General features: G+C 44.9%; 55 protein-coding genes and 3 tRNA genes. 7 read left to right on the top strand and 51 right to left on the bottom strand.

Going from position 1 to position 45,988, the window contains the following annotated elements:
- Positions 1-153: 153 nt before the first annotated feature.
- Genes K5Q92_RS17790 through K5Q92_RS17775 form a run of 4 tightly spaced genes read right to left on the bottom strand, consistent with a single transcriptional unit; the run spans position 154 to position 3,776 of the window.
- A complete protein-coding gene (locus tag K5Q92_RS17790) occupies positions 154-750 on the bottom strand; it encodes a TlpA disulfide reductase family protein (protein WP_220770231.1) in 597 nt (198 codons plus the stop codon).
- Entirely contained in the window at positions 747-1,214 is a 468-nt protein-coding gene (nrfF, locus tag K5Q92_RS17785; RefSeq protein WP_220770233.1) for a heme lyase NrfEFG subunit NrfF, read from the bottom strand. The genes K5Q92_RS17790 and nrfF overlap by 4 nt, the downstream gene beginning before the upstream one ends.
- An 11-nt stretch (positions 1,215-1,225) precedes the next feature.
- Positions 1,226-1,780 carry a DsbE family thiol:disulfide interchange protein gene (locus K5Q92_RS17780; RefSeq protein WP_220770230.1) on the bottom strand — a complete coding sequence of 185 codons (555 nt, stop codon included), beginning with the start codon at positions 1,778-1,780 and terminating at the stop codon, positions 1,226-1,228.
- 16 nt (positions 1,781-1,796) lie between these two features.
- The gene (locus tag K5Q92_RS17775) at positions 1,797-3,776 is read right to left on the bottom strand and encodes a heme lyase CcmF/NrfE family subunit (RefSeq protein WP_220770229.1); all 1,980 of its coding nucleotides are present in this window, start codon (positions 3,774-3,776) and stop codon (positions 1,797-1,799) included.
- Between the two features lie 431 nt (positions 3,777-4,207).
- Between K5Q92_RS17775 and ccmI the strand changes: the two genes are divergently transcribed.
- On the top strand, positions 4,208-5,461 hold the full coding sequence (ccmI, locus tag K5Q92_RS17770) for a c-type cytochrome biogenesis protein CcmI (protein WP_220770228.1): 1,254 nt from the start codon (positions 4,208-4,210) through the stop codon (positions 5,459-5,461).
- Positions 5,462-5,706: 245 nt separating this feature from the next.
- On the opposite strand, the gene K5Q92_RS17765 is transcribed toward ccmI, so the two are convergent.
- Positions 5,707-6,000 carry a cytochrome c5 family protein gene (locus K5Q92_RS17765; RefSeq protein ID WP_220770227.1) on the bottom strand — a complete coding sequence of 98 codons (294 nt, stop codon included), beginning with the start codon at positions 5,998-6,000 and terminating at the stop codon, positions 5,707-5,709.
- A gap of 320 nt (positions 6,001-6,320) precedes the next feature.
- Between K5Q92_RS17765 and ccmA the strand changes: the two genes are divergently transcribed.
- From ccmA to ccmE, 5 genes are read left to right on the top strand one after another with little or no spacing between them, the layout of a single operon-like run.
- The gene (gene ccmA / locus K5Q92_RS17760; protein WP_220770226.1) at positions 6,321-6,971 is read left to right on the top strand and encodes a cytochrome c biogenesis heme-transporting ATPase CcmA; all 651 of its coding nucleotides are present in this window, start codon (positions 6,321-6,323) and stop codon (positions 6,969-6,971) included.
- Between the two features lie 9 nt (positions 6,972-6,980).
- Positions 6,981-7,667, top strand: coding sequence for a heme exporter protein CcmB (gene ccmB / locus K5Q92_RS17755; protein WP_220770225.1), 687 nt, complete (start codon positions 6,981-6,983; stop codon positions 7,665-7,667).
- A gap of 1 nt (position 7,668) precedes the next feature.
- A complete protein-coding gene (gene ccmC, locus K5Q92_RS17750; RefSeq protein WP_220770224.1) occupies positions 7,669-8,415 on the top strand; it encodes a heme ABC transporter permease CcmC in 747 nt (248 codons plus the stop codon).
- Positions 8,415-8,612 (top strand): heme exporter protein CcmD, encoded by a 198-nt coding sequence (gene ccmD / locus K5Q92_RS17745; RefSeq protein ID WP_220770223.1) that lies wholly within the window; start codon positions 8,415-8,417, stop codon positions 8,610-8,612. Before ccmC ends, ccmD begins: the two co-directional genes overlap by 1 nt.
- A complete protein-coding gene (gene ccmE, locus K5Q92_RS17740; protein WP_220770222.1) occupies positions 8,612-9,100 on the top strand; it encodes a cytochrome c maturation protein CcmE in 489 nt (162 codons plus the stop codon). The genes ccmD and ccmE overlap by 1 nt, the downstream gene beginning before the upstream one ends.
- An 897-nt stretch (positions 9,101-9,997) precedes the next feature.
- On the opposite strand, the gene rplQ is transcribed toward ccmE, so the two are convergent.
- The 44 genes from rplQ to K5Q92_RS17520 form a co-directional block, all read right to left on the bottom strand.
- Positions 9,998-10,390: a 50S ribosomal protein L17 gene (gene rplQ / locus K5Q92_RS17735; protein ID WP_028767957.1), complete on the bottom strand. Its 393-nt coding sequence runs from the start codon at positions 10,388-10,390 to the stop codon at positions 9,998-10,000.
- 39 nt (positions 10,391-10,429) lie between these two features.
- Positions 10,430-11,419, bottom strand: coding sequence for a DNA-directed RNA polymerase subunit alpha (locus K5Q92_RS17730; RefSeq protein ID WP_028767958.1), 990 nt, complete (start codon positions 11,417-11,419; stop codon positions 10,430-10,432).
- Positions 11,420-11,443: 24 nt separating this feature from the next.
- Positions 11,444-12,064: a 30S ribosomal protein S4 gene (rpsD, locus tag K5Q92_RS17725; protein ID WP_220770221.1), complete on the bottom strand. Its 621-nt coding sequence runs from the start codon at positions 12,062-12,064 to the stop codon at positions 11,444-11,446.
- Between the two features lie 35 nt (positions 12,065-12,099).
- A complete protein-coding gene (gene rpsK, locus K5Q92_RS17720) occupies positions 12,100-12,492 on the bottom strand; it encodes a 30S ribosomal protein S11 (RefSeq protein ID WP_012144629.1) in 393 nt (130 codons plus the stop codon).
- Positions 12,493-12,506: 14 nt separating this feature from the next.
- Entirely contained in the window at positions 12,507-12,863 is a 357-nt protein-coding gene (gene rpsM, locus K5Q92_RS17715; protein ID WP_028767960.1) for a 30S ribosomal protein S13, read from the bottom strand.
- Between the two features lie 111 nt (positions 12,864-12,974).
- On the bottom strand, positions 12,975-13,088 hold the full coding sequence (gene rpmJ / locus K5Q92_RS17710) for a 50S ribosomal protein L36 (RefSeq protein ID WP_006083579.1): 114 nt from the start codon (positions 13,086-13,088) through the stop codon (positions 12,975-12,977).
- A gap of 23 nt (positions 13,089-13,111) precedes the next feature.
- A complete protein-coding gene (gene secY, locus K5Q92_RS17705; protein ID WP_012279168.1) occupies positions 13,112-14,452 on the bottom strand; it encodes a preprotein translocase subunit SecY in 1,341 nt (446 codons plus the stop codon).
- 7 nt (positions 14,453-14,459) lie between these two features.
- Positions 14,460-14,894, bottom strand: a complete 435-nt coding sequence (rplO, locus tag K5Q92_RS17700; protein WP_028767961.1) for a 50S ribosomal protein L15 — start codon at positions 14,892-14,894, stop codon at positions 14,460-14,462.
- A gap of 3 nt (positions 14,895-14,897) precedes the next feature.
- The gene (gene rpmD / locus K5Q92_RS17695) at positions 14,898-15,080 is read right to left on the bottom strand and encodes a 50S ribosomal protein L30 (RefSeq protein WP_220770220.1); all 183 of its coding nucleotides are present in this window, start codon (positions 15,078-15,080) and stop codon (positions 14,898-14,900) included.
- Positions 15,081-15,086: 6 nt separating this feature from the next.
- Positions 15,087-15,593, bottom strand: a complete 507-nt coding sequence (rpsE, locus tag K5Q92_RS17690; protein ID WP_220770219.1) for a 30S ribosomal protein S5 — start codon at positions 15,591-15,593, stop codon at positions 15,087-15,089.
- Positions 15,594-15,606: 13 nt separating this feature from the next.
- A complete protein-coding gene (rplR, locus tag K5Q92_RS17685; protein WP_202287025.1) occupies positions 15,607-15,957 on the bottom strand; it encodes a 50S ribosomal protein L18 in 351 nt (116 codons plus the stop codon).
- Between the two features lie 10 nt (positions 15,958-15,967).
- Positions 15,968-16,501 (bottom strand): 50S ribosomal protein L6, encoded by a 534-nt coding sequence (rplF, locus tag K5Q92_RS17680; protein WP_220770218.1) that lies wholly within the window; start codon positions 16,499-16,501, stop codon positions 15,968-15,970.
- Between the two features lie 10 nt (positions 16,502-16,511).
- The gene (rpsH, locus tag K5Q92_RS17675; RefSeq protein WP_220770217.1) at positions 16,512-16,904 is read right to left on the bottom strand and encodes a 30S ribosomal protein S8; all 393 of its coding nucleotides are present in this window, start codon (positions 16,902-16,904) and stop codon (positions 16,512-16,514) included.
- Between the two features lie 24 nt (positions 16,905-16,928).
- Positions 16,929-17,234: a 30S ribosomal protein S14 gene (gene rpsN, locus K5Q92_RS17670; RefSeq protein WP_202723797.1), complete on the bottom strand. Its 306-nt coding sequence runs from the start codon at positions 17,232-17,234 to the stop codon at positions 16,929-16,931.
- 10 nt (positions 17,235-17,244) lie between these two features.
- Positions 17,245-17,784, bottom strand: a complete 540-nt coding sequence (gene rplE, locus K5Q92_RS17665; RefSeq protein ID WP_202723798.1) for a 50S ribosomal protein L5 — start codon at positions 17,782-17,784, stop codon at positions 17,245-17,247.
- A 13-nt stretch (positions 17,785-17,797) separates the two neighbouring features.
- The gene (gene rplX / locus K5Q92_RS17660) at positions 17,798-18,112 is read right to left on the bottom strand and encodes a 50S ribosomal protein L24 (RefSeq protein ID WP_028767968.1); all 315 of its coding nucleotides are present in this window, start codon (positions 18,110-18,112) and stop codon (positions 17,798-17,800) included.
- An 11-nt stretch (positions 18,113-18,123) separates the two neighbouring features.
- Complete coding sequence (gene rplN, locus K5Q92_RS17655) at positions 18,124-18,492, bottom strand: 50S ribosomal protein L14 (RefSeq protein WP_025823474.1); 369 nt, start codon at positions 18,490-18,492, stop codon at positions 18,124-18,126.
- A 180-nt stretch (positions 18,493-18,672) separates the two neighbouring features.
- Entirely contained in the window at positions 18,673-18,921 is a 249-nt protein-coding gene (rpsQ, locus tag K5Q92_RS17650; RefSeq protein ID WP_220770216.1) for a 30S ribosomal protein S17, read from the bottom strand.
- Positions 18,921-19,112 carry a 50S ribosomal protein L29 gene (gene rpmC / locus K5Q92_RS17645; protein WP_012144642.1) on the bottom strand — a complete coding sequence of 64 codons (192 nt, stop codon included), beginning with the start codon at positions 19,110-19,112 and terminating at the stop codon, positions 18,921-18,923. Before rpmC ends, rpsQ begins: the two co-directional genes overlap by 1 nt.
- The gene (gene rplP, locus K5Q92_RS17640) at positions 19,112-19,522 is read right to left on the bottom strand and encodes a 50S ribosomal protein L16 (RefSeq protein WP_220739654.1); all 411 of its coding nucleotides are present in this window, start codon (positions 19,520-19,522) and stop codon (positions 19,112-19,114) included. Before rplP ends, rpmC begins: the two co-directional genes overlap by 1 nt.
- Positions 19,523-19,533: 11 nt before the next feature.
- A complete protein-coding gene (gene rpsC / locus K5Q92_RS17635; protein ID WP_202723800.1) occupies positions 19,534-20,223 on the bottom strand; it encodes a 30S ribosomal protein S3 in 690 nt (229 codons plus the stop codon).
- A 9-nt stretch (positions 20,224-20,232) separates the two neighbouring features.
- Positions 20,233-20,565 carry a 50S ribosomal protein L22 gene (gene rplV / locus K5Q92_RS17630; RefSeq protein WP_012144645.1) on the bottom strand — a complete coding sequence of 111 codons (333 nt, stop codon included), beginning with the start codon at positions 20,563-20,565 and terminating at the stop codon, positions 20,233-20,235.
- A 15-nt stretch (positions 20,566-20,580) separates the two neighbouring features.
- Positions 20,581-20,859 carry a 30S ribosomal protein S19 gene (gene rpsS, locus K5Q92_RS17625; protein WP_011863970.1) on the bottom strand — a complete coding sequence of 93 codons (279 nt, stop codon included), beginning with the start codon at positions 20,857-20,859 and terminating at the stop codon, positions 20,581-20,583.
- An 11-nt stretch (positions 20,860-20,870) separates the two neighbouring features.
- Positions 20,871-21,698, bottom strand: a complete 828-nt coding sequence (gene rplB / locus K5Q92_RS17620; RefSeq protein ID WP_220770215.1) for a 50S ribosomal protein L2 — start codon at positions 21,696-21,698, stop codon at positions 20,871-20,873.
- 17 nt (positions 21,699-21,715) lie between these two features.
- Positions 21,716-22,018 (bottom strand): 50S ribosomal protein L23, encoded by a 303-nt coding sequence (gene rplW / locus K5Q92_RS17615; protein WP_220770214.1) that lies wholly within the window; start codon positions 22,016-22,018, stop codon positions 21,716-21,718.
- Positions 22,015-22,620, bottom strand: a complete 606-nt coding sequence (gene rplD / locus K5Q92_RS17610) for a 50S ribosomal protein L4 (RefSeq protein WP_028767974.1) — start codon at positions 22,618-22,620, stop codon at positions 22,015-22,017. The genes rplW and rplD overlap by 4 nt, the downstream gene beginning before the upstream one ends.
- Before the next feature lie 17 nt (positions 22,621-22,637).
- Positions 22,638-23,276 (bottom strand): 50S ribosomal protein L3, encoded by a 639-nt coding sequence (rplC, locus tag K5Q92_RS17605; RefSeq protein ID WP_220770213.1) that lies wholly within the window; start codon positions 23,274-23,276, stop codon positions 22,638-22,640.
- 27 nt (positions 23,277-23,303) lie between these two features.
- Positions 23,304-23,615, bottom strand: coding sequence for a 30S ribosomal protein S10 (rpsJ, locus tag K5Q92_RS17600; protein WP_005503530.1), 312 nt, complete (start codon positions 23,613-23,615; stop codon positions 23,304-23,306).
- Between the two features lie 360 nt (positions 23,616-23,975).
- Entirely contained in the window at positions 23,976-25,160 is a 1,185-nt protein-coding gene (tuf, locus tag K5Q92_RS17595; protein WP_220770205.1) for an elongation factor Tu, read from the bottom strand.
- An 83-nt stretch (positions 25,161-25,243) separates the two neighbouring features.
- On the bottom strand, positions 25,244-27,340 hold the full coding sequence (gene fusA, locus K5Q92_RS17590) for an elongation factor G (protein WP_220770212.1): 2,097 nt from the start codon (positions 27,338-27,340) through the stop codon (positions 25,244-25,246).
- A gap of 75 nt (positions 27,341-27,415) precedes the next feature.
- Complete coding sequence (rpsG, locus tag K5Q92_RS17585) at positions 27,416-27,886, bottom strand: 30S ribosomal protein S7 (RefSeq protein WP_202723806.1); 471 nt, start codon at positions 27,884-27,886, stop codon at positions 27,416-27,418.
- Between the two features lie 80 nt (positions 27,887-27,966).
- Entirely contained in the window at positions 27,967-28,341 is a 375-nt protein-coding gene (gene rpsL, locus K5Q92_RS17580) for a 30S ribosomal protein S12 (RefSeq protein WP_012327264.1), read from the bottom strand.
- 190 nt (positions 28,342-28,531) lie between these two features.
- Positions 28,532-32,746, bottom strand: a complete 4,215-nt coding sequence (gene rpoC, locus K5Q92_RS17575) for a DNA-directed RNA polymerase subunit beta' (protein WP_220770211.1) — start codon at positions 32,744-32,746, stop codon at positions 28,532-28,534.
- A gap of 83 nt (positions 32,747-32,829) precedes the next feature.
- Positions 32,830-36,861: a DNA-directed RNA polymerase subunit beta gene (gene rpoB, locus K5Q92_RS17570; RefSeq protein WP_220770210.1), complete on the bottom strand. Its 4,032-nt coding sequence runs from the start codon at positions 36,859-36,861 to the stop codon at positions 32,830-32,832.
- Positions 36,862-37,100: 239 nt separating this feature from the next.
- Complete coding sequence (gene rplL / locus K5Q92_RS17565) at positions 37,101-37,466, bottom strand: 50S ribosomal protein L7/L12 (protein ID WP_028767981.1); 366 nt, start codon at positions 37,464-37,466, stop codon at positions 37,101-37,103.
- Positions 37,467-37,519: 53 nt separating this feature from the next.
- Positions 37,520-38,017, bottom strand: a complete 498-nt coding sequence (gene rplJ / locus K5Q92_RS17560) for a 50S ribosomal protein L10 (RefSeq protein ID WP_220770209.1) — start codon at positions 38,015-38,017, stop codon at positions 37,520-37,522.
- Between the two features lie 270 nt (positions 38,018-38,287).
- Positions 38,288-38,989 (bottom strand): 50S ribosomal protein L1, encoded by a 702-nt coding sequence (gene rplA / locus K5Q92_RS17555; RefSeq protein ID WP_220770208.1) that lies wholly within the window; start codon positions 38,987-38,989, stop codon positions 38,288-38,290.
- A 4-nt stretch (positions 38,990-38,993) separates the two neighbouring features.
- On the bottom strand, positions 38,994-39,422 hold the full coding sequence (gene rplK, locus K5Q92_RS17550) for a 50S ribosomal protein L11 (RefSeq protein ID WP_011863956.1): 429 nt from the start codon (positions 39,420-39,422) through the stop codon (positions 38,994-38,996).
- Between the two features lie 126 nt (positions 39,423-39,548).
- Positions 39,549-40,100 carry a transcription termination/antitermination protein NusG gene (gene nusG / locus K5Q92_RS17545; protein ID WP_220770207.1) on the bottom strand — a complete coding sequence of 184 codons (552 nt, stop codon included), beginning with the start codon at positions 40,098-40,100 and terminating at the stop codon, positions 39,549-39,551.
- A gap of 9 nt (positions 40,101-40,109) precedes the next feature.
- A complete protein-coding gene (gene secE, locus K5Q92_RS17540; RefSeq protein ID WP_220770206.1) occupies positions 40,110-40,481 on the bottom strand; it encodes a preprotein translocase subunit SecE in 372 nt (123 codons plus the stop codon).
- A gap of 288 nt (positions 40,482-40,769) precedes the next feature.
- Complete coding sequence (tuf, locus tag K5Q92_RS17535; RefSeq protein ID WP_220770205.1) at positions 40,770-41,954, bottom strand: elongation factor Tu; 1,185 nt, start codon at positions 41,952-41,954, stop codon at positions 40,770-40,772.
- A 197-nt stretch (positions 41,955-42,151) separates the two neighbouring features.
- Positions 42,152-42,225: transfer RNA gene (locus tag K5Q92_RS17530), tRNA-Gly, on the bottom strand.
- Positions 42,226-42,260: 35 nt separating this feature from the next.
- A tRNA-Tyr gene (locus K5Q92_RS17525) sits at positions 42,261-42,345 on the bottom strand.
- 8 nt (positions 42,346-42,353) lie between these two features.
- Positions 42,354-42,429, bottom strand: a tRNA-Thr gene (locus tag K5Q92_RS17520).
- 233 nt (positions 42,430-42,662) lie between these two features.
- Here K5Q92_RS17520 and coaA point away from each other — a divergent pair.
- Positions 42,663-43,613 (top strand): type I pantothenate kinase, encoded by a 951-nt coding sequence (gene coaA / locus K5Q92_RS17515; protein WP_220770204.1) that lies wholly within the window; start codon positions 42,663-42,665, stop codon positions 43,611-43,613.
- Positions 43,614-43,644: 31 nt separating this feature from the next.
- Here the strand turns inward: coaA and birA are convergent, their stop codons facing one another.
- Both birA and murB read right to left on the bottom strand, forming a co-directional pair.
- Positions 43,645-44,607 carry a bifunctional biotin--[acetyl-CoA-carboxylase] ligase/biotin operon repressor BirA gene (gene birA / locus K5Q92_RS17510; protein ID WP_220770203.1) on the bottom strand — a complete coding sequence of 321 codons (963 nt, stop codon included), beginning with the start codon at positions 44,605-44,607 and terminating at the stop codon, positions 43,645-43,647.
- 1 nt (position 44,608) lies between these two features.
- Complete coding sequence (gene murB / locus K5Q92_RS17505; RefSeq protein WP_259649618.1) at positions 44,609-45,664, bottom strand: UDP-N-acetylmuramate dehydrogenase; 1,056 nt, start codon at positions 45,662-45,664, stop codon at positions 44,609-44,611.
- Positions 45,665-45,988: the final 324 nt, after the last annotated feature.

The following is a 45,988-nucleotide window of genomic DNA, read 5'->3' as shown; positions in this document are numbered from 1 at the left end:
AGTGGATGCGCATTATAGGGAGATTTAAGACGAGCGCAAGGGGCTTTCTTAATTAAATGAGAATATTCGAATCAAATGCATAGTTATCAAACGATACGTACAAAAAAGGGGCTAAAAGCCCCATTTTATTATCATTATTCGTCTTCTTTTTACCTAATCAGCTTTGCTTGTCACTTTGCTTTGCTGCTGAGGTTGCTCCAAGAAGCTTTTAATAAGTGTCACCGCTTTATCATCATCCCAATCAACAAAGGTTCGAACGAAAGCGATTAACTCCCCTTCCCTATTCAAGATAAAGGTCGCTGGAATAGTATCTAAAGGAAATACGTGACCCAATTTCTGCTCTTTATCATAATAGGTATTGAAATCTTCCATACCTAATGACTTTAAAAATGGCTCTACCTGCTTATTACCTTCAAGATCGATAGAAACTGGTAGCACCTCAAAGTCATCCGATCCGATCTTAGCAGAGAAGCGACTTATAGCCGGTAACTCTCTTACACATGGAGGACACCAAGTGGCCCACATGTTTACCATGATAACTTTGCCTTTATACTGGCTAAAGTCGACGGCTTCACCTTTACTATCTTTAAAGGGAACGGCTTCAATTGGAAACGGCTTAGGTAAAACACTGATAAGATCGACGCTTGACTGAACTTGTCTTTCAGCTTGCTTTTCCATTCCAGGATAAGCCTGCGCCCCTGCAGCAACCAACATCGTTGCTGCGACTAGACCCACTATGGTCAATCTCATTTAGCGTCTCGCTTTAATAGACGATCTAATTCTTGCTGCTCTTCGGTAGATAGTTCTGGATTATTCGCTTCTGCTATACGCTGCTTGCGGATAAAGAAGAAACCAATCAAACCACCAAACAACAGAAGACCAATTGGACCTAACCAAAGAACGTAAGTCTTAGCTTCCATTCTCGGCTTATAAAGAACGAACTCACCGTAACGGCTCGTCATAAACTCAACGATTTCGTCATCGCCCTTACCTTCATCAACCATCTGGTAGACTTCTAAACGTAGGTCTTGAGCTACCGGGGAGTTAGAATCAATCAAGTTCTGGTTTTGACACTGTGGACAACGTAATGAGTGAGCAAGGCTTAATGCACGCTTTTGGTTATCAACAGACTTAAATTCATAAGTATCTACTGGCGTAGCATTAACGATAGATGCCATGCTTAGTAGCAATACTAGAGCCGAAAAGCCTTTCATTAATAATTTAATCACGATGCACCATCCTTCGCAGCTTCAGCTTGTAGCTGTTGAACCATAGGGTAAAGTGTTTCTTTCCATACGCGAGAATCAATTGGTCCCGCATAACGGTAACGAATAATACCTTTATGATCGACTAGGAAGCTTTCTGGCGCACCGTATACACCTAGGTCTAAACCTAAGCGACCGTCATGGTCAAAGATATTGATTGCATACGGGTTACCTTCACGGCTCAATTCTCGGATAGCAAGAGGTCGCTCATCACGATAGTTGATACCATAGATAGGTAGAATATTCTTACGTGCTAATGTCATCAGGAAAGGATGCTCATACTTACATGATGGGCACCAAGTTGCCCATACGTTAAGTAATCCTACTTTGCCTTTTAGTGTTTCATTAGTGACGATTTCACCTGACTTTTCCAAAACCTCTAACTGGAAAGCCGGGATCGGCTTTCCTTCTAGAGCAGAGTCGAGTTGCTGCGGGTTAAGGAAGAGTCCCTTATAAAGGAACACTCCCATACCTAAAACTACGACGAGTGGAATAAATAATACTAACTTTTTCATATTTACTCTGTTCCAATTAAGCCGTTGCTAACTTATCCGCTTCTTTAGCTGCCGTCTTTTCTGCACTCTTAGCTTTTACGCGATAGCGCTTATCAGACGCGGCGAAGAAACCGCCAACCATCATAAAGATCGAGCCAAACCAGATCCAGCGAACATAAGGCTTGTAGTTGATACGCACCGCGTATTCTGTACGACTAATTGGGTCGCCCATAGTCACGTAAAGATCTCGGAATAGACCCCAGTCAATACCGGCTTCAGTCATATCCATAGTACGGACGTTATATTGACGGCGATCAGGTCTTAGTAGAGTAACGTAATCATCACCCTCATAGACTTCGATTTGACCTTGTTGGGCCGTATAGTTAGGGCCAACAACATTCTTGGTTTCCACATAGTTAAAGGTATAACCAGCTAGCTCATGAGAGATACCAGGGCCCATACGAACACTCTTCTCTAATGAGTAGTTTGAAACCATAGTGGCACCAACAACTGATACGGCAATACCAAGGTGAGCGATGATCATACCCAGCTGACTGCGTCCAAGGCGGGTTAAGTCAATAGAGCCATCTTTAGTCTTAACTATGTTGTATGCAGCGCGGAATGTCATCAAGGTGACCCATACTGCCATACCGATACCGAATACTACCCAAACGTTAAATTGACCGTCAGCTAGGAAAGGTGCAGCTAAGCCAACTACCGCTGCAATCACAGCTGGTACGATTAACTGACGCTTCATTTCACCCGCTTTAGACTTCTTCCAGCGAATGACCGGGCCTACACCCATAAAGCCAAATAGAACTAGAACGATTGGAACGAATACAGCGTTAAAGTATGGAGGTCCTACAGAAATCTTACCCATACCTAATGCATCGATTAGTAGTGGGTATAGCGTACCTAGAAGAACTGTACCACAAGCAACCGTTAGTAATAGGTTACATACTAGAAGCATAGTTTCTTTAGACTTCAATTCGAAACGTGCTGGGCTGCGCATCTCACTTGCTCTGAAAGCAAATAGCGTGAGTGAACCACCAACAGCTAAACCAAGTAGTAACAGGATGAACATACCTCGACTTGGATCCGCGGCGAACGAGTGAACCGACGTTAACACGCCTGAACGAACAATAAAGGTACCAAGTAAGCTTAATGAGAAAGCGAAGATTGATAGTAGAACAGTCCAGTTACGGAATGCACCACGCTTTTCAGTTACAATCACAGAGTGAAGTAGTGCTGTACCAATTAACCAAGGCATGAAAGAAGCGTTTTCAACTGGATCCCAGAACCACCAGCCGCCCCAGCCTAGTTCGTAATATGCCCACCAAGAACCAAGTGAGATACCACCTGTTAGGAATACCCAAGCCGCTAGCGTCCATGGACGGCTCCAACGAGCCCAAGCAGAATCAAGACGACCACTCATTAAAGCTGCAATAGCGAAAGCGAAGCTTACCGCAAAACCTACATAACCTAGATAAAGCATTGGAGGGTGGAAGATCAAACCAACGTCTTGCAACATTGGGTTTAGATCGCGGCCTTCCATAGGGATTGGGAATAAGCGTTCAAATGGGCTAGACGTTAGCAACATAAACAGTGTGAAGCCGATAAGGATCATCGCTAATACTGCCAACACTCGGGCAGTAAAGACTTCTTCTAAACCTTTACTAAATAGAGCAACAGCAGCAGCCCAAGCGGCTAATGAGAATACCCAGAATAATAATGAACCTTCATGACCACCCCACACGGCAGCAATCTTAAAGAAGATTGGCAACTCTGAATTGGAGTGATGTGCTACATAAGCAACAGAGAAGTCATCGACTGCAAAACTATAGCCAAGTGCGATAACAGAGAAGAGAATAAAGAAGAACATTCCGTAACTTAGTGGCCACGCATAGCGCACTAGGTATTGGTCTTTACGTGCTACACCTACTAAAGGAACGATGGCTAACAGCATGGCGAATGCCAAGCCGATAATCAGCGAAAAGTGTCCTAATTCTGGGATCATGGGTTTTCCTCAGTCCTAAACCATGCTTGATTAAGCTTTCGCTGAATCATCGCATACGTGTTTACAATTAACACTATTAAAAGGTACAAATTTTAGCTCAGTTTAGTATTTGCTATTGTTAATGTCTGCCTATTTCGTACAAATATGGGTGACCTGTCTCATTCTTCCCCTATCTTATTAACAAACACACATAAACATCTGCATGTCACATTCAACCATATACTGAGCAAATTCAGTCGAATGTTAAGGTCTGACAAACAAAGTTCCCCTAAGTTTCGAGAAATTTTACAAATAGAATCAATCTGTGAACAAGCACTCAACTTAGAGTATTTAAGGTTATATTACTGTTCAATGAATAATCTTTCCGTATAATCTTATCCCTAGTTCAGCGGTGAAGCCGCTTTTTCGCAAACTAAAGTGAAATAGACATAATGACCACATTCTGGATTTTGATAGCCTCATTTCTACTGGTTAGCCTAGCGCTGATTTGGTTCCCACACTTCCGTCAACAGCGCATGCTAAGGACTGAAGAAGCCGATGTTCGTAAGGGCACTAACCTCGAACTATTCAATGAGAGACTTGCGACTTTAGAGAAAGAACTTCAAGAAGAGCTTCTTGATCAACAAGAGTTCGATGCTCTAAAGAAAGAACTTGAAATCAGCTTACTTCAAGATATGAAGCAAGGTGATGACGAGTCTTTAGTTAACAAGTTAAAGCCAAAAAGCATCTTGTGGCCGTCAGTTATGTCTGTCGTTGTTATCGGTGTCTGTGGCTATATGTACTCAACCTTGGGTGCTTATAAGAACCTAGATCAACCAATGACTGCCAACGACCCACACCAAGGCATGACTAATGAGCAGATCATGTCTCAGCGTGTCGAAATGATGGAAGCGCAAGCAAATGCTGAGCCTGAAAATAGCCAGCTTTGGTTTAGCCTAGGCCATGCTTACATCTCAGCAAACCGTTATGACGATGCGATCAAAGCATTCGATAAGACAATGGATCTTGTTGGTGTGCATGCCGAGCTACTAGGTCCTAAAGCAACCGCACTTTACTACCGCTCTAATCAAAAGATGACACCTACTGTTCAAGCGCTTGTTGATCAAGCGCTAAGCCTTGACCCAGAAGATCCTTCTACACTGTTGTTAGTGGGCATGGATTCATTCTTCACAGCGGATTACAAGAAAGCAATTGACGCATGGCAGCTAATTCTAGATAGCGACCGTACAGACGTAGACCGCGGCGCAATCATGAATGCTATTGATAGCGCAAAAATGAGAATGCAATCTGAAGGTATGATGCCAAATGATGAAGCTCATAAGAATGTGAAGCCTGACGCCACGGCTAAGACTGTGACTGTTGAAGTTTCTATCTCGCCAGAGTTACAAGCAAAAGTGGCCAGCACAGATATGCTATTTATCTTCGCTCGCTCAACTGAAGGTCCAAAAGTCCCTCTCGCAGCGACTAAGATCTCAGCAGAGTCTCTACCAGCAACAATTACCTTAGATGACAGCACTGGTATGGGTGGCAACACTAAGCTAAGCGATGCCAAAGCCGTTGAAATCATCGCTGTACTATCTAAGCATGGCAGTGTGAGAGCACAAACTGGCGACATCCAAGGCAAACTTGCTATGATTAAAGTTGGTGACACTGGCCAACTAGTACTAGACACACAAGTTCAGTAATAATGAACATCAAATTTAAAAACCGGCATTAGCCGGTTTTTTTATCTTTATCGAATGGCAAATGCCATTATCCCTACAACGATGCCGTGATCATCCTAGCTTAGGTGTCTGCTACAAGCCCCTTACAATACACCTAACACTGCAAACACAATCAAGCTCTTCATCTAAACATCTATTGATTTGAGAGTAAGTAATAGCCACAAAAAAACCGGCCTCAGCCGGTTTTTTTTGATGTCTAATAAAAATTACTTAGACATATACTCGATTGCATTCTTGTAATCTTCATCAGAGCAATCTGTACACATACCACCTGGTGGCATGGCATTTAGGCCAGACTTAACTGTAGATACTAAAGCGTCCATACCTTTAGCTAGGCGCGGTTCCCATGCTGCAGCATCGTGTGATTTTGGCGCACCAGCAACACCCATGCTGTGACATACTTGACATGCCTTGTCATATACCGCTTTACCATCTTGAGCAAGTGCGCTTGTAGACAGAGTCAAAGCTGCCACTGCAGTCAGTGCTAATAATTTTTTCATCTTATACTTTCCTAATGCAAATTCTAACAAAGCTCACGCTGCCCTCAAATTTTCGGCAGACTTGTTATAACCCCGCTAGGTTACTACAAAGTTCAACAAATGGCATCTTTTTGTGATATTAATCGCGTGAAAGGAGTTTTCACAAGACATAGTTCGCAAAAAGGTTAATATATTAGCAAATGTTTAAAAAGTTCATAGAAAATACACAATATTCGAACTACATCAAATTGCTGACACTTCGCGACAAGCAAGACTAAACGCTTGAAAGCGTATGTGTTAGTATCTCTTGTGTTTTCATACAGCTTGATATAGAGGGCTCAGTGGTAGAAAAATCAAAAGCAACAACACTGGTATCAGCTAATAACTTAACCTGCATCAGAGAAGAACGCATTTTATTTGACGAGCTTAGCTTCGAAATATCCGAAGGTGAAATCGTCCAAATCGAAGGCCCGAACGGCGCAGGCAAAACAAGTCTTTTGCGGATTATTGCTGGTTTATCTCGTCCCTATGCCGGACACATCAGCTTCAAGGGTGAAGACATTAATCGTTGTCGTGACGAGTACAATGACGCGTTATTGTATCTTGGTCACCTTGCAGGTGTTAAAAGCGAGTTAACGGCAGAGGAAAATCTTAACTTCAATTTAAGGATCAGTGGGTATGATGACTTCGATGCCCGTGAGATCCTTGCAAAAGTAAATCTCTCAGGTTTCGAAGAAGCGCTAGCAGGACACTTGTCAGCGGGTCAGCATAGACGAACAGCGCTTGCTCGGCTATGGCATACAAACTGTAAAATCTGGCTTCTCGATGAGCCTTTTACAGCGATCGATAAGAAAGGCGTAGAAGAGCTTGAGCACCTATTTTTAGCCCATGCAAAGCGAGGTGGTTGCGTAATATTAACCACACACCAAGACATGGGTGTGATTGGTGATGATATCTTACGTAAAATTCGTCTCGATTATCGCTTCGTATAAGGTTTGGCAATGAAAAAAGGTATCAGTTATACCAAGGCTTTTAGCACGCTACTAAAGCGCGATCTGCAAATTGCTGTGCGTCATCGCGGTGATATTTTTAATCCGCTATTGTTTTTTGTCCTCGTGGTGACACTATTCCCACTGGGTATTGGCCCCGAGCCACAAGTATTAACCCGTGTTGCACCAGGTATTATCTGGGTTGCGGCACTATTGGCATCCATGCTGTCTCTTGAACGTTTGTTTAAGGCCGACTATGCCGACGGTAGCCTTGAGCAAATGTTACTAAGCCCACAACCATTACCCCTAATGGTGTTGGCTAAAGTATTAGCACATTGGATTTTGACTGGCGTACCGCTAATTTTAGTGGCACCTTTATTAGCTGTGCTATTACATTTAGATAGCAATAGCTACGGAGCATTAATCGCAACACTAACTCTTGGTACTCCGGTACTGAGCCTATTAGGTGCAATAGGTGTAGCGTTGACAGTTGGATTACGTAAAGGTGGCGTATTATTAAGCTTGCTTATTCTGCCTTTGTATATTCCTGTATTGATTTTCGCTACCAGCGCTATTGATGCTGCTGGTATGAATTTACCCTATGATGGCCAACTCGCTATTATCGGCGCCATGTTGGTCGGTTCATTAACATTAGCACCTTTTGCAATTGGTGCATCCTTACGAGTGAGTACTAACTAAAATGTGGAAATGGTTACATCCATACGCGGATCCTGAACGCGCCTACAAACTCTCAGGCACCCTACTACCTTGGTTTGCCATGCTTGCCATCTCGTTTATTGGACTTGGTACAGTCTGGGGCTTAGTTTTTGCTCCTACGGATTATCAACAAGGTGACAGCTACCGAATTATCTTTATCCATGTTCCAGCAGCTTCTATGTCAATGGCGGCCTACATGGCGATGGCAACGTCATCTTTTATCGGCCTTGTTTGGCAGATTAAATCTGCTGATTGGGCAGCGGCGGCTATTGCACCAATTGGTGCAGTAATTACCTTTATCGCATTAATTACTGGTGCGACTTGGGGTAAGCCAATGTGGGGAACTTGGTGGGTTTGGGATGCACGCCTAACTTCTGAGCTAGTGCTCCTATTTTTATACTTAGGCGTTATCTCTTTATACGCATCGTTTGAAGATAAAGTCCTTGCCGCTCGCGCAGCAGGTATTTTGGCAATCGTTGGTGTAATTAACATTCCGATTATTAAGTACTCAGTTGATTGGTGGAGTTCACTACACCAGCCATCAACGATTAAGATCACTGAAAAGTCATCAATGCCTACCGAGATGCTATATCCATTACTGATAAACATCATGGGCTTCGGGTTAATGATTGGCGCGATTACATTAGTGAGATTTAGATCAGAAATTTTAGCACGAAATGGCATGCGTCCATGGGTTCGTGAACTTGCGAAGGCAGAGGGGGTCAAATAATGCAGTTCGACTCAATAAGTGAATTTATCAACATGGGCGGCTACGGATTTTATGTATGGCTAGCTTATGGTGTAACCTTTTTTTCGCTAGGAACCTTAGTTGTCCTTAGCGCTAGACAGAAACGTAAGGTGTTAGTAGAGATCGCTAAGAAGATCCAACGCGAAGAACGCCTTAAAGAAACTCGGAGTAACAAATAGTGAACCCAAGACGAAAGAAACGCCTTACCCTTGCTATAGCCCTCATTGGTGGTGTCGCAGCTATCGCTTCTTTGCTGCTATATGCGTTGAACTCTAACTTAAACTTGTTCTTTACTCCTACAGAGATTGTACAAGGCAAAAAAGATACTGGCGTAATGCCAGAGATTGGCCAACGTATTCGTGTTGGTGGCATGGTGACTGTAGGTTCAATGATCCGCGATCCTAACAGTCTTCATGTTGAATTCGCTGTACACGATGCTGCAGGCGGCGAGATCATCGTAACTTATGACGACCTATTGCCAGATCTTTTCCGCGAAGGACAAGGTATTGTTGCTCAAGGTGTACTGATTGAGTCAGGCAAACTAGAAGCTACTGAAGTTCTAGCTAAGCATGATGAAAACTACATGCCTCCTGAAGTTGCTGAAGCTATGGGTAAGTCACACGAAAAACTAGACTATAACGAAGAGCAAAAATCAGGCGGTTACTAAATTAGTCCAGATCCAATCTTCTAAAAAGCCTTCGTAATAGAAGGCTTTTTTGTATTCACAGCTCGCTTAGCTTAAATCAAGACCCACAGCCTACCTCAGAATACCTTTAGGCTTTTCCATTGAAGCCTCAGCCCAAACAGATAGACAGTTCAGAAATTGTTTCTGTTACCGATAATAGCGTTATAGCGTTGAACGACGCGCACTCTAAGCGCAAGAATGGAGCTCTACGCTCATTTTCTTAAACTGCGCCATCATTACACTCATTTCTCAACTTGTGCCTAACCAGCAGCTTCTAACGCGTTTAAAGGCTATACAAACAGCTATTCGTCACTCTACGATTAATACTGGCTTTAATTCACAACCAACCCTGCTGAATCCTATTTCCCTCCCCCTTGACCAATCAACTAAAGCAGGTGTAGAAGCAAGCAACGCCTCTCCAGAGCCATATAACGGCAACTATCTAATGAGCCTTAGCAAAATGAGTTCTAACTCAACTCTTAAAACTAAGCTATACCAACCTCCGTTAAAGCGAAAATGCTCTGTAGCTCGAGCGCAACAGCAACCTAAAGCTTCTTGCCCCAGCACCTTTATGTTGAGCAATTTAGCCAATTAATAAGTCGGCACAAGGTTAATCCAGTGAAAGCGGGATGACTTGTGGGATGAGCGAACCTAGTTGTACCACTGCATAAAATCGACTTACCTAGGCACTGAGGCGACGACTAAGGGATAGGGTTAAGCCGTGTCTGTAGTTGGGACTAACGAGAAGGATGATGAACAACTAGAGGATTGCCTAGCCTCGAACGAACAGTTAGAGAATAGTTGCAACTGGTGCAATAGGTGAATTTTAGGCATAAAAAAGGCCGAACATATGTTCGGCCTTTTAAAACTAAGACTTATTTACTCTGCAGTGTCTTCAACAGCTACTGCTGCTTCTGGACGACCTACTAGTTCAATATACGCCATTGGCGCTTTGTCACCAGTACGTAGACCGCACTTAAGAATACGGGTATATCCACCAGGACGTTCCTGGAAACGTGGACCCAATTCAGTAAATAACTTACCTACGACTTCAGCGTCGCGAGTACGTGCAAATGCCAAACGGCGGTTTGCTACACTATCACTCTTAGCAAGTGTTATCAGAGGTTCAACTACGCGACGCAGTTCTTTCGCTTTAGCAACAGTAGTTTTAATCACTTCGTGACGAACTATTGAGCAAGCCATGTTACGGAACATAGCTTGGCGATGACTGCTGTTACGGTTCAGTTGACGACCACTCTTACGATGGCGCATGACCTAATCCTTATTACCTATATCTGTACTAATCTGGACTTAAAGGTCGTCTGCTAAACTAGCTGGAGGCCAGTTTTCCAGACGCATACCTAACGACAGTCCGCGAGAAGCTAACACGTCCTTAATTTCAGTAAGAGATTTCTTACCTAAGTTAGGAGTCTTAAGCAGCTCAACTTCAGTGCGTTGTACCAGATCGCCGATGTAATGAATCGCTTCAGCCTTCAAACAGTTGGCTGAACGTACAGTTAGCTCTAAATCGTCGACAGGACGCAACAGAATCGGATCGAACTCCGGCTTCTCTTCTACTGGTGCAGTCTCAGTCACATCACGTAACTCAACAAACGCATCTAGCTGTTCGGCTAGGATGGTCGCTGAACGACGGATAGCTTCCTCAGGATCAATAGTACCGTTAGTGGTCATATCGATAACGAGTTTGTCTAAGTCTGTACGCTGTTCAACACGAGCAGCTTCTACATTGTATGCAATGCGAGCAACTGGCGAGAACGAAGAGTCAACCAACAAACGGCCGATAGGGCGATCATCGTCTTCGGTTTGTGCACGGGCAGAAGCCGGTACATAACCACGACCACGCTCTACGCGGATACGCATGCTGACATCATTGTTACCCGTCAAATGACAGATAACATGGTCAGGATTCATGATAGTAACATCACCATCATGCGTGATATCTGCTGCAGTAACAGGGCCTGCGCCTGACTTACTTAGTGTAAGCATAGCTTCGTCTTTCCCTTCGATAACTACCGCTAGACCTTTAAGGTTTAGTAGTATCTCTAGGATATCTTCTTGCACGCCTTCCTTGCTACTGTATTCATGCAGTACACCATCAATCTCTACTTCGGTAACCGCGCAGCCTGGCATAGACGACAATAGGATACGACGCAACGCGTTACCTAGAGTGTGACCAAAACCACGCTCTAGCGGCTCCAGTGTAACCTTGGCACGTGTTGGATTAACCTGCTCGATATCAACGAGACGCGGTTTAAGAAATTCTGTAACAGAACCCTGCATTGTGTCCTCTCTTTTGTTTTAACCTTACTTAGAGTAAAGTTCGACGATCAGCTGTTCGTTAATATCCGCAGACAAATCACTACGCTCAGGAATACGCTTGAAAGCACCTTCCATCTTAGTGTTGTCAACTTCAACCCATGTTGGCTTTTCGCGTTGAGCCGACACTTCTAAAGCCGCTTTAATACGAGCTTGAGTGCGTGACTTTTCACGAACGCTCACTACATCATTCGCAGACACTTTGAATGATGGAATGTTAACGACGCTACCATTAACCATAATTGACTTATGGCTAACTAGCTGACGTGATTCAGCGCGTGTTGCACCAAAGCCCATGCGATAAACTACGTTATCAAGACGGGTTTCTAAAAGAGTAAGTAGGTTTTCACCAGTGTTACCTTTAGTACGTGCAGCATCTTTGTAGTAGTTACGGAATTGCTTTTCTAGCACACCATAAATACGACGAACTTTTTGTTTCTCGCGTAGCTGAACACCATACTCAGACAAACGGGTCTTACGAGCGCCGTGTTGTCCAGGTGCAGTTTCAAGCTTACACTTCGAATCGATTGCTCTCACTCCGCTCTTTAGGAAAAGGTCAGTACCTTCTCTGCGGGTAAGCTTGAGCTTTGGACCCAAGTATCTTGCCATGTTCTTTCTCCAACTATCCTATTAAAAACGACGAATTAAACGCGACGTTTCTTAGGAGGACGACAACCATTATGAGGGATAGGCGTCACATCGGTAATGTTAGTTATCTTGTAACCAACCGAGTTTAGTGCACGAATCGCTGATTCGCGTCCTGGACCTGGACCCTTCACAAAAACTTCTAGGTTTTTAACACCGTAGTCCTGAGCAGCAACACCTGCACGCTCAGCAGCAACCTGTGCAGCAAATGGGGTAGATTTACGTGAACCACGGAAACCTGAACCACCAGAAGTTGCCCAAGATAGTGCGTTACCTTGACGATCTGTAATGGTAATAATTGTGTTGTTGAAAGACGCATGGATATGCGCCATACCATCAGCAACCTGTTTACGTACACGCTTACGCGGAGAACGTGACGGAACTTTAGCCATTTTGGATTACCCCGTTACTTTCTAATTGGTTTACGTGGACCTTTACGCGTACGCGCATTGGTCTTAGTACGTTGCCCACGAAGGGGAAGGCTACGACGATGGCGAAGGCCACGGTAACAACCAAGGTCCATAAGACGCTTGATGTTCATGGAAACTTCACGACGTAAATCACCTTCTACAATGTAGTTGGCAACTTCTTCGCGTAGACTATCGATTTGAGCTTCGCTCAATTCCTTGATCTTAGCATCTTCAGCAATTGAAGTAGCCGCGCAAATAGCTTGTGCGCGAGTACGACCGATGCCGTAGATAGCAGTCAATGCAATGACTGTATGCTTTTGATCAGGAATGTTAATGCCAGCGATACGGGCCACTATGCACTCCTTAAGTTAAAGGTCATCTGTGAAAAGCCCGGTAGGATACTCGACAGACGACAATTTAGCAAATAATATTTTGACCAGCCCGGACTGGGCTGGTCAATTTTTTTAGCCTTGACGCTGTTTGTGTTTAGGTTCAACACAAATCACACGTACAACGCCACTACGCTTTACGATCTTGCAGTTACGGCAGATCTTCTTCACGGAAGCTCGAACTTTCATTTCAACACTCCGAGATTACTATCTTAGCGACCAAAGCGATCTAAGTTCGCTTTGTTTACTAAGTTAGCTTTCTTCATTACAGACTCATACTGATGAGACATCATATGGGTCTGAACCTGAGCCATGAAGTCCATGATTACGACTACCATAATTAGTAGTGAAGTACCGCCAAAATAGAACTGTACTTTCCACGCAATTAACATGAACTCCGGAATTAAGCAGATAAAGGTAATATATAACGCACCAGCTAGTGTCAGGCGAGTCATAACTTTATCAATGTAACGCGAAGTCTGTTCTCCAGGACGAATCCCGGGAATGAACGCACCACTCTTCTTCAGGTTGTCTGCTGTTTCGCGAGGGTTAAACACCAACGCAGTATAGAAGAAACAGAAGAAAATAATCGCTGTTGCATATAGCAATGAGTACAGCGGTTGTCCTGGTGACACAGCTAGTGAAAAATCACTTAACCATGACATGGACTCATTTTGACCAAACCACTGAGCCAGTGTGCCTGGGAACAAAATGATGCTGGACGCAAAAATAGGCGGGATAACACCAGCCATATTCAGCTTTAGTGGTAAATGAGTGCTCTGCGCTGCAAATACCTTACGGCCTTGCTGACGCTTTGCATAGTTAACAACGATACGACGTTGTCCACGCTCAACGAATACCACAAAATAAGTGACAGCGAAAACAATCACTGCCAGCAACAACAATACTAGTACATTCAAGTCGCCTTGACGCGCCTGCTCGGCCGTTTGACCGATAGCAGATGGCAGACCAGCAACAATACCTGCGAAAATAAGAATCGAGATACCGTTACCTATGCCTCTTTCGGTAATTTGCTCACCTAGCCACATTAGGAACATTGTTCCCGTCACTAAGCTCACTACAGCAACGAAGTAGAAACTGAATCCTAAGTTAACAACTAACCCTGGAACCAAGTTTGGTAAACCTGTTGCGATACCGATTGCCTGGAATGTACCCAGGACCAATGTGCCGTATCGAGTATATTGACTGATCTTCTTTCTTCCTGACTCGCCTTCTTTTTTCAATTCAGCAAGTGCAGGATGAACCACAGTCAACAACTGCATAATAATCGATGCCGAAATATACGGCATGATACCTAATGCAAAGATAGAGGCACGTTCAAGGGCACCACCAGAGAACATGTTAAACATGCCTAGGATGGTCCCCTTTTGCTGATTAAACAGCTCTGCTAGTACAGCAGCGTCAATACCAGGAATTGGTACAAACGAACCGGCTCTAAAGACGATAATTGCACCAATCACGAACAGGAGGCGGGTTTTCAATTCTGATAAACCGCCCTTCGCGCTTTTTAAATCAAGTCCTGGTTTTGCCATCGACGTATTATTCCTCGATCTTGCCACCGGCAGCTTCAATAGCTGCACGTGCACCTTTGGTTACCTTAAGACCTTTTACGGTCACTGGGCGCTCAATGGTACCTGAAAGAACGATTTTAGCAAACTGTATGTTGCGAGTAACTAGATTCGCATCTTTCAGCGCATTTAGGTCGATAACATCACCGTTAACTTTAGCTAGTTCGCCAACGCGAATTTCAGCTGATACCAACGCAGTGCGTGAAGTAAAACCGAACTTAGGTAGACGGATCTTAAGTGGCATTTGACCACCCTCGAAACCTACGCGAACACCGCCGCCAGAACGAGACTTCTGACCTTTGTGACCACGACCTGCAGTTTTACCTAGGCCTGAACCGATACCGCGACCTACACGCTTAGCTGCTGATTTTGCACCTGCAGCTGGTGATAGAGTATTCAATTTCATTGATTAATCCTCCACCTTTACCATGTAGTAAACCTTGTTAATCATACCGCGAACTGAAGGAGTATCTTCTAGTTCAACAGTGTGATTAATGCGGCGTAGACCTAGACCAGTCAAAGTCGCACGGTGCTTTGGTAAGCGACCGATTGAACTCTTGGTCTGAGTTACTTTAAGTGTTTTAGTAGCCATGGTGCATTAACCTCGAATTTCATCAACATTCAGGCCACGCTTAGCTGCGATTTGTGATGGTGACTTCATGTTCACCAACGCATCTACAGTTGCGCGTACGATGTTGATCGGGTTAGTAGAACCGTATGCTTTTGACAGAACGTTATGAACGCCTGCTACTTCCAATACGGCACGCATTGCGCCACCGGCAATAATACCGGTACCGTCAGAGGCTGGCTGCATGTAAACACGAGAACCAGTGTGACGACCCTTTACAGGGTGGTGCAAAGTACCATTGCTCAATTCTACAGAAACAATGTTACGGCGAGCCTTTTCCATTGCTTTCTGAATTGCTGCTGGTACTTCACGCGCTTTACCATAGCCATAGCCAACTTTACCGTTACCATCACCCACTACTGTTAGTGCAGTGAAGCTAAAGATACGTCCGCCTTTAACTACTTTAGAAACACGATTTACTGCAACTAATTTCTCTTGCAGATCGTCTTTTTGCTGTTGAGCTTCAAATTTAGCCATTTTTCATCATTCCTTAGAACTTGAGGCCAGCTTCACGAGCAGCGTCTGCTAATGCAGCAACGCGGCCGTGATACTTGAAGCCGGAACGATCGAATGCAACTACAGCTACGCCTTTTTCGATAGCGCGCTCAGCAACGGTTTTACCCACTACTTTAGCTGCATCTACGTTACCTGTGTACTTTAGCTGCTCTGATACCGCTTTTTCAGCAGTAGAAGCTGCCGCCAACACTACGTTTTCAGGACTAATTACCTGAGCGTAAGTGTGACGTGGTGTACGATGTACAACCAGACGGTTAACGCCCAGCTCTTGGATCTTCTTACGGGCGCGTAGTGCGCGGCGTAAGCGAGATGTTTTCTTATCCATATCGCGTTACCTACTTCTTCTTAGCCTCTTTACGGCGTACTTGTTCATCAGCATAGCGAACACCTTTACCTTTGTAAGGCTCTGGTGGACGGTAGCCACGAATCTCAGCAGCAACCTGACCAATTAACTGCTTATCAGTACCCTTAAGTACGATTTCAGTTTGGCTAGGACATTCTGCTGTTACGCCAGCGGGTAGTTCGTGTACTAAAGGATGTGAGAAACCTAAAGTCAAATCAACGCCGTTACCAGCAACTTTTGCACGGTAACCAACACCAATTAACTGAAGCTTCTTCTCAAAGCCTTCTGATACACCGATAACCATATTGTTTACTAGTGCGCGAGCTGTACCAGCTTGAGCCCAAGCGTTAACAACGCCTTCAACTGGACCAAACTTGATTTCGCTGCCTTCAACAACAAGACTAACCGCATTGTTAATAACTCGAGTCAAACTACCTTTAGCACCTTTTACGGTGATAGTTTGTTCGTTTAAAGTCACTTCTACGCCTGCAGGGATAGCGACTGGTGCTTTTGCGACACGAGACATTGCTAGCTCCTTATGCTACGTAGCAGATAACTTCCCCACCCATGCCATTTTGGCGGGCAGTACGATCAGTCATCAAACCTTTAGAAGTGGACACAATTGCGATACCCAGACCGCCCATAACCTTAGGAAGTTCGTTTTTACCTTTGTAAATACGAAGACCTGGACGGCTAACGCGCTGGATAGTCTCAACGACTGGTTGCCCTTGGAAATACTTAAGAGTAATTTCCAACTCAGGCTTGGCTTCATCTGCTACGGCGTAGTCAGTGATATAACCTTCTTCTTTAAGCATTTTCGCGATAGCGATTTTTAGCTTAGCAGACGGCATCTTCACAGATACGTGTTTAGCAGCTTGGCCGTTACGAATACGTGTTAACATATCCGCAATAGGATCTTGCATGCTCATATTAGCTTACTCCGTGACAAGTGCTTACCAGCTGGCCTTGCGAAGACCAGGAACTTCACCGCGCATAGTTGCTTCACGTAACTTGATACGGCTAAGGCCGAACTTACGTAGGAAACCATGTGGGCGACCAGTTTGACTACAACGATTACGCTGACGCGCTGCGCTAGAGTCACGTGGTAGAGCTTGTAACTTAAGTACTGCATCCCAACGATCTTCGTCAGAAGAAGCTGGACTGCTAATGATAGCTTTAAGTGCAGCGCGCTTTTCAGCGAACTTAGCCACGAGCTGTGCACGTTTTGCTTCACGTGCTTTCATTGAACTTTTTGCCATTACGCTACCCTTATTTCTTGAATGGGAAGTTAAAGCCTTCGAGCAGAGCTCGGCCTTCTTCGTCATTCTTCGCAGTAGTAGTGATTACGATATCCATACCGCGGATCTTATCGATTTTATCGTATTGGATCTCTGGGAAGATAATCTGCTCACGTACGCCCATCGCATAGTTACCACGGCCGTCGAACGACTTAGCGCTCAAACCACGGAAGTCACGAATACGAGGGATCGCGATATCAACTAAACGCTCTAAGAATTCCCACATACGCTCACCGCGCAGTGTAACCTTACAGCCGATTGGGTAGCCTTCACGGATTTTGAAACCAGCAACTGACTTACGAGCTACAGTCACTACTGGCTTTTGACCAGCGATAGCAGTCATGTCACGAAGCGCGTGCTCCATAACTTTCTTATCTGCTACTGCTTCGCCAACACCCATATTAAGGGTGATCTTTTCAATCCGAGGGACTTGCATGACACTGGTAAAACCGAACTTTTTAGCAAGTTCAGGACTAACAGTCTCTTTGTATTTATCATGCAGTTTCGCCATCGTTTACTCCAAATTACTTAACGAGTTCACTGTTCGACTTAAAGAAACGGACTTTTTTACCGTCTTCAAATCGGAAACCAACGCGATCTGCTTTGCCAGTGGCAGAGTTGAAAATCGCTACGTTTGATGCTTGTAAAGGTGCTTCTTGCTCAACAATACCGCCAGCTACGCCCAATTGTGGGTTTGGCTTTTGGTGCTTCTTAACAAGGTTGATACCTTCAACAATTAATTTACCAGTTGGTAGAACTTGAGAAACCTTACCGCGTTTACCCTTGTCTTTACCTGCTAGTACAATTACTTCGTCTTGACGACGTATTTTAGCTGCCATTTTGAAGCTCCTTACAGTACTTCTGGTGCCAATGAGACAATCTTCATAAACTGCTCTGTACGCAATTCACGTGTCACTGGTCCAAAGATACGAGTACCAATCGGTGCAAGGTTTGCGTTTAGCAATACCGCTGCATTCCGATCGAAGCGAATGACAGAACCGTCTGGACGACGTACGCCTTTCTTAGTACGGACTACCACCGCGTTATATACATCACCTTTCTTCGCTTTACCGCGAGGAATAGCTTCTTTAACAGAAACCTTGATGATGTCGCCGATACCGGCATAACGACGATGAGAGCCACCCAAGACCTTAATACACTGAACTCTACGAGCGCCACTGTTACAGGCGACTTCTAGAGTCGATTGCATTTGGATCATTTTAAGTGCTCCGCTATCGTTACTTCACATTCCCACTATGGGGCTACATTTTACCCTATTTCCGACTTTAATTTAGTCAAAAATGGCGCGCAAGTGTAACACCTAAAAACAGGAATAGATAGTACTAAAAATATAAACGGCTCCAATTTCTGGAGCCGCTTAACTAAATACCTAAAAAACTTAGGCTTTTGTTACTACTTCAACCAGAGTCCAAGACTTAGTCTTAGACAGCGGACGGCATTCGCGAATAGTCACGATATCGCCAGCATTACACTGATTTTGTTCGTCATGAGCATGGATCTTAGTAGTACGCTTGATAAACTTACCGTATAAAGGGTGTTTTACCTTACGTTCAATAGCTACAGTGATAGACTTGTCCATCTTGTCGCTAAGTACTCGACCTTGCAAAGTACGGATATTATCAGACATTATGCACCCGCCTTAGAAGTAATAATGGTCTTAACGCGCGCAATGTTGCGACGCACGATTTTAAGCTGATGAGTCTGAGTCAACTGACCAGTGGCGTGTTGCATACGCAGATTAAACTGCTCACGCAGCAGACCAAGCAGTTCAGCGTTCAATTCTTCAACGCTCTTTTCTGTTAGTTCGCTCGCTTTCATTACATCACCGTCTTAGTTACGAAGGTAGTCTTTAGAGGTAGTTTAGCTGCAGCTAGGGCGAAAGCTTCACGAGCTAACTCCTCAGATACACCGTTCATCTCATAAAGAACCTTACCTGGTTGAATCTGGCAAACCCAGTATTCAACGTTACCCTTACCTTTACCCATACGCACTTCAAGAGGCTTAGAAGTAATTGGCTTGTCAGGGAATACGCGGATCCAGATCTGACCTTGACGTTTAATGTGACGTGTCATAGCACGACGCGCAGCTTCGATTTGACGAGCAGTTAGACGACCACGTCCAACAGCTTTCAAACCGAATTCACCGAAGCTAACTTCAGTGCCGTTCGCTAGACCGCGGTTGCGGCCCTTGAACATTTTGCGAAACTTCATTCTTTTTGGTTGCAGCATTGCCAGCTCTCCTATTTACCGCGAGGCTTACGCTTCGGCTGCTGTTTCGGCTCTTCGTGCTGAGGTAGAACGCCGTCTAGAACTTCGCCTTTGAAGACCCAAACTTTAACGCCAATCACACCGTATTGAGTGTGACTCTCAGAAGTAGAATAGTCGATATCAGCACGCAGTGTATGCAAAGGTACACGACCTTCACGATACCACTCTGAACGCGCAATCTCAGCGCCGCCTAGACGGCCGCTCACTTCAACTTTGATACCCTTAGCACCAAGACGCATTGCGTTTTGAACTGCGCGCTTCATAGCACGACGGAACATAACACGACGCTCTAGTTGCGAAGCGATGCCATCGGCAACAAGCTTAGCATCTAGCTCTGGCTTACGGATTTCAGCGATGTTGATTTGAGCTGGAATACCAGTCAGCTTTGCAACTGCGTTGCGTAGCTTTTCAACGTCTTCACCTTTCTTACCAATCACAACACCTGGACGGGCAGTGTGAATAGTAACGCGAACACTCTTAGCTGGACGCTCGATAACAATCTTAGAAACTGATGCTTGCTTAAGTTTCTGTTCTAGAAACTTACGCACTTCCCAGTCACTGCTCAAGTTATTGGCATAGTCTGACTTGTCAGCGTACCAGGTCGAGATCCAAGGCTTAGTGATACCCAGACGGATACCATTAGGATGTACTTTCTGTCCCATTGCTAACTCCTAGCGATCTGATACAACCACAGTAATGTGGCTGGTACGCTTGATTATGCGATCAGCACGGCCTTTAGCACGTGGCATGATACGCTTCATAGTTGGACCTTCATCGATCATAATCGCTCCAACTCTTAGTTCGTCAATGTCAGCACCTTCGTTGTGCTCAGCATTAGCGATTGCAGAGTCCAGTACTTTCTTAACAAGTACTGCAGCCTTTTTAGGGCTGAAAGTTAGAATTTCGAGAGCCTTAGCAACAGGCAGTCCACGGATTTGATCTGCAACCAAACGACACTTTTGAGGCGACGTACGGGCAAAACGATGTTTAGCTAAAACTTCCATCTTATGTCTCCCGTATTAACGCTTCTTCGCTTTCTTATCTGCAGCATGGCCGCGATAAGTGCGAGTTGGTGAAAATTCACCAAGCTTGTGGCCGATCATTTCGTCAGTTACGAACACAGGTACGTGCTGACGACCATTATGGACAGCGATGGTCATTCCAATCATGTTAGGAATGATCATAGAGCGGCGAGACCAAGTCTTGATAGGCTTCTTGTCTCCAGCTTCCATCGCTTTCTCTACCTTCTTCAGCAAGTGTAGGTCAATGAATGGACCTTTCTTGAGAGAACGTGGCATGGCGAATCCTCTTACTTTTTATTGCGACGACGTACAATGTACTTGTCGGTGCGTTTGTTACTACGAGTCTTATAACCCTTAGTTGGCATACCCCAAGGTGATACAGGATGACGGCCACCAGAAGTACGGCCTTCACCACCACCATGTGGGTGATCTACTGGGTTCATTGCAACACCACGAACTGTTGGGCGTACGCCTCTCCAGCGCTTAGCACCTGCTTTACCTAACTGGCGTAGCATATGCTCGGCATTACCAACTTCACCCAATGTCGCGCGGCAATCAACCGGCACTTTACGCATTTCGCCAGAGCGAAGACGTAGAGTGGCGTATTCGCCGTCACGAGCAATAACTTGTACATAAGCACCAGCTGAACGCGCGATCTGAGCACCTTTACCAGGCTTCATTTCGACTGCGTGCACTACGCTACCCACAGGGATGTTACGTAGAGGCAATGCGTTACCGCTCTTGATCTCTGCATCGATACCAGACTGGATCTTATCACCAGCTTGCATGCCTTTAGCAGCAAGGATATAACGACGCTCACCGTCAGCGTATAGTACCAATGCGATGTTAGCAGTACGGTTTGGATCATATTCCAAACGCTCAACCTTCGCAGGGATACCGTCTTTGTTACGCTTAAAGTCGATTAGACGATAATGTTGCTTATGACCACCACCAACGTGGCGGACAGTGATACGACCAGTATTGTTACGGCCACCACTTTTTGATTTTTTCGCCAACAGGCCTGCAAAAGGTTTACCTTTATGCAAATCGCTGTTCACCACTTTAACTACGTGGCGACGACCTGGAGAGGTTGGCTTACACTTAATAACTGCCATGATAATTCTCCTAATGCTTACTCAGCGCCGCCGACGAAATCGATGTCAGCACCAGCAGCTAAGGTAACGTAAGCTTTTTTCCAATCGCTACGACGGCCAGTACGGGCACCGTGACGCTTAGTTTTGCCTTTGTTAACCAAAGTACGAACTGTATCAACTTCAACTTCAAATAGCTGTGCTACTGCAGCTTTAATTTCAGCTTTAGTTGCATCGATAGCTACACGGAAAACTACCGTGTTGTTATTCTCTGCATTCACAGTGCTCTTTTCAGAGATGTGTGGTGCAAGAATAACTTTTAGCAAACGTTCTTGGCTTATCATCCCAGCATCTCCTCGATTTGCTTAATAGCTTCAGCAGTAACAAGTACTTTGTTGAAAGCGATTAGACTTACTGGGTCGATACCAGCAACGTCACGTACGTCAACTTTGTACAGGTTGCGAGCAGCTAAGAACAAGTTCTCGTCAACTTCTGGAGTAACAATCAATACGTCTTCTAGTTGCATTTCGTTTAGTTTAGCTTTCAGCTCTTTAGTTTTAGGAGCTTCAACACCAAATGACTCAACAACAACAAGACGGTCTTGACGTACCAATTCAGAGAAAATGCTTTTCAGCGCTCCGCGGTACATCTTCTTGTTAACTTTTTGGCTGTGATCTTGTGTTTTAGCAGCGAATGTTACGCCACCGCCACGCCAGATTGGGCCTTTAACAGTACCAGCACGTGCACGGCCAGTACCTTTTTGGCGCCATGGCTTCTTGCCAGAGCCAGTTACTTCTGCGCGAGTCTTTTGAGCACGAGTGCCCTGACGCGCGTTTGCAGCGTAAGCTACAACTACCTGATGAACCAGTGCTTCATTAAAGTCACGGCCAAAGGTAGCTTCGGAAACTTCAAGAGCACTCTGTGCGTCTTTCAATACCAATTCCATTACTATCTCCTCAGACCTTAAGCTTTAACAGCTGGTTTGATGATCAGGTCGCCATTAGTAGCGCCTGGAACTGCACCCTTAACCAATAGCAGGTTACGTTCAGCATCTACACGTACAACGTCTAGATTTTGAGTAGTAACGCGCTCTGCACCCATGTGGCCAGACATTTTCTTACCTTTGAAAACGCGACCAGGTGTTTGGTTTTGACCAATAGAACCGTTAGCTCTATGTGCCAGTGAGTTACCGTGTGTTGCATCTTGAGTACGGAAATTCCAACGCTTAATACCGCCTTGGAAGCCCTTACCTTTTGATTGACCAGTAACATCAACTTTCGCTACGTCAGCGAAGATATCTACATTAAGCTCAGCACCAACTTCGATGCCCTCGCCTTCACCATCTGCCAAACGCATTTCCCACAAACCGCGACCAGCTTCAACGCCAGCCTTAGCAAAGTGACCTGCTTCTGGTTTAGTGATGCGATTAGCTTTTTTGGTACCAGTAGTAACTTGAAGTGCACGGTAACCATCTGTATCCAAAGTTCTCACTTGGGTTACGCGGTTAGCAGCAATTTCAATTACTGTTACAGGTACCGACGCGCCATCTTCATTGAAGATGCGAGTCATACCTACTTTACGACCGATAAGACCGATAGCCATCTCTCAAACCTCTTCTAAGGATCTCAATTAACCCAAGCTAATCTGAACGTCAACACCAGCCGCAAGATCTAAACGCATAAGTGCGTCTACAGTCTTCTCAGTCGGCTCTACGATGTCAACAAGACGCTTGTGAGTACGTAGTTCGTACTGATCACGTGCATCTTTATTAACGTGTGGAGAAGTCAAAATGGTATAACGTTCTTTACGCGTTGGTAGTGGAATTGGACCACGAACCTGCGCGCCGGTACGCTTAGCAGTTTCAACGATTTCCGCAGTAGACTGATCAATCAAACGATGATCAAATCCTTTCAAGCGGATACGGATTCTTTGGTTCTGCATTGACCAGAGCTCCTAAAATGTACACAAAAAAATCACCCTCTAGCTGTTTCCCTATAGAAAATAGCAGAGTGAAATGATTTAGCCGTTCGACTCACAATCGGAGTCGCTGTTTTTTTTACGTCAAACCCGAAGGCAGACCAATTAAATCGCCTAATGGTTAAGGCGAGGGGTTATTATACTGATTTCAACTCTGAGATCAACCCCATTGTTTGAAATACCGTCAAATTGACTGGCTTTCACAAAGTGGCGTCATTATACACAGTCCGATCGGGATTGCTAGCCCCCAGCCCACTTTTGTTTAGGCAATAAAAAAGGCAGCCTAAGCTGCCCTTTTCAATATTGAGTTAAGACTCGTTGCTATTAAGCAATGATCTTAGCTACAACACCAGCACCAACTGTACGGCCACCTTCACGGATAGCGAAACGTAGACCTTCGTCCATCGCGATTGGGCAGATTAGAGTAACAACCATCTTGATGTTGTCACCAGGCATAACCATTTCTACGCCTTCTGGTAGTTCGATAGTACCAGTTACGTCAGTTGTACGGAAGTAGAACTGTGGACGGTAGCCTTTGAAGAATGGAGTGTGACGTCCACCTTCTTCTTTTGAAAGAACGTATACTTCTGATTCAAAAGTAGTGTGTGGGTTGATTGAACCTGGAGCAGCAAGTACTTGACCACGCTCAACTTCATCACGCTTAGTACCACGTAGTAGTACACCACAGTTCTCACCTGCACGACCTTCGTCAAGCAGCTTACGGAACATTTCAACACCAGTACAAGTAGTCTTAGTAGTATCTTTGATACCAACGATTTCTACTTCTTCACCAACTTTGATGATACCGCGCTCAACACGACCTGTTACTACTGTACCACGGCCTGAGATTGAGAATACGTCTTCGATTGGTAGAATGAAAGCACCATCGATAGCACGCTCTGGCTCTGGAATGTAAGTGTCTAGAGCTTCAGCTAGTTCTAGGATCTTAGCTTCCCACTCTGGCTCGCCTTCAAGAGCTTTAAGAGCAGAACCTTGGATAACTGGTAGGTCATCACCTGGGAATTCGTACTCAGATAGAAGTTCACGAACTTCCATTTCTACTAGTTCTAGTAGTTCTTCATCGTCAACCATGTCACATTTGTTCATGAATACGATGATGAATGGAACACCAACCTGACGTGAAAGTAGGATGTGCTCACGAGTTTGTGGCATTGGGCCGTCTGTAGAAGCTACTACTAGGATTGCGCCGTCCATCTGTGCAGCACCAGTGATCATGTTCTTAACATAATCCGCGTGACCTGGACAGTCTACGTGTGCGTAGTGACGAGTTGGAGTGTCATATTCGATGTGAGAAGTATTAATTGTAATACCGCGCTCACGCTCTTCTGGAGCGTTATCGATCTGAGCGAAATCACGCTTAGTACCGCCGTATGCCTTCGTTAATACAGAAGAGATAGCTGCAGTTAGAGTAGTTTTACCATGGTCAACGTGTCCGATAGTACCAACGTTAACGTGCGGTTTTACGCGTTCAAATTTTTCTTTAGCCACGATATATTCCTTTCTTTTCAGAAAATGCTCGGCTCAAAACCGAGCAATAGCAATTAAGTATATCAACAATAGAGCGAAACTGTTTAGCCTCTAGCCTCTATTATTGCTTTAGTAACATTTTGCGGTGCATCAGCATACTTCAAAAACTCCATGGAGTAAGAAGCACGCCCCTGAGTTGCACTACGCAAATCGGTTGCATAACCGAACATTTCAGATAACGGTACTGTTGCATGAACAAGTTTAATACCTGCGATACCATCATCCATACCTTCAATAAGGCCACGACGACGGTTCAAGTCACCCACAACATCTCCCATATAATCTTCAGGGGTTGTTACTTCGACTTTCATACATGGTTCAAGCAAAGAAGGATCTGCTTCTAGTGCGCCCTTCTTGAAGCCGATAGAACCAGCCACTTTAAAGGCCATTTCGTTCGAGTCCACATCATGATATGAACCATCGTACAAAGTGACTTTTACGTCAAGAACTGGGAAGCCAGCTAATACGCCGTTCTTCATCTGCTCTTGAATACCCTTATCAACTGCTGGGATGTATTCCTTCGGAACAACACCACCAACGATTTCGTTGACGAATTCGTAACCGAAACCTTCTTCTTGAGGCTCCAGCTTTAACCAAACGTGACCGAATTGACCTCGACCACCCGATTGGCGTACAAACTTACCTTCGACTTCCACAGCTTTGCGGATAGTCTCACGATATGCAACTTGTGGTTTACCTACATTACACTCAACACCAAACTCGCGACGCATACGGTCAACGATGATGTCTAAGTGTAGCTCACCCATACCAGAAATCAGTGTTTGACCCGACTCTTCATCAGTTTCAACACGGAATGATGGATCTTCCGCTGCAAGCTTTTGCAACGCTATCCCCATCTTATCTTGGTCAGCCTTTGTTCTTGGCTCAACGGCGATAGTAATTACAGGCTCTGGGAATTCCATGCGCTCTAGAATTACTTTATGGTCTGAATCACACAGAGTATCGCCAGTAGTCACATCTTTAAGACCAATTAGAGCAGCGATGTCGCCAGCGCGTACTTCCTTAATCTCTTGACGATCATTAGCGTGCATCTGCACCATACGACCAATACGCTCACGCTTTTGCTTAACAGAGTTATAAACGCCTGCACCTGTTTCCAGTACACCTGAATAAACACGTATAAAGGTTAAGGTACCTACGAATGGGTCTGTCGCAATCTTAAATGCCAATGCAGCGAATGGAGCATTGTCGTCAGCTTGACGCTCAGTCTCTTCTTCGTTTTCATCGATGCCCTTAATAGCAGGAACTTCGACTGGTGATGGTAGAAAATCTACCACAGCATCGAGAACCGCTTGTACACCCTTGTTCTTAAATGCAGAACCACAGGTTGCCAATACGATTTCGTTATTTAAGGTACGCTGACGTAGTGCCTTCTTGATCTCGTCCTCTGAAAGTTCCCCATCTTCTAGGTACTTTTCCATCAGCTCTTCTGTAGCTTCAGCAGCACTCTCTACCAAATATTCACGCATTTCTGCGGCTTTATCGGTTAGGTGCTCTGGAATGGCTTCATAAGTGAAAGTCATGCCCTGATCATCTTCAGACCAGTTAATTGCTTTCATCTTGATCAAATCGACGACGCCCTTGAAGTCTTCTTCTGCACCAATATTCATTTGAATCGGTACACAAGTAGCGCCAAGGCGGTTGCGGATCTGTTCAACGACACGATCAAAGTTTGCACCTGCGCGGTCCATCTTATTGACGAACACTAAGCGCGGCACACGATACTTATCAGCCTGACGCCAAACAGTCTCAGATTGAGGTTCTACCCCAGATGAGCCACAGAAAACAACGACTGCACCATCCAGTACTCGCAAAGAACGTTCTACTTCAATAGTGAAGTCAACGTGGCCTGGAGTATCGATGATGTTAATGCGGTGTTCAGTGAACTGCGCATCCATTCCGCGCCAGAAAGTAGTCGTTGCGGCTGAGGTGATGGTAATCCCACGCTCCTGCTCCTGTTCCATCCAGTCCATGGTAGCAGCGCCATCATGAACTTCACCGATCTTATGAGACATACCGGTATAGAACAGAACACGTTCAGTAGTAGTGGTTTTACCAGCGTCAACATGAGCACAGATACCGATATTACGGTAGCGCTCAATTGGAGTTGTACGAGCCACGATTTATACCCTCTTAGCTAAAACCTGAGTGTTAGCAATGCAAGTAAGGCGTGGGCAAAAGCCCACGCCAAGATATTACCAGCGGTAATGAGCAAACGCTTTGTTTGCCTCTGCCATACGATGCACGTCTTCGCGCTTCTTAACAGCAGTACCTTTGTTTTCAGATGCGTCTAACATTTCACCTGCTAGACGTAGAGCCATAGATTTTTCACCACGCTTACGTGCAGCTTCAACTAACCAGCGCATCGCTAGTGCGTTACGACGCACTGGACGAACTTCACATGGTACCTGGTAAGTAGAACCACCAACACGACGAGACTTAACCTCGACTGATGGACGTACGTTGTCCAGGGCTGCTTCAAGGATTACTAGTTGATCTTCGCCTTTCTTTTCAGCTGCAGTATCTAGTGCCTTGTAAATAATTTTTTCAGCAGTCGACTTTTTGCCGTCCTGCATAATGACGTTGATGAACTTAGCCAGCAACTCACTGTTGAACTTTGGATCTGGTAGGATTTTACGTTGTCCTACAACGCGACGTCTTGGCATAACAATTTCTCCGTATGCTTCAGGGACCCCAAAACTGGAATCTCGATTATCTCTAGCTTGGCCTTACTTAACGGAAAACGTTAAGACTTAGGACGCTTAGCACCGTACTTAGAACGACCTTGACGACGTTCGCTAACGCCAGCACAGTCTAATGCGCCGCGTACAGTGTGGTAACGCACACCCGGTAAGTCTTTTACACGACCGCCACGGATTAGAATTACGCTGTGTTCCTGCAGGTTGTGGCCTTCACCGCCGATGTACGAAGTTACTTCGAAACCGTTAGTTAGACGCACACGAGCTACTTTACGTAGTGCAGAGTTTGGTTTTTTTGGTGTGGTTGTGTATACGCGAGTACAAACACCACGCTTTTGTGGACACGCATTCAACGCAGGCACATTAGTCTTATCGACTTTTGGCGCGCGAGGCTTACGTACCAACTGGTTTACAGTTGCCATGTATAGCTCCGAATCAGTTGACTAAATCAACAGTAAGGTGTGAAAAATCTATATCCCACAGGTGTGGGACGCGAAATTTTAGAAGTGTATGAGGTTTCTGTCAAGAAATAGACAACTTTATAACCGATTTAAAGTAAAAAAAGGCGCCAAAAGCGCCTTTTTTACAATCTATTTACTTTTCCAGCAACGATTAATCATTGCTTCCAGCTAGATTTAGTAGATCCGCAAGGTTCTGCTCAGCTTCGCTTGCACTAATCGCTGGTGCTTCTTCAGTTGCCGCACTTGGCACTGCAGTAGCACGCTTCTGATGGTAAGAATAACCTGTACCAGCAGGGATTAGACGACCAACGATTACGTTTTCTTTCAGACCACGTAACTTGTCGCTCTTACCGCCAACAGCTGCTTCAGTAAGAACACGAGTGGTCTCCTGGAACGATGCTGCAGAGATGAACGATTCAGTCGCAAGTGACGCCTTAGTGATACCAAGAAGTTCACGTTCGAATGTTGCAGGCTGCTTACCTTGTGCTTCTAGTTCGCGGTTAGCGATCTTCACACGAGACACTTCAGCTTGTTCACCCGGTAGGAATTCACTGTCACCTGCGTCAATGATCTCACACTTACGCAGCATCTGGCGAATGATCACCTCAATGTGCTTATCGTTGATCTTAACGCCCTGTAGACGGTAAACGTCCTGTACTTCATTCACGATGTAGTTAGCCACATTGTGGATACCACGTAGACGTAGAATGTCGTGTGCCGCTTCTGGACCATCGGCAATAACTTCACCACGTTCGACTTTTTCACCTTCGAACACGTTTAGGTTACGCCACTTAGGAATCATCTCTTCATACTGCTCACCGCCATCAGCTGGGGTGATCACTAGACGACGCTTACCTTTGGTTTCTTTACCGAACGAGATAGTTCCCGATACTTCAGCAAGAATTGCAGGCTCTTTTGGCTTACGCGCTTCGAACAAGTCAGCAACGCGTGGTAGACCACCGGTAATATCGCGAGTCTTAGAAGATTCTTGAGGAATACGTGCTAATGCATCACCAACGTTAATTGGTGCGTTATCGTCAAGGTTTACAATCGCGTGACCTGGTAAGAAGTATTGCGCAGGTACTTCAGTACCTGGGATCATCAAGTCGCTACCATCAGCAGCAACAAGACGGATCATAGGACGCATCTCTTTACCTGCTGTTGGACGTTGACCAACTTCTAGCACGACGATTGATGAAAGACCCGTTAGTTCGTCTGTTTGACGTGTCATAGTGACACCTTCAATCATATCTACGAACTTAATACTACCCGCCACTTCTGTGATAATTGGGTGAGTATGTGGATCCCACTTAGCGATAATTTCGCCAGCAGCTACGCCATCATCTTCCAACTTCTCAAGTACAGTACCGTAAGGAACCTTATAACGCTCTTTCTCACGGCCTAGCTCATCGATAATTGCTAGTTCAGAAGAACGAGAAACAATTACCAGCTTACCGTTGCTGTTAGTTACATACTTAGCGTTGTGTAACTTAAGCGTACCTGAGTTCTTAACTTGAACGTTGTTCTCAGCTGAAGCTCGAGATGCCGCACCACCGATGTGGAAAGTACGCATCGTAAGCTGTGTTCCTGGCTCACCAATTGACTGAGCAGCAACAACACCAATCGCTTCACCTTGGTTGATGATATGGCCACGAGCCAAATCACGACCATAACAAGCAGCACACACACCGAAGTCTGTATCACAGCTAATTACTGAACGAACGATCATTTCGTCGATAGAGTTATCTTCAACGATGTCACACCAAGCTTCGTCAAGAAGCGTGTTACGTGGCACTAGTACTTCTTCAGTACCTGGCTTGAACACATCTTGTGCAACAACACGACCAAGAACACGTTCACGTAACGGTTCAACTACATCACCACCTTCAATCAGCGGCTTCATAGTTAGACCTTCGTAAGTTCCACAGTCGTCTTCGATAACAACTAAGTCTTGTGCAACGTCTACTAGACGACGAGTCAGGTAACCAGAGTTAGCTGTCTTCAATGCCGTATCCGCAAGACCCTTACGCGCACCGTGAGTAGAAATAAAGTACTGAGATACGTTTAGACCTTCACGGAAGTTAGCCACAATTGGGGTTTCGATGATTGAGCCATCTGGCTTAGCCATCAGACCACGCATACCGGCCAACTGACGGATCTGTGCAGCACTACCACGAGCGCCTGAGTCGGCCATCATGTAGATACTGTTGAACGATTCTTGCTGCTCTTCTTCGCCATCACGGTTAATTACTGTCTCTTTAGACAGGTTTTCCATCATCGCTTTAGAAACTTTTTCGTTCGCGCTTGCCCAGATATCGATTACTTTGTTGTAACGCTCACCAGCTGTTACTAGACCAGATTGGAACTGCTCTTGAATTTCAAGAACTTCCGCTTCAGCATCCGCTACTAGCGTGTACTTAAGATCTGGAATAACCATATCGTTGATACCTACAGAGGCACCCGAGATAGTTGCAAAGTGGAAACCTGTGTACATCAATTGGTCAGCAAAGATAACAGTATCTTTAAGACCTAGTTGACGGTAACAAGTGTTCAATAGCTTAGAGATCTGCTTCTTACCCATGTTTTGGTTAACCAAATCATAAGAAAGACCTTTTGGCAGGATCTGTGAAAGCAATGCACGACCAACTGTTGTATCAACAACGCGACGTGTCTTAACTTTTTCACCGGCTTCGTTCGTCGTTGTTTCCGTAATACGTACTTTAACGCGAGCGTGTAGCTCAGCAACACCCGTGCGGTAAGCTTTTTCAGCTTCAGCCACGTCAGCGAATGCCATGCCTTCACCCTTGCCGTTAATACGCTCACGGCTAGTGTAGTAAAGACCCAATACAACGTCCTGTGACGGTGTGATCACCGGCTCACCGTTTGCAGGTGAAAGGATGTTGTTGGTAGACATCATTAGTGAACGGGCTTCTAACTGTGCTTCTAGCGTTAGTGGCACGTGAACAGCCATTTGGTCACCGTCGAAGTCGGCGTTGTATGCCGCACAAACCAATGGGTGAAGCTGAATCGCTTTACCTTCGATTAGTACTGGCTCAAATGCCTGGATACCTAGTCTGTGCAGTGTTGGTGCACGGTTAAGCATCACTGGATGTTCGCGGATCACGTCATCTAGCACGTCCCAAACTTCTGGAACTTCGCGCTCTACCATCTTCTTAGCAGCTTTAATGGTTGTAGCTAAGCCACGACCTTCTAGCTTGCCATAGATAAATGGCTTAAATAGCTCAAGTGCCATCTTCTTAGGAAGACCACACTGGTGTAGACGTAAAGTAGGACCTACGGTAATTACCGAACGACCAGAGTAGTCAACACGCTTACCTAGCAAGTTCTGACGGAAACGACCTTGCTTACCTTTGATCATATCAGCCAAAGATTTAAGCGGACGTTTGTTAGAACCAGTAATAGCACGACCACGACGACCGTTGTCTAATAGCGCATCAACAGATTCTTGCAACATACGCTTTTCGTTACGTACGATGATATCTGGAGCAGCTAGATCTAACAGACGCTTTAGACGGTTGTTACGGTTGATTACACGACGGTAAAGGTCGTTCAAATCAGACGTAGCAAAACGCCCGCCATCTAGTGGAACTAGAGGACGTAGATCTGGTGGCAGAACCGGTAGCACTTTAAGGATCATCCACTCAGGCTTGTTACCTGAAGTGAAGAATGCCTCAATTAGCTTAAGACGCTTAGTGATCTTCTTACGACGAGTCTCAGAATTGATTGATGGCAATTCTTCGCGCATCATTTCAATTTCTTTCTCAAGATCGATAGCACGTAGCAATTCTAGAACTGCTTCAGCACCCATCTTGGCATCGAATTCATCACCGTACTCTTCCAATGCATCCAGATAGTTTTCTTCTGTCAGCATTTGGCCGCGTTCAAGGCTGGTCATGCCAGGCTCGATTACTACGAAAGATTCGAAGTAAAGTACACGTTCGATATCACGAAGAGTCATGTCTAGCATCAAACCGATACGAGATGGCAGAGACTTCAAGAACCAAATGTGTGCAACTGGGCTAGCTAGATCGATGTGACCCATACGCTCACGACGTACTTTAGTCTGTGTAACTTCTACGCCACACTTTTCACAGATCACACCACGGTGCTTTAGACGCTTATACTTACCGCATAAACATTCATAATCTTTTACTGGACCAAAAATACGCGCACAGAACAAACCTTCACGCTCAGGCTTGAAAGTACGGTAGTTAATGGTTTCTGGCTTCTTAACTTCACCAAAAGACCAAGAGCGGATCAAGTCAGGCGACGCTAGGCCGATCTTGATACCTTCAAATTCTTCAGTCTTGCTTTGCTGTTTCAGAAACTTTAATAAGTCTTTCACGTTTCTCTCCTGAAGGAGTTAAACCGGGTGCCCTGCCAATGCAGAGCACCAATTTCTTTTGCCATAGAGGCAGTAACCAAGTGTTACTGTTGATCCAACTCGATGTTAATACCGAGCGAACGGATCTCTTTCAACAATACGTTGAACGATTCAGGCATACCTGGTTGCATCTGATGGTTACCGTCGACGATGTTCTTATACATCTGAGTACGACCGTTCACATCGTCCGATTTAACGGTTAGCATTTCTTGAAGTGTATATGCAGCACCGTAAGCTTCAAGTGCCCATACTTCCATCTCACCGAAACGCTGACCACCGAACTGTGCTTTACCACCCAATGGTTGTTGAGTAACAAGACTGTACGAACCGGTAGAACGCGCGTGCATCTTATCGTCAACCAAGTGGTTCAGTTTGAGCATGTACATGTAACCAACGGTTACTTGACGCTCAAATGGGTTACCAGTACGGCCATCACACAGCGTTAGCTGACCTGATGTCGGTAGACCTGCAAGTTCAAGCATCTGCTTGATCTCTTTCTCTTTGGCACCATCAAACGCAGGTGTAGCTGTAGGCACACCGCCTTTTAGGTTTTTAGCAAGACGCAAGATTTCATCATCAGTAAATGAATCGATGTCAACGCGCTGCTGCACTTCGTCACCTAAGTCATAAACTTGCTTGATGTATCCGCGAAGTTCTGCCAATTCGCGCTGCTCTTCTAGCATTTCGGTAATACGGTTACCGATGCCTTTCGCTGCAGCACCCATATGAACTTCAAGTACCTGACCGATGTTCATACGTGAAGGTACACCTAGTGGGTTCAATACGATATCCACTGGATCGCCTTTTTCGTCGTATGGCATGTCTTCAATAGGACAAATCTTAGAGATTACACCCTTGTTACCATGACGACCCGCCATCTTATCACCAGGCTGGATAGTACGCTTAACCGCTAGGTAAACCTTAACGATCTTAAGTACACCAGGTGCTAAGTCATCACCTTGAGTGATCTTACGGCGCTTGATTTCGAACTTCTTATCGAAATCGGCTTTTAGCTCTTCCGCTTGCTCAGCTAGCTGTTCTAGCTCAGTTTGCTTCGTTTCATCATCGATGGTCTGAACCAACAATTGTGAACGAGGAATTGCATCAAGTTGGGCTTCATCGAAACCAGCACCTAGTAATAGGTTGCGAGCACGACCAAGAACACCATCTTCAAGAATTTGGAACTCTTCAGTCAAATCCTTACGAGCCTGAGCGATATGCATCTCTTCAATTTCAACAGCACGCTTGTCTTTCTCAACGCCGTCACGAGTAAATACTTGTACGTCGATGATAGTACCTTTAACAGAGTTAGGTACGCGTAGAGAGCTGTCTTTAACGTCAGAGGCTTTTTCGCCGAAGATTGCACGTAGAAGTTTCTCTTCTGGAGTCAGCTGAGTCTCACCCTTAGGTGTTACTTTACCAACTAGGATGTCGCCACCCTTAACTTCTGCACCGATATAAACGATACCTGATTCGTCAAGCTTAGAAAGCGCAGACTCACCAACGTTTGGAATATCAGCAGTGATCTCTTCGCTACCCAACTTAGTATCACGAGCGATACATGAAAGCTCTTGAATGTGGATAGTTGTGAAACGGTCTTCTTGAGCTACACGCTCAGAGATCAAGATCGAGTCTTCGAAGTTGTAACCGTTCCAAGGCATGAACGCGATACGCATGTTCTGACCAAGAGCCAAATCACCTAAGTCGGTAGATGGGCCGTCGGCTAGTACGTCGCCACGAACAACTGGGTCACCAACAGAACAACAAGGACGTTGGTTAATACAAGTGTTCTGGTTAGAACGCGTGTACTTAGTCAAGTTGTAAATATCGATACCAGCTTCGCCTGGAGTCAATTCTGATTCGTTAACCTTAACCACGATACGGCTAGCATCAACGTAGTCAACATAACCACCACGCTTAGCAGCCACAACCACGCCTGAGTCAACAGCAAGTGTACGTTCAATACCTGTACCAACTAACGGCTTATCAGCCTTCAGTGTTGGAACAGCCTGACGTTGCATGTTCGCACCCATCAATGCACGGTTCGCGTCATCGTGTTCTAGGAACGGAATTAGTGATGCCACAACAGAAATAATCTGCTGTGGTGATACGTCCATATACTGGATGTCAGATGCACCCATAAATGTTGAATAACCCTTGTGACGACAAGCAATTAGCTCATCCATCATGCGGTTGTTTGCATCTAATTCTACGTTTGCCTGAGCGATAACGTAACGGCCTTCTTCGATTGCTGACAAGTAATCAACTTCTTCAGTAACCACGCCATCTACTACCTTACGGTAAGGCGTTTCTAGGAAGCCATAGTTATTAGTACGCGCAAAGGTTGACAACGAGTTGATCAAACCAATGTTTGGACCTTCAGGCGTTTCGATTGGACATAGACGACCGTAGTGAGTCGGGTGTACGTCTCGAACTTCGAAACCAGCACGTTCACGTGTTAGACCACCAGGACCTAGAGCAGAAATACGACGCTTATGCGTTACTTCTGACAATGGGTTGTTTTGGTCCATGAACTGTGAAAGCTGTGAAGAGCCAAAGAATTCTTTAACAGCTGCAGAAATAGGCTTAGCGTTGATCAAATCTTGAGGCATTAGCTCATTTAGATCACCGAGGCTTAGACGCTCACGTACGGCACGTTCAACACGAACTAGACCAACACGGAACTGGTTTTCAGCCATTTCACCTACACTACGGATACGACGGTTACCTAGGTGATCGATATCATCAACTTCGTCCAAGCCGTTACGGATGGCGATGATGTTCTTCATCACGGCAACGATATCTTCTTTAGTTAAGATACCCGTACCTTCGTCGTCATCGATACCTAGACGACGGTTGAACTTCATACGACCTACTTTAGATAGATCATAACGCTCTTCACTGAAGAACAAGTTCTGGAATAGTGCTTCGGCAGCATCTTTGGTTGGTGGCTCACCAGGACGCATCATACGGTAGATTTCAACTAGCGCTTCTAGGCGGTTAGTTGTTGAATCGATACGAATGGTGTCTGAGATGTAAGCACCGTTATCAAGCTCGTTGATATACAGAGTGCTGATCTCTTTGATGCCAGCCATAGATAGCTTAGCTAGATCTTCTAGGCTGATCTCTGCGTTTGCAGAAACCAATACTTCGCCTGTATCTGGATCGATATAATCTTGTCCAGAGATCTTACCAGCGATGTACTCAACTGGTACTTCAAGCTCAGTAGTATTTGACTTTTCAAGCTGACGAATGTGACGTGCAGTGATGCGACGACCTTTCTCAACAAGAACAGTGCCTTCAGCGTCTTTAATGTCATAGCTTGCAGTTTCGCCACGAAGACGGTCTGCAACAAGATCCATTACTAATGAATCTTTCTTGATCTTAAAGTTTACGCGATCGAAGAACAGGTCAAGAATATCTTGAGTAGAGTAATCTAGAGCACGCAGAATGATCGAAGCCGCTAACTTACGACGACGGTCAATACGTACAAATAGTGCATCTTTAGGATCGAATTCAAAGTCTAACCAAGAACCACGGTAAGGAATAATACGTGCGTTATATAGCACCTTACCTGAAGAGTGGGTTTTACCACGGTCATGATCAAAGAATACGCCTGGGCTACGGTGTAGCTGAGACACGATTACACGTTCAGTACCATTGATAACAAAAGTACCGTTGTCAGTCATAAGAGGGATATCCCCCATATAGACTTCTTGTTCTTTAATGTCTTTTACTGTGCCAGGTGCAGCTTCACGGTCATACAGAACCATACGCAGTTTAACGCGTAGAGGTGCAGAGTATGTAACACCGCGGATTTGACACTCTTTCACATCAAAAACTGGCTCGCCTAGCTTGTAGCTGACATATTGCAGCTCAGAATTACCAGAAAAGCTCTTGATGGGAAAAACGCTACGGAAAGCAGCTTCAAAACCACGCTCACCTGTAGGATCTTGATCGGTGAACTTCTTAAAAGAGTCCAACTGGATTGACAAAAGGTAAGGGATGTCTAAAACACGTTGACGTTTACCAAAGTCTTTGCGAATACGCTTCTTTTCAGAATAGGAGTAAACCATGGGTTTCCTCTGATTGCGAGATGTGACCAAGACTGAATCAACCTAAATGTTGAAACAGCGCGTTTGCCCATCACCGTTGAAAGCAAGAACCCAACCAGTAATCTCTGCTAGGAACTGCGAAATCTGGCGATAAACGGTGAAAAAAAAATCGCCTGCGCTTACAGCGCAAAAAAGGCCGACGGTTAAAAAACCGCCAGCCTCCGCCCGATTACTCGGGAGGTTGTAAGTTATAGTATAACTTACTTGATCTCTACTGCAGCACCAGCTGCTTCAAGTTCAGTCTTAAGAGCTTCAGCTTCTTCTTTAGAGATAGCTTCTTTAACTGCTACTGGAGCAGATTCAGCCATGCCTTTAGCTTCTTTCAGGCCTAGACCTGTAGCGCCACGAAGAGCTTTAATTACTGCAACTTTGTTGTCGCCGTGAGAAGTAAGAATTACGTCGAATTCTGTTTTCTCTTCAGCAGCAGCAGCTTCGCCACCACCTGAAACAACAGCAGCAGCTGCAGATACGCCGAACTTCTCTTCCATTGCTTCGATTAGTTCAACAACTTCCATTACAGACATTGCTGCAAGGGCTTCTAAGATTTGGTCTTTAGTGATAGACATAACAAAAAATTCCTAATTGTACTGAATTCAATTTAATTAAGCGGCTTGTAAAATTAAGCAGCTTCTTTCTGATCGCGTAGAGCGGCCAATGTACGAACGAACTTGCCAGCAGATGCTTCTTTTAGAGTCATCATGAACTGAGCTAGTGCTTCTTCGTAAGTTGGTAGTTTTGCTAAACGATCAATGTTGTCTGCAGGGATTAATTCCCCTTCAAAGGCTGCTGCTTTGATTTCAAACTTCTCTTGCGCTTTAGCGAAATCTTTAAGAAGACGCGCAGCTGCACCTGGGTGCTCGTTAGAGAATGCAATCAAAGTAGGACCAGTGAACGTATCGCTTAGGCACTCAAAATCAGTACCTTCAACAGCGCGCTTAACTAGAGTGTTACGTACAACTTTAACGTACACACCAGCTTCACGAGCAGCTTTACGAAGACCGGTCATATCACCTACAGTTACACCGCGTGAATCGGCTACAACTGCAGATAAAGCACCTTTGGCAGCTTCGTTGACTTCAGCAACAATCGCTTTTTTGTCTTCGAGTCTTAATGCCATTGGCTATACTCCTGGATTCGATCTAGGGAAAGTTCCCTAGCAATTACCATGCTAAGCATCTAATGATACCTAGCGACTTACGGCGCGAATATATCCAGCAGAATAAAATCTATCTGGGGTCCGACACCGTCTACGCAGGAAATTAAGTCGATTACTTGAACCGACACCTACGGTCTTGGACGGAGGCTAGTCTTTAACCTAAAAGGATAAATCACAGCCCCAACCCTACAAAGTGCGCGCATTATAGACTAATGCGCGAGCTTTGTAAATTTACTTAACGTCTTCCAGAGTACTCTGGTCAACAGCAACACCTGCACCCATAGTGGTAGAGATGCTTACTTTCTTAACGAAAACGCCTTTAGCAGCTGCTGGCTTGGCTTTTTTAAGTGCGCCAATTAGAGCTTCTAAGTTTTCCTTAAGTTGAGCTGGTTCAAAGTCCACTTTACCGATAGTAGTGTGGATGATACCGTTCTTATCGTTACGGTAACGGATTTGACCCGCTTTAGCGTTCTTAACTGCTTCAGCAACGTTTGGCGTTACAGTACCAGTCTTAGGGTTAGGCATTAGACCACGTGGGCCTAGGATTTGACCTAACATACCAACAACGCGCATTGCATCTGGAGATGCGATAACTACGTCGAAGTTCATTTCGCCAGCTTTAATTTGAGCGGCAAGGTCATCCATACCAACAAGTTCAGCACCAGCTGCAGTAGCAGCTTCAGCGTTAGCACCTTGAGTGAACACAGCAACACGTACTTCACGACCAGTACCGTGTGGTAGCACAGTAGCGCCACGAACGTTTTGGTCAGATTTACGTGGGTCAACACCTAGGTTAACGGCAACGTCAACACTTTCAACGAACTTAGCAGTAGCTAGTTCTTTTAGAAGTGCAACAGCTTCATTGATGTCGTAGCTCTTAGTAGCTTCAACTTTCTCGCGGATTAGACGAGCGCGTTTAGTTAGCTTTGCCATTATATTAGTCCTCTACTACCAAACCCATTGAACGCGCAGTACCTTCAATTGAGCGAGTCATCGCTTCAATATCAGCACCAGTCATATCAGCGGCTTTAGTCTCAGCAATTTCCTGGACAGCGCTACGCTTGATAGTTCCCACTTTTTCAGTGTTAGGACGGCCAGAACCTGATTTCAGACCAGCTGCTTTAAGCAGTAGGAAAGACGCAGGTGGAGTCTTAGTTTCGAAAGTGAAAGAGCGATCAGTGTAAACAGTGATAACTACAGGAATTGGCATACCTTTCTCGAACTTTTCAGTACGAGCGTTGAATGCTTTACAGAATTCCATGATGTTAACACCTTTCTGACCCAATGCTGGGCCTACTGGTGGCGACGGGTTTGCAGCACCGGCTGCGACTTGCAGTTTGATGTAACCATCAACTTTCTTTGCCATGAGACATTTCCTCAAGTTTGGGTTCAAACGCCATCAACACTATGTTGAAAGGCTCCCCGAAAAATATGGGTGCGAATTATATATAAATTCGCACCCATTTCCAAATAGTATTTGCGCTTTATTTAATCAGCTTTTTTCAATCTGACTAAAATCAAGTTCTACTGGTGTCGAGCGGCCGAAGATCATCACAGAAACCTTAACGCGGTTCTTCTCATAATCCACTTCTTCAACTGTACCGTTGAAGTCAGCAAAAGGTCCGTCAGTAACACGAACAACTTCACCTGGCTCGAACATAACGCGATGCGTTGGAGACTCAGTAGTTTCTTGAAGACGCTGAAGGATTGCATCAGCCTCTTTATTCGAAATTGGTGCAGGACGATCAGATGTGCCACCGATGAAGCCCATTACACGTGGAATGCTCTTCACTAGGTGCCAGCTTTCATCGTTCATTTCCATCTGAACTAACACGTAGCCAGGGAAAAACTTGCGCTCGCTCTTACGACGTTGGCCTGCACGCATTTCAACGACTTCTTCAGTAGGTACCAAAACCTCACCAAAGTAATCTTCCATGCCATGCATTTTGATATGTTCAAGCAGAGTTTTACAAACACGACCTTCATAGCCGGAAAATGCTTGAATTACATACCATCTTTTTTTAGCTTCAGTAGCTTCAGTCATACTTAATGCCTATACGCCTGTAATAAAATTAACAATTCTAAGCAATACTGCATCTAAGCCCCAAAGGACTAAACCTAAAACGGCTGTTGCAGCTAATACAATGAAAGTTGTATTGAGTGCTTCTTGACGCGTAGGCCAAACCACTTTACGAACTTCAATCTGTGATTCACGAGCAAAAGTTAAAGCTTGCTTGCCTTTTTCTGTTTGCAACGCAATGAAACCAGCGATAGCAAAAGTCACGACTACACCTAGGGCGCGTACAACGACACTTGCTTCATTAAAATATTGATTGCCAATAATTGCAGCAGCCAACAAGATTACGACTAGGCCCCACTTTACGATATCCAGAGAGTTACCCTGGCTTTCAGTATTTGTTGTCATCGGTTAATTCCGTTACTCACTACGTTCTGAGGCAAGGAACACTATAAAATAGCATTTTGCTCAGTGAAAAATTCAGTCAGACTCGCTATCCGAACTGGCGACTGCCGAACATACTCTTAATGAAAGTATAAGCGACGAGTCAAAAATCGGTCATAGATTGTATTCTTATTCCACTTATTTGGCAAGAATACAAAGCCCAGCTTCACTAACAAATTAAACGTAAATGCAATAAAACAAAAAAGGCAGCCTAAGCTGCCCTTTTCAATATTGAGTTAAGACTCGTTGCTATTAAGCAATGATCTTAGCTACAACACCAGCACCAACTGTACGGCCACCTTCACGGATAGCGAAACGTAGACCTTCGTCCATCGCGATTGGGCAGATTAGAGTAACAACCATCTTGATGTTGTCACCAGGCATAACCATTTCTACGCCTTCTGGTAGTTCGATAGTACCAGTTACGTCAGTTGTACGGAAGTAGAACTGTGGACGGTAGCCTTTGAAGAATGGAGTGTGACGTCCACCTTCTTCTTTTGAAAGAACGTATACTTCTGATTCAAAAGTAGTGTGTGGGTTGATTGAACCTGGAGCAGCAAGTACTTGACCACGCTCAACTTCATCACGCTTAGTACCACGTAGTAGTACACCACAGTTCTCACCTGCACGACCTTCGTCAAGCAGCTTACGGAACATTTCAACACCAGTACAAGTAGTCTTAGTAGTATCTTTGATACCAACGATTTCTACTTCTTCACCAACTTTGATGATACCGCGCTCAACACGACCTGTTACTACTGTACCACGGCCTGAGATTGAGAATACGTCTTCGATTGGTAGAATGAAAGCACCATCGATAGCACGCTCTGGCTCTGGAATGTAAGTGTCTAGAGCTTCAGCTAGTTCTAGGATCTTAGCTTCCCACTCTGGCTCGCCTTCAAGAGCTTTAAGAGCAGAACCTTGGATAACTGGTAGGTCATCACCTGGGAATTCGTACTCAGATAGAAGTTCACGAACTTCCATTTCTACTAGTTCTAGTAGTTCTTCATCGTCAACCATGTCACATTTGTTCATGAATACGATGATGAATGGAACACCAACCTGACGTGAAAGTAGGATGTGCTCACGAGTTTGTGGCATTGGGCCGTCTGTAGAAGCTACTACTAGGATTGCGCCGTCCATCTGTGCAGCACCAGTGATCATGTTCTTAACATAATCCGCGTGACCTGGACAGTCTACGTGTGCGTAGTGACGAGTTGGAGTGTCATATTCGATGTGAGAAGTATTAATTGTAATACCGCGCTCACGCTCTTCTGGAGCGTTATCGATCTGAGCGAAATCACGCTTAGTACCGCCATATGCCTTAGTCAATACAGAAGAGATAGCAGCGGTTAGAGTTGTTTTACCATGGTCAACGTGACCAATGGTGCCCACGTTTACATGTGGTTTTACGCGTTCAAATTTTTCTTTAGCCATGGTATTGCCCCAATCCAAAGTATTTGGTGATGAAACTGCATATAGCAAAAAATCCGATGCATAGAAAATGTCATCGAATCAGTTAGTAAGATAATTAGATTGGCGAGAAGTAGGTTGGCGCTGATAGGTAGTCTTAAACTGGAAAAAGCACTCGAGACCGAGTGCTTTCTACTGATTAAGTATTATCAGCAAGATTTTGGAGCGGATGGCGGGAATCGAACCCGCGTTATCAGCTTGGAAGGCTGGAGTAATACCATTATACGACATCCGCGCAACCTACTTCAGGTTACCTAACTACCTAGAATATGGTGGAGGGAGAAGGATTCGAACCTTCGAAGGCTGAGCCGTCAGATTTACAGTCTGATCCCTTTGGCCACTCGGGAACCCCTCCAGAGAAAATGGTGCCGGCACCAAGAGTCGAACTCGGGACCTACTGATTACAAGTCAGTTGCTCTACCAACTGAGCTATGCCGGCGTGTCATTTCGGTAGCGGATATTATGGAAATGTGAGCGCAAGTGCAATAGCAAAAGCGAAATTTTCTTAAAAAAATCTCTCAAACGCTGATTTTTTACCCTTAAAGTGACTTTTAGGTATATTTTTAAGCCGTTTAAAACAGATTGGCGACTTAAGCCGCTATCGTCGCGCTCATTGCTGTTGTTCATAATAACTTCATGGTGTACTGTGCCATCCTTAACGGAGAACTTCGCATGCCGCAATCCAATCAAATTCACAACGCACTTTATCTCAACTTTCAACGCCAACAATGGGCTGGGTTGAGAGAGTCTGTACCATTAACACTCAGTGAACATGACTTGGCAGATTTGCGTGGTATTAATGAAAAGATATCCTTATCCGAAGTGACAGACATATATCTGCCTCTAAGTCGATTACTGAACCTCAATGTGGGTGCAAAACAGCAAAGAGGCTTAGCGCTAAATGAGTTTCTAGGACATGTACCACCAAAGCGTCCTTACATTATCAGCATCGCTGGTAGTGTCGCAGTTGGTAAAAGCACCACAGCTCGTATTTTACAAGCGCTATTAAGCCACTGGCCCGAACATCCTAAGGTCGATTTAATTACTACCGATGGCTTTCTCTATCCACTGGCTGAATTGAAACGTCGAGGCTTATTGCAGCGTAAAGGTTTTCCTGAAAGCTATGATATGCGTGCGCTTGTCGACTTTATATCGGCAATCAAGGCTGGAGATGCAGCGGTTAGCTCTCCCATATACTCGCACATTACCTATGATCGTATACCTGATGAAATGCAATGGATCAGACAACCAGATATTTTGATCATTGAGGGGTTAAACGTGCTGCAAACTGGGCAAGACTCGCCAGTTGATACGCAGCGCCCATTTGTGTCTGATTTTGTGGACTTTTCTATATACGTTGATGCTAACGAGTCACTATTAAAACAGTGGTATATCGAACGGTTCTTGCAATTTAGAACTGGCGCTTTCAGTACTGAAAACTCCTATTTCCATCACTACTCAAAACTCGGGGATGATGAAGCAACAGCAACGGCTTCAAATATCTGGGACACGATTAATGGGCCAAACTTAACACTCAATATTTTACCTACACGTGAAAGAGCTCACCTAATTCTGCAAAAAGGACCCGATCATTTAATGGATCAGGTCCTTTTGAGAAAATAAAATTCAAACACTGATGAATGCTAATCTAAGATTAGCCTACCTTACGTAGGCTAATCTCTCCACCAATATAAGTCTGCACTCCTGAGTCGCTCTCCAGCATGACAGCTCCCTGCTCATCAACACCGCGATAAATACCATGGATTTCATCGTGCCCCATCATCAACTTAACGGGTTGATTTTGGAATAGATCTGCATCTCGCCATCTTTGTTGAAACGGTTTAAGCCCCGACTGCTGAAATTCGGTCAAATCAATTTGTAGTTGCTTTTGTAGGCGCACCAACAGCTCTGTTTTATCTGGAACACTTTGCTGGCCGGTTAAGTCACTCCATGGTTGATCGATTAACGCAGCATGTTGTTCACCCATTGCCATATTTAAACCTATACCAATAACCAGATTACACTCGCTGTCAGTCTGGCCATTCATCTCAATCAGTACGCCAGCTAACTTTCTGCTATCGAGGTAGATATCGTTCGGCCACTTAACTCCAACGCCTTGAACGCCAAGCTGCTTTAGTACCGACACGATTGAACAAGCCACAACTAAGCTCAATCCCATTGCTTGTGCCATTCCCTGCGGGAACTGCCAATACATGGAGAAATAGAGATGGCAACCGTAGGGTGAAACCCAAACGCGCCCTCTTCGTCCCCGACCAGCCGATTGATACTCAGCAACACAGATATCACCAGACACGAGCTCATCAGCATGCTTTAAGATAAATGCGTTAGTACTGGGGATCTCGTCAAAATAAAAGCTACGGTTAGCGATCTGGCTCTTTAATAAGCTCTCATCCACTAGAGATAGTGAGCCGTTCAATTTATACCCCTTGCCTTTGACACTATAAATATCGATACCGTACTCTTCTAAAGCCGAGATATGATTGCTTATAGCAGTTCTAGACACGCCCAGAGTCGAAGCCAGAGCTTCACCAGATACAAATTCTCCGCTTGCCAGCTCAGATAAAATTTCTCGTTTACGGTTCCATTGCTCTGTCATGCTATAAGCTCCTCTCTCCATTAGCACCGATCATTCTAGGTTCAGCTTCCAGCCTTATGCCGAACTGCTGCTCAATTTTCTCTACTATTGATTCGGCCAAGATTAAAATATCTTCGCTTGTGGCACCACCCGTATTAACCAAGACTAAAGCCTGCTTATCATGTACTGCTGCTCCGCCGATTTTAAAACCTTTCAAACCCGCATTATCGATTAACCAACCCGCTGCGACTTTGGTTTTACCTGAACCGTGGGGGTAACCAACGATATTTGGATAGATCTCGGTTAATGCATCAAACTGCGCACTATCGACCACAGGGTTTTTGAAAAAGCTCCCAGCGTTACCAAGTACCTTAGGATCCGGCAATTTAGACTGACGAGTTTCACATATACAATCAAACACTTGCTGTGGCGTAACCCCAGATACATTAAGTGCTTTTAACGGACCATATTCCAGCTTAGGAAACCACTGCTTAGGCAGTTTAAAGCCAACGTGGGTAATCAGCGCCTTTTCCAGTAATTGACGTTTAAAGATCGAATCACGATAGCCAAATTCACACTCGTCTGCACTTAGGCGAATTTTCTTACCGCTTTCTAACTCAACATATTCAACCCAATCACAGAAATCGTTCATCTCAACGCCATATGCACCAATATTTTGAATAGGTGCAGCGCCAACTGTGCCAGGGATAAGAGCTAGATTCTCTAATCCACTAAATCCGTTATCTAAACAAAAACAAACCAAATCGTGCCAGTTTTCGCCAGCTGCAACACTCAAGTAGTGATTTTCTGCATCAGCGGAAACCTCGATCCCCTTAGTTTCAACTAAGACTACTGTTCCTGCAAAATCATCGCAAAAAATGACATTACTACCACCACCTAAAATCAGCATCGGCTCATGAGTCTGATAAAGGCGACAACTGACCTCTATAAGTTGCTCATTTTTTGTAGCATGAACTAACTCACGACAAGAACGAGCTAACGCAAATGTATTATGAGGCTTTAACGAATAAGGGAAGTTGTCTTGCATCGGGGTATCTTTAGGAATCCAAAAAGCCATTGTAGCTTAAACTCTATAACCACAGAAGCTTTGAAAAGCATCCGTCATTGTTAGAGAAGCTTTATTCTTGATGTTGATAGGCTTTGATTAGAAGAGGCAAGATTTAGCAAAGTATGAGCCCCGTTGCTGAGTACGGCGATAGCCGTGAGCTAACGAACGCGAAGCGTAGCTGGGGCGGACTTACTCTTATCAACAGACGAACCCATGTGCCTTCGGCACGCGTGACAGGCCGCTTTCTTTTTAAAAGAGTCTAAAAGCTCCATGGATGGAGCGAATGCCGAAGATTGTCTGGAACAATCTCGGTCCAACTGAACTACCGCTCCT

It is taken from the genome of Shewanella sp. MBTL60-007, assembly GCF_019654915.1.
Lineage (GTDB): Bacteria > Pseudomonadota > Gammaproteobacteria > Enterobacterales > Shewanellaceae > Shewanella.
This window is presented reverse-complemented; position numbering and strand designations above follow the sequence as displayed.

What these genes read in the sequence shown, in the direction of transcription:
- rplK (WP_011863956.1), bottom strand. Translation starts at nt 39,422, where the DNA reads ATGGCAAAGAAAGTTGATGGTTACATCAAACTGCAAGTCGCAGCCGGT.
- rpoB (WP_220770210.1), bottom strand. Translation starts at nt 36,861, where the DNA reads ATGGTTTACTCCTATTCTGAAAAGAAGCGTATTCGCAAAGACTTTGGT.
- rpsK (WP_012144629.1), bottom strand. Translation starts at nt 12,492, where the DNA reads ATGGCTAAAGTTCCGTCACGTTCTCCGCGTAAGCGTGTACGTAAACAG.
- rpsC (WP_202723800.1), bottom strand. Translation starts at nt 20,223, where the DNA reads ATGGGACAGAAAGTACATCCTAATGGTATCCGTCTGGGTATCACTAAG.
- murB (WP_259649618.1), bottom strand. Translation starts at nt 45,664, where the DNA reads ATGGCTTTTTGGATTCCTAAAGATACCCCGATGCAAGACAACTTCCCT.
- tuf (WP_220770205.1), bottom strand. Translation starts at nt 41,954, where the DNA reads ATGGCTAAAGAAAAATTTGAACGCGTAAAACCACATGTAAACGTGGGC.
- secY (WP_012279168.1), bottom strand. Translation starts at nt 14,452, where the DNA reads ATGGCAAAACCAGGACTTGATTTAAAAAGCGCGAAGGGCGGTTTATCA.
- rpsS (WP_011863970.1), bottom strand. Translation starts at nt 20,859, where the DNA reads ATGCCACGTTCTCTCAAGAAAGGTCCATTCATTGACCTACACTTGCTG.
- ccmC (WP_220770224.1), top strand. Translation starts at nt 7,669, where the DNA reads ATGTGGAAATGGTTACATCCATACGCGGATCCTGAACGCGCCTACAAA.
- K5Q92_RS17775 (WP_220770229.1), bottom strand. Translation starts at nt 3,776, where the DNA reads ATGATCCCAGAATTAGGACACTTTTCGCTGATTATCGGCTTGGCATTC.
- K5Q92_RS17765 (WP_220770227.1), bottom strand. Translation starts at nt 6,000, where the DNA reads ATGAAAAAATTATTAGCACTGACTGCAGTGGCAGCTTTGACTCTGTCT.
- ccmD (WP_220770223.1), top strand. Translation starts at nt 8,415, where the DNA reads ATGCAGTTCGACTCAATAAGTGAATTTATCAACATGGGCGGCTACGGA.
- ccmI (WP_220770228.1), top strand. Translation starts at nt 4,208, where the DNA reads ATGACCACATTCTGGATTTTGATAGCCTCATTTCTACTGGTTAGCCTA.
- rpsL (WP_012327264.1), bottom strand. Translation starts at nt 28,341, where the DNA reads ATGGCAACTGTAAACCAGTTGGTACGTAAGCCTCGCGCGCCAAAAGTC.
- birA (WP_220770203.1), bottom strand. Translation starts at nt 44,607, where the DNA reads ATGACAGAGCAATGGAACCGTAAACGAGAAATTTTATCTGAGCTGGCA.
- rplN (WP_025823474.1), bottom strand. Translation starts at nt 18,492, where the DNA reads ATGATCCAAATGCAATCGACTCTAGAAGTCGCCTGTAACAGTGGCGCT.
- rpmC (WP_012144642.1), bottom strand. Translation starts at nt 19,112, where the DNA reads ATGAAAGCGAGCGAACTAACAGAAAAGAGCGTTGAAGAATTGAACGCT.
- rpsD (WP_220770221.1), bottom strand. Translation starts at nt 12,064, where the DNA reads ATGGCAAGATACTTGGGTCCAAAGCTCAAGCTTACCCGCAGAGAAGGT.
- K5Q92_RS17780 (WP_220770230.1), bottom strand. Translation starts at nt 1,780, where the DNA reads ATGAAAAAGTTAGTATTATTTATTCCACTCGTCGTAGTTTTAGGTATG.
- nrfF (WP_220770233.1), bottom strand. Translation starts at nt 1,214, where the DNA reads ATGAAAGGCTTTTCGGCTCTAGTATTGCTACTAAGCATGGCATCTATC.
- rpsE (WP_220770219.1), bottom strand. Translation starts at nt 15,593, where the DNA reads ATGGCTAAATTTGAAGCTCAACAGCAAAAAGACGATCTGCAAGAGAAA.
- rpmD (WP_220770220.1), bottom strand. Translation starts at nt 15,080, where the DNA reads ATGGCTACTAAAACACTTAAAGTAACTCAGACCAAGAGTTCAATCGGT.
- rplB (WP_220770215.1), bottom strand. Translation starts at nt 21,698, where the DNA reads ATGGCAGTTATTAAGTGTAAGCCAACCTCTCCAGGTCGTCGCCACGTA.
- coaA (WP_220770204.1), top strand. Translation starts at nt 42,663, where the DNA reads ATGCCGCAATCCAATCAAATTCACAACGCACTTTATCTCAACTTTCAA.
- rpsQ (WP_220770216.1), bottom strand. Translation starts at nt 18,921, where the DNA reads ATGTCTGATAATATCCGTACTTTGCAAGGTCGAGTACTTAGCGACAAG.
- rplV (WP_012144645.1), bottom strand. Translation starts at nt 20,565, where the DNA reads ATGGAAGTTTTAGCTAAACATCGTTTTGCCCGTACGTCGCCTCAAAAG.
- rplP (WP_220739654.1), bottom strand. Translation starts at nt 19,522, where the DNA reads ATGCTGCAACCAAAAAGAATGAAGTTTCGCAAAATGTTCAAGGGCCGC.
- K5Q92_RS17790 (WP_220770231.1), bottom strand. Translation starts at nt 750, where the DNA reads ATGAGATTGACCATAGTGGGTCTAGTCGCAGCAACGATGTTGGTTGCT.
- rplJ (WP_220770209.1), bottom strand. Translation starts at nt 38,017, where the DNA reads ATGGCATTAAGACTCGAAGACAAAAAAGCGATTGTTGCTGAAGTCAAC.
- rplR (WP_202287025.1), bottom strand. Translation starts at nt 15,957, where the DNA reads ATGGATAAGAAAACATCTCGCTTACGCCGCGCACTACGCGCCCGTAAG.
- rpsG (WP_202723806.1), bottom strand. Translation starts at nt 27,886, where the DNA reads ATGCCAAGACGTCGCGTTGTAGGACAACGTAAAATCCTACCAGATCCA.
- rpsN (WP_202723797.1), bottom strand. Translation starts at nt 17,234, where the DNA reads ATGGCAAAAAGTTCAATGAAAGCACGTGAAGCAAAACGTGCACAGCTC.
- rpmJ (WP_006083579.1), bottom strand. Translation starts at nt 13,088, where the DNA reads ATGAAAGTTCGAGCTTCCGTGAAGAAGATCTGCCGTAACTGCAAGATC.
- rplE (WP_202723798.1), bottom strand. Translation starts at nt 17,784, where the DNA reads ATGGCGAAACTGCATGATAAATACAAAGAGACTGTTAGTCCTGAACTT.
- rplA (WP_220770208.1), bottom strand. Translation starts at nt 38,989, where the DNA reads ATGGCAAAGCTAACTAAACGCGCTCGTCTAATCCGCGAGAAAGTTGAA.
- rplQ (WP_028767957.1), bottom strand. Translation starts at nt 10,390, where the DNA reads ATGCGCCATCGTAAGAGTGGTCGTCAACTGAACCGTAACAGCAGTCAT.
- rplD (WP_028767974.1), bottom strand. Translation starts at nt 22,620, where the DNA reads ATGGAATTGGTATTGAAAGACGCACAGAGTGCTCTTGAAGTTTCCGAA.
- rplX (WP_028767968.1), bottom strand. Translation starts at nt 18,112, where the DNA reads ATGGCAGCTAAAATACGTCGTCAAGACGAAGTAATTGTACTAGCAGGT.
- secE (WP_220770206.1), bottom strand. Translation starts at nt 40,481, where the DNA reads ATGACAACAAATACTGAAAGCCAGGGTAACTCTCTGGATATCGTAAAG.
- rplF (WP_220770218.1), bottom strand. Translation starts at nt 16,501, where the DNA reads ATGTCTCGTGTCGCAAAAGCACCAGTCGCTATCCCTGCAGGCGTAGAA.
- rplW (WP_220770214.1), bottom strand. Translation starts at nt 22,018, where the DNA reads ATGATAAGCCAAGAACGTTTGCTAAAAGTTATTCTTGCACCACACATC.
- K5Q92_RS17730 (WP_028767958.1), bottom strand. Translation starts at nt 11,419, where the DNA reads ATGCAGGGTTCTGTTACAGAATTTCTTAAACCGCGTCTCGTTGATATC.
- rplO (WP_028767961.1), bottom strand. Translation starts at nt 14,894, where the DNA reads ATGAAATTGAATACTCTATCACCAGCTGCAGGTGCAAAATCAGCAGCT.
- rplL (WP_028767981.1), bottom strand. Translation starts at nt 37,466, where the DNA reads ATGTCTATCACTAAAGACCAAATCTTAGAAGCCCTTGCAGCAATGTCT.
- ccmB (WP_220770225.1), top strand. Translation starts at nt 6,981, where the DNA reads ATGAAAAAAGGTATCAGTTATACCAAGGCTTTTAGCACGCTACTAAAG.
- rpsJ (WP_005503530.1), bottom strand. Translation starts at nt 23,615, where the DNA reads ATGCAGAACCAAAGAATCCGTATCCGCTTGAAAGGATTTGATCATCGT.
- nusG (WP_220770207.1), bottom strand. Translation starts at nt 40,100, where the DNA reads ATGACTGAAGCTACTGAAGCTAAAAAAAGATGGTATGTAATTCAAGCA.
- rplC (WP_220770213.1), bottom strand. Translation starts at nt 23,276, where the DNA reads ATGGCTATCGGTCTTATCGGTCGTAAAGTAGGTATGACTCGCATCTTC.
- rpsH (WP_220770217.1), bottom strand. Translation starts at nt 16,904, where the DNA reads ATGAGCATGCAAGATCCTATTGCGGATATGTTAACACGTATTCGTAAC.